General features: G+C 68.9%; 50 protein-coding genes, 1 tRNA gene and 1 pseudogene (2 of these 52 running past the window's edge). 31 read left to right on the top strand and 21 right to left on the bottom strand.

Going from position 1 to position 56,746, the window contains the following annotated elements; all coding sequences use genetic code 11:
• The 3 genes from C9I47_RS02505 to C9I47_RS02495 form a co-directional block, all read left to right on the top strand.
• Positions 1-358, top strand: the end of a protein-coding gene (locus C9I47_RS02505) for a dimethyl sulfoxide reductase anchor subunit family protein (RefSeq protein ID WP_111265341.1). 575 nt of this gene lie to the left of the window's left edge; the window shows 358 of its 933 coding nt (coding positions 576-933); its start codon lies off the left edge, out of view; its stop codon occupies positions 356-358.
• 139 nt (positions 359-497) lie between these two features.
• The gene (locus C9I47_RS02500) at positions 498-1,220 is read left to right on the top strand and encodes a DUF481 domain-containing protein (RefSeq protein WP_111265340.1); all 723 of its coding nucleotides are present in this window, start codon (positions 498-500) and stop codon (positions 1,218-1,220) included.
• Positions 1,221-1,345: 125 nt separating this feature from the next.
• A complete protein-coding gene (locus C9I47_RS02495) occupies positions 1,346-1,999 on the top strand; it encodes a DUF481 domain-containing protein (protein WP_111265339.1) in 654 nt (217 codons plus the stop codon).
• 761 nt (positions 2,000-2,760) lie between these two features.
• Here C9I47_RS02495 and hemC read toward each other — a convergent pair.
• Positions 2,761-3,687: a hydroxymethylbilane synthase gene (gene hemC, locus C9I47_RS02490; RefSeq protein WP_111265338.1), complete on the bottom strand. Its 927-nt coding sequence runs from the start codon at positions 3,685-3,687 to the stop codon at positions 2,761-2,763.
• Positions 3,688-3,844: 157 nt separating this feature from the next.
• Positions 3,845-9,931, bottom strand: a pseudogene (locus C9I47_RS02485) (putative Ig domain-containing protein); the annotation flags it as partial.
• 257 nt (positions 9,932-10,188) lie between these two features.
• Between C9I47_RS02485 and C9I47_RS02480 the strand changes: the two are divergent.
• From C9I47_RS02480 to C9I47_RS02465, 4 genes are all read left to right on the top strand, one after another.
• Positions 10,189-10,737, top strand: coding sequence for a phage tail protein (locus C9I47_RS02480; RefSeq protein ID WP_111267913.1), 549 nt, complete (start codon positions 10,189-10,191; stop codon positions 10,735-10,737).
• A 64-nt stretch (positions 10,738-10,801) separates the two neighbouring features.
• On the top strand, positions 10,802-11,332 hold the full coding sequence (locus C9I47_RS02475; protein ID WP_111265336.1) for a phage tail protein: 531 nt from the start codon (positions 10,802-10,804) through the stop codon (positions 11,330-11,332).
• A 79-nt stretch (positions 11,333-11,411) separates the two neighbouring features.
• On the top strand, positions 11,412-11,954 hold the full coding sequence (locus C9I47_RS02470; RefSeq protein WP_111265335.1) for a phage tail protein: 543 nt from the start codon (positions 11,412-11,414) through the stop codon (positions 11,952-11,954).
• 2 nt (positions 11,955-11,956) lie between these two features.
• Entirely contained in the window at positions 11,957-12,526 is a 570-nt protein-coding gene (locus C9I47_RS02465; protein ID WP_223250244.1) for a GNAT family N-acetyltransferase, read from the top strand.
• 25 nt (positions 12,527-12,551) lie between these two features.
• Here the strand turns inward: C9I47_RS02465 and C9I47_RS02460 are convergent, their stop codons facing one another.
• From C9I47_RS02460 to C9I47_RS02445, 4 genes are all read right to left on the bottom strand, one after another.
• The gene (locus C9I47_RS02460; RefSeq protein WP_111265334.1) at positions 12,552-12,842 is read right to left on the bottom strand and encodes a DUF6916 family protein; all 291 of its coding nucleotides are present in this window, start codon (positions 12,840-12,842) and stop codon (positions 12,552-12,554) included.
• Positions 12,843-12,907: 65 nt separating this feature from the next.
• Positions 12,908-13,636, bottom strand: coding sequence for a LytR/AlgR family response regulator transcription factor (locus tag C9I47_RS02455; protein WP_111265333.1), 729 nt, complete (start codon positions 13,634-13,636; stop codon positions 12,908-12,910).
• 237 nt (positions 13,637-13,873) lie between these two features.
• A complete protein-coding gene (locus tag C9I47_RS02450) occupies positions 13,874-14,563 on the bottom strand; it encodes an alpha/beta hydrolase (protein WP_111265332.1) in 690 nt (229 codons plus the stop codon).
• A gap of 63 nt (positions 14,564-14,626) precedes the next feature.
• Positions 14,627-15,601 (bottom strand): energy transducer TonB, encoded by a 975-nt coding sequence (locus C9I47_RS02445; RefSeq protein WP_111265331.1) that lies wholly within the window; start codon positions 15,599-15,601, stop codon positions 14,627-14,629.
• Positions 15,602-15,767: 166 nt separating this feature from the next.
• On the opposite strand from C9I47_RS02445, the gene C9I47_RS02440 reads away from it, so the two are divergent.
• From C9I47_RS02440 to C9I47_RS02405, 8 genes are all read left to right on the top strand, one after another.
• Positions 15,768-16,175, top strand: coding sequence for a hypothetical protein (locus tag C9I47_RS02440; protein ID WP_111265330.1), 408 nt, complete (start codon positions 15,768-15,770; stop codon positions 16,173-16,175).
• Between the two features lie 51 nt (positions 16,176-16,226).
• Positions 16,227-17,543, top strand: coding sequence for a TolC family protein (locus tag C9I47_RS02435; protein ID WP_111265329.1), 1,317 nt, complete (start codon positions 16,227-16,229; stop codon positions 17,541-17,543).
• Positions 17,543-18,586: an efflux RND transporter periplasmic adaptor subunit gene (locus C9I47_RS02430; protein WP_317616528.1), complete on the top strand. Its 1,044-nt coding sequence runs from the start codon at positions 17,543-17,545 to the stop codon at positions 18,584-18,586. Before C9I47_RS02435 ends, C9I47_RS02430 begins: the two co-directional genes overlap by 1 nt.
• 10 nt (positions 18,587-18,596) lie before the next feature.
• Positions 18,597-21,794 carry an efflux RND transporter permease subunit gene (locus C9I47_RS02425; RefSeq protein WP_111265327.1) on the top strand — a complete coding sequence of 1,066 codons (3,198 nt, stop codon included), beginning with the start codon at positions 18,597-18,599 and terminating at the stop codon, positions 21,792-21,794.
• A gap of 235 nt (positions 21,795-22,029) precedes the next feature.
• On the top strand, positions 22,030-23,445 hold the full coding sequence (locus tag C9I47_RS02420; protein WP_190238581.1) for an amidohydrolase family protein: 1,416 nt from the start codon (positions 22,030-22,032) through the stop codon (positions 23,443-23,445).
• Positions 23,446-23,476: 31 nt separating this feature from the next.
• Positions 23,477-23,986 carry a hypothetical protein gene (locus C9I47_RS02415; RefSeq protein ID WP_111265325.1) on the top strand — a complete coding sequence of 170 codons (510 nt, stop codon included), beginning with the start codon at positions 23,477-23,479 and terminating at the stop codon, positions 23,984-23,986.
• Between the two features lie 99 nt (positions 23,987-24,085).
• Positions 24,086-24,487, top strand: coding sequence for a hypothetical protein (locus C9I47_RS02410; protein ID WP_111265324.1), 402 nt, complete (start codon positions 24,086-24,088; stop codon positions 24,485-24,487).
• 61 nt (positions 24,488-24,548) lie between these two features.
• Positions 24,549-24,992: a hypothetical protein gene (locus C9I47_RS02405; protein ID WP_111265323.1), complete on the top strand. Its 444-nt coding sequence runs from the start codon at positions 24,549-24,551 to the stop codon at positions 24,990-24,992.
• An 80-nt stretch (positions 24,993-25,072) separates the two neighbouring features.
• On the opposite strand, the gene C9I47_RS02400 is transcribed toward C9I47_RS02405, so the two are convergent.
• Together C9I47_RS02400 and C9I47_RS02395 are read right to left on the bottom strand one after the other, a co-directional pair.
• The gene (locus C9I47_RS02400) at positions 25,073-27,187 is read right to left on the bottom strand and encodes a M13 family metallopeptidase (protein WP_111265322.1); all 2,115 of its coding nucleotides are present in this window, start codon (positions 27,185-27,187) and stop codon (positions 25,073-25,075) included.
• A gap of 346 nt (positions 27,188-27,533) precedes the next feature.
• A complete protein-coding gene (locus tag C9I47_RS02395) occupies positions 27,534-27,752 on the bottom strand; it encodes a hypothetical protein (RefSeq protein WP_111265321.1) in 219 nt (72 codons plus the stop codon).
• Between the two features lie 306 nt (positions 27,753-28,058).
• Here C9I47_RS02395 and C9I47_RS02390 point away from each other — a divergent pair, with 306 nt between their 5' ends.
• Both C9I47_RS02390 and C9I47_RS02385 read left to right on the top strand, forming a co-directional pair.
• The gene (locus C9I47_RS02390; RefSeq protein ID WP_223250243.1) at positions 28,059-28,424 is read left to right on the top strand and encodes a hypothetical protein; all 366 of its coding nucleotides are present in this window, start codon (positions 28,059-28,061) and stop codon (positions 28,422-28,424) included.
• On the top strand, positions 28,421-28,630 hold the full coding sequence (locus C9I47_RS02385) for a twin transmembrane helix small protein (protein WP_111265320.1): 210 nt from the start codon (positions 28,421-28,423) through the stop codon (positions 28,628-28,630). Before C9I47_RS02390 ends, C9I47_RS02385 begins: the two co-directional genes overlap by 4 nt.
• A gap of 24 nt (positions 28,631-28,654) precedes the next feature.
• On the opposite strand, the gene C9I47_RS02380 is transcribed toward C9I47_RS02385, so the two are convergent.
• The 3 genes from C9I47_RS02380 to C9I47_RS02370 form a co-directional block, all read right to left on the bottom strand.
• A complete protein-coding gene (locus tag C9I47_RS02380) occupies positions 28,655-29,548 on the bottom strand; it encodes an NAD-dependent epimerase/dehydratase family protein (RefSeq protein WP_111265319.1) in 894 nt (297 codons plus the stop codon).
• 234 nt (positions 29,549-29,782) lie between these two features.
• Positions 29,783-29,977 (bottom strand): helix-turn-helix transcriptional regulator, encoded by a 195-nt coding sequence (locus tag C9I47_RS02375; RefSeq protein ID WP_111267911.1) that lies wholly within the window; start codon positions 29,975-29,977, stop codon positions 29,783-29,785.
• Between the two features lie 293 nt (positions 29,978-30,270).
• Entirely contained in the window at positions 30,271-31,134 is an 864-nt protein-coding gene (locus C9I47_RS02370; RefSeq protein WP_223250242.1) for a DNA-binding protein, read from the bottom strand.
• 351 nt (positions 31,135-31,485) lie between these two features.
• Between C9I47_RS02370 and C9I47_RS02365 the strand changes: the two genes are divergently transcribed.
• From C9I47_RS02365 to ybaL, 5 genes are all read left to right on the top strand, one after another.
• Positions 31,486-31,821, top strand: a complete 336-nt coding sequence (locus tag C9I47_RS02365; protein WP_317616527.1) for a helix-turn-helix domain-containing protein — start codon at positions 31,486-31,488, stop codon at positions 31,819-31,821.
• Between the two features lie 19 nt (positions 31,822-31,840).
• A complete protein-coding gene (yecR, locus tag C9I47_RS18230; RefSeq protein ID WP_111265317.1) occupies positions 31,841-32,170 on the top strand; it encodes a YecR family lipoprotein in 330 nt (109 codons plus the stop codon).
• A 39-nt stretch (positions 32,171-32,209) separates the two neighbouring features.
• Positions 32,210-32,623 carry a hypothetical protein gene (locus tag C9I47_RS02355; protein WP_111265316.1) on the top strand — a complete coding sequence of 138 codons (414 nt, stop codon included), beginning with the start codon at positions 32,210-32,212 and terminating at the stop codon, positions 32,621-32,623.
• Positions 32,624-33,036: 413 nt separating this feature from the next.
• A complete protein-coding gene (locus C9I47_RS02350) occupies positions 33,037-33,918 on the top strand; it encodes a universal stress protein (protein ID WP_111265315.1) in 882 nt (293 codons plus the stop codon).
• A 41-nt stretch (positions 33,919-33,959) separates the two neighbouring features.
• The gene (gene ybaL / locus C9I47_RS02345; RefSeq protein WP_111267910.1) at positions 33,960-35,642 is read left to right on the top strand and encodes a YbaL family putative K(+) efflux transporter; all 1,683 of its coding nucleotides are present in this window, start codon (positions 33,960-33,962) and stop codon (positions 35,640-35,642) included.
• Between the two features lie 138 nt (positions 35,643-35,780).
• On the opposite strand, the gene C9I47_RS02340 is transcribed toward ybaL, so the two are convergent.
• From C9I47_RS02340 to C9I47_RS02330, 3 genes are all read right to left on the bottom strand, one after another.
• Complete coding sequence (locus C9I47_RS02340; protein WP_111265314.1) at positions 35,781-36,986, bottom strand: tyrosine-type recombinase/integrase; 1,206 nt, start codon at positions 36,984-36,986, stop codon at positions 35,781-35,783.
• A 175-nt stretch (positions 36,987-37,161) separates the two neighbouring features.
• Positions 37,162-37,237: transfer RNA gene (locus C9I47_RS02335), tRNA-Ile, on the bottom strand.
• 97 nt (positions 37,238-37,334) lie between these two features.
• Positions 37,335-39,704, bottom strand: coding sequence for a GH92 family glycosyl hydrolase (locus C9I47_RS02330; protein WP_111265313.1), 2,370 nt, complete (start codon positions 39,702-39,704; stop codon positions 37,335-37,337).
• Positions 39,705-39,902: 198 nt separating this feature from the next.
• On the opposite strand from C9I47_RS02330, the gene C9I47_RS02325 reads away from it, so the two are divergent.
• Both C9I47_RS02325 and C9I47_RS02320 read left to right on the top strand, forming a co-directional pair.
• Positions 39,903-40,286: a SnoaL-like domain-containing protein gene (locus C9I47_RS02325; RefSeq protein WP_111265312.1), complete on the top strand. Its 384-nt coding sequence runs from the start codon at positions 39,903-39,905 to the stop codon at positions 40,284-40,286.
• Between the two features lie 170 nt (positions 40,287-40,456).
• Positions 40,457-41,005: a GrpB family protein gene (locus C9I47_RS02320; RefSeq protein ID WP_111265311.1), complete on the top strand. Its 549-nt coding sequence runs from the start codon at positions 40,457-40,459 to the stop codon at positions 41,003-41,005.
• Positions 41,006-41,080: 75 nt separating this feature from the next.
• On the opposite strand, the gene rpoD is transcribed toward C9I47_RS02320, so the two are convergent.
• Both rpoD and dtd read right to left on the bottom strand, forming a co-directional pair.
• Positions 41,081-42,961, bottom strand: coding sequence for an RNA polymerase sigma factor RpoD (rpoD, locus tag C9I47_RS02315; RefSeq protein WP_111265310.1), 1,881 nt, complete (start codon positions 42,959-42,961; stop codon positions 41,081-41,083).
• A gap of 118 nt (positions 42,962-43,079) precedes the next feature.
• The gene (gene dtd / locus C9I47_RS02310; protein ID WP_111265309.1) at positions 43,080-43,520 is read right to left on the bottom strand and encodes a D-aminoacyl-tRNA deacylase; all 441 of its coding nucleotides are present in this window, start codon (positions 43,518-43,520) and stop codon (positions 43,080-43,082) included.
• A 127-nt stretch (positions 43,521-43,647) separates the two neighbouring features.
• On the opposite strand from dtd, the gene C9I47_RS02305 reads away from it, so the two are divergent.
• From C9I47_RS02305 to C9I47_RS02290, 4 genes are all read left to right on the top strand, one after another.
• On the top strand, positions 43,648-44,574 hold the full coding sequence (locus C9I47_RS02305) for a lauroyl acyltransferase (RefSeq protein ID WP_141481669.1): 927 nt from the start codon (positions 43,648-43,650) through the stop codon (positions 44,572-44,574).
• Positions 44,575-44,654: 80 nt separating this feature from the next.
• On the top strand, positions 44,655-46,130 hold the full coding sequence (locus tag C9I47_RS02300; RefSeq protein ID WP_111265307.1) for an SEL1-like repeat protein: 1,476 nt from the start codon (positions 44,655-44,657) through the stop codon (positions 46,128-46,130).
• Complete coding sequence (locus tag C9I47_RS02295; RefSeq protein ID WP_111265306.1) at positions 46,127-46,675, top strand: PH domain-containing protein; 549 nt, start codon at positions 46,127-46,129, stop codon at positions 46,673-46,675. The genes C9I47_RS02300 and C9I47_RS02295 overlap by 4 nt, the downstream gene beginning before the upstream one ends.
• Positions 46,676-46,697: 22 nt before the next feature.
• Positions 46,698-48,215 carry a PH domain-containing protein gene (locus C9I47_RS02290; protein WP_111267909.1) on the top strand — a complete coding sequence of 506 codons (1,518 nt, stop codon included), beginning with the start codon at positions 46,698-46,700 and terminating at the stop codon, positions 48,213-48,215.
• A 24-nt stretch (positions 48,216-48,239) separates the two neighbouring features.
• Here the strand turns inward: C9I47_RS02290 and C9I47_RS02285 are convergent, their stop codons facing one another.
• The gene (locus tag C9I47_RS02285) at positions 48,240-49,223 is read right to left on the bottom strand and encodes a glycosyltransferase (protein ID WP_145985404.1); all 984 of its coding nucleotides are present in this window, start codon (positions 49,221-49,223) and stop codon (positions 48,240-48,242) included.
• A gap of 164 nt (positions 49,224-49,387) precedes the next feature.
• Between C9I47_RS02285 and C9I47_RS02280 the strand changes: the two genes are divergently transcribed.
• Both C9I47_RS02280 and C9I47_RS02275 read left to right on the top strand, forming a co-directional pair.
• On the top strand, positions 49,388-50,422 hold the full coding sequence (locus C9I47_RS02280; RefSeq protein WP_111265304.1) for a hypothetical protein: 1,035 nt from the start codon (positions 49,388-49,390) through the stop codon (positions 50,420-50,422).
• Between the two features lie 75 nt (positions 50,423-50,497).
• Positions 50,498-51,277: a hypothetical protein gene (locus C9I47_RS02275; RefSeq protein WP_111265303.1), complete on the top strand. Its 780-nt coding sequence runs from the start codon at positions 50,498-50,500 to the stop codon at positions 51,275-51,277.
• A 12-nt stretch (positions 51,278-51,289) separates the two neighbouring features.
• On the opposite strand, the gene C9I47_RS02270 is transcribed toward C9I47_RS02275, so the two are convergent.
• From C9I47_RS02270 to def, 4 genes are all read right to left on the bottom strand, one after another.
• The gene (locus tag C9I47_RS02270) at positions 51,290-53,029 is read right to left on the bottom strand and encodes an ArnT family glycosyltransferase (RefSeq protein WP_111265302.1); all 1,740 of its coding nucleotides are present in this window, start codon (positions 53,027-53,029) and stop codon (positions 51,290-51,292) included.
• 64 nt (positions 53,030-53,093) lie between these two features.
• Positions 53,094-54,497 (bottom strand): 16S rRNA (cytosine(967)-C(5))-methyltransferase RsmB, encoded by a 1,404-nt coding sequence (rsmB, locus tag C9I47_RS02265; RefSeq protein ID WP_111265301.1) that lies wholly within the window; start codon positions 54,495-54,497, stop codon positions 53,094-53,096.
• A 68-nt stretch (positions 54,498-54,565) separates the two neighbouring features.
• A complete protein-coding gene (fmt, locus tag C9I47_RS02260; RefSeq protein ID WP_111265300.1) occupies positions 54,566-55,486 on the bottom strand; it encodes a methionyl-tRNA formyltransferase in 921 nt (306 codons plus the stop codon).
• A 117-nt stretch (positions 55,487-55,603) separates the two neighbouring features.
• Positions 55,604-56,116 carry a peptide deformylase gene (def, locus tag C9I47_RS02255; RefSeq protein ID WP_111265299.1) on the bottom strand — a complete coding sequence of 171 codons (513 nt, stop codon included), beginning with the start codon at positions 56,114-56,116 and terminating at the stop codon, positions 55,604-55,606.
• Positions 56,117-56,292: 176 nt separating this feature from the next.
• Here def and C9I47_RS02250 point away from each other — a divergent pair, with 176 nt between their 5' ends.
• On the top strand, positions 56,293-56,746 hold the beginning of the coding sequence (locus C9I47_RS02250) for a LysM peptidoglycan-binding domain-containing protein (protein WP_111265298.1). The gene runs 695 nt beyond the window's last position; 454 of the gene's 1,149 nt are visible here — the first part of the coding sequence; it begins with the start codon at positions 56,293-56,295; the stop codon falls past the right edge of the window.

The raw sequence follows: 56,746 nt of genomic DNA, 5'->3' as shown, positions 1-56,746 counted from the left end.
GGCCAAGTGGCGCTACTGGCACGACATCGACCGTGGCACACCGGCGGCCGATTCCGGCAGCGCGGTCGGCCTGCCCGGCCGCGAGATCGGCGTGTTCGAACGTCCGCACACCGAAGCCAACTACATCACCCGCGAGATGGGCTTCGTGCTCGCGCGCCGGCACGCCACGCGACTGCGGCGCATCGCGGTGATGCTGTTCGCCGGCCTGCCGCTGCTGCTGGCGGTGGCCGCGCTGGCCTGGCCGGCCGCGCAGGCGCCGGCCGCGATCCTGATCGCACTCGCGGTGCTGCTCGGCGCCTTCGTCGAGCGCTGGCTGTTCTTCGCCGAGGCCCGCCACGCGGTGATGGCCTATTACTGACAACGCGCGTTAACCGCATTTGGCGTCCATTCGGCGAAGTTGCCCGCCAGTTGCTTAGAATAGCGCCCTCGATGGCCGGCCTCCGCCGGCCATTGCTTTTGTCCATTCCAGGCCTGCCCTGCCGCGATCCGGAGCCCCCATGCCCAAGCATCTGTTGACCCTCGGCCTGCTGGCCGCCCTCCCCCTGTCCGCGCTCGCCGAGACGTCGGCCGACGCCGCGCCGGTCTGGAGCGGCACCGGCGAACTCGGCCTGGCCGTGAGCAAGGGCAATACCGACAGCGAGACCCTGGTCGGCAAGCTGGCGATGGGTTACGAGGACGCCACCTGGCGCCACGCGCTCGGTGCCTCGTTCCTGTACGGCCGCAGCGACGACGTCGAGAACGCCTACCGCTACGAGTTCTTCGCCGACAGCGGCTACAACATCAACGACCACAGCTACCTGTTCGGCTCGATCCGCAACGAGCGCGACCACTTCGCCTCCAACGAATACCAGTGGACCGCGGCGCTGGGCTACGGCTACGAGGCGATCGAATCGGAAACCACCCGGCTGAGCTTCGAGATCGGCCCCGGCTACCGCTGGGCCAAGCTGCAGGGCGTGCGCATCCACAACAACGAGGCGATCGTCCGCGGCACGATGGACTTCTCGCACCAGTTCACCGCGACCACCTCGCTGCACGACGCGCTGCTGGTCGAGGCCGGCGGCGACAACACCTTCATCCGCAACGACATCGGCCTGAAGGTGAAGATGACCGAGGCGCTGGCGCTGAAGGCCGGACTGGAGACCCGCCACAACACCGACGTGCTGCCGGGCACCAAGAAGACCGACACCCTGACCACGATCAACGTCGCCTACGACTTCTGAGCGTGCGGCCCGGGTAACCGCGCCCGGCCAGCTGAACCCCGGTCGCCGGAAATGGGGTCCGGGGTTCACCCGTCATCCTGAATTGGCATAATCGGGATACCGTTCACTGTTCTCCCCCTACGCCGATGTCCGCCGTGCTGGGGCTGGCGCTGTTCAGCCCGTTCCTCACCTTGCCGAGCCCGGTCCTGGGCGAGCCCGCCGTGATCGAGCAGACCCTCGATCAGGCGCGCCGCCGTGGCAGCTGCCTGTCGCTGCGCTGCAACGACGCGGAATGGCGGTTGGCCAGCGACGGCCGACTGCACGGACGCGCAACCGACTGGCGCAGCGCCGCGCCGGGACTGCGCTCGCAACGCCGCTGGGTGCGGCTGTCGGCACCGGCGCGGGCGCGCGAGCACCGCGACAACTATTCCAACCGCTGGCGCATCGGCACCCTCTACGGGGTCCAGCTGATGCGCGACGGGCCGGTCCAGCTCGGCGTCGAGTTCGGCGCCGGTTACCGGCTGGCGCCGCGTTCGGACGACGGCATCGGCCAGCCCGGACCGGTGTTCCGCGGCGCGATCGACTTCGGCCGCGAGTTCGGCGAGCGCACCCGGCTGTCGCAACACGTGATGTTCGAGACCGGCAACGGCCAGGCCTTCGTCAAGCAGTCGCTGGGGCTGGACATCGACCTGTGGCCGGAGTGGACGCTGGAAACCGACTACGTGATCCGCCACCGCACCTACGGCGCCAGCGGCAGCGAGACCGCCGAGAGCTGGCTCGGCATCCGTCGCCGGTTCTAGGCGCGATTCCGGAGGCGCAGGCGCGACGTGAGTCGCGAGGCCTTCCGCCAAGAACCGATCGCGGCTTACGCCGCTCCTACGGGGGAACGATATCCGGCTGCGCCCGGATATCTCCCAAAGTTTGCTGCGCAAACCCTGGGCCCCGCCGTCGCGCCTCCATACCCCCATTCGCGCCGATGGCGCGAATCGCCCCCTGACTCAGGGGGGAACGCTATCCGGCTGCGCCCGGATATCTCCCAAAGTTTGCTGCGCAAACCTTGGGCCCCGCCGTTGCGTCTCCACACCCCCATTCGTGCCTGCGGCACGAATCGCCCCCTGACTCAGGGGGGAACGCTATCCGGCTGCGCCCGGATATCTCCCAAAGTTTGCTATGCAAACCTTGGGCCCCGCCGTTGCGTCTCCATACCCCCATTCGTGCCTGCGGCACAAATCGCCCCCTGACTCAGGGGGCTGGGCTCATGGGTAGACAAACGCTCTTCGTAGGAGCGGCGTGAGCCGCGATGGGCCTTCCCGATAGAAGTTGATCGCGGCTTGCGCCGCGCCTGCGGGGGAACGATATCCGGCTGCGCCCGGATATCTCCCAAAGTTTGCTGCGCAAACCTTGGGCCCCGCCGTCGCGCCTCCATACCCCCATTCGCGCCGATGGCGCGAATCGCCCCCTGACTCAGGGGGCTGGGCCATGCTGCACCGCATCTTGTAGGAGCGGCGTAAGCCGCGATGAGGCTTTCCCGACAGACTCAATCGCTCCTGCGATCAAGGGATCACAAGTGGGCGTCGATCAGCGCGCGCGCGCCCTGCGCGAGCAGGCGTTCGGCGACCTGGACGCCCAGCGCCCGTGCCGCGTCCACGCCGTCCACCACGGTCTGCGCGGACGCCCGCACCGCATGGCCGTTGCCGGCATCGCCGACCAGGCCGTCCAGGGCCAGATCGCTTCCGTCCAGGCGCGCCAGCGCCGCCACCGGCACATGGCAGCTGCCGTGCAGGGCACGGTTCATCGCCCGCTCGGCCTCGACGCAGATCCGGGTCGGCGCGTGCTCCAGCGCCGCGCAGGCCGCCTGCACCGCGTCGTCGTCGTTGCGGCATTCGATCGCGATCGCGCCCTGCGCCGGCGCCGGCAACCACACCGGCGCGAGCAAGCGCGCGCGGATGCGCGCGTCCAGGCCGAGCCGCTGCAGGCCGGCGCAGGCCAGCACGATCGCGTCGTACTCGCCCGCATCCAGCTTGGCCAGGCGGGTGTTGACGTTGCCGCGCAGGTCGCGCAGCTGCAGGTCCGGGCGCAGCGCGCGCAGCTGCGCCTGCCGCCGCAGCGACGAGGTCCCGACCACCGCACCCGGCGGCAGTGCGTCGATGGTCCCGAAGCGCGGGCTGACGAAGGCGTCGGCGGGATCGGCGCGCTCCAGCACCGCCGGCAGCGCGAAACCCGGCTCCAGTTCCATCGGCACGTCCTTCAGCGAATGCACCGCGCAGTCGGCTTCGCCGCGCTGCATCGCCACCTCCAGTTCCTTCAGGAACAGGCCCTTGCCGCCGATCGCGGCCAGTGAACGGTCGAGCACCTGATCGCCACGGGTACTCATCGGCACCAGTTCGACGGTCAGTCCGGGGTGGGCGGCACGCAGGCGGGCGGCGACGTGTTCGCTCTGCCAGAGGGCGAGCGGGCTCTTGCGGGTGGCGATACGCAGGGTCTTCATCCGCGTAATTATCGCCCAGCCGGCGAGCGCGGCGGAAAACCCGGCCCCGTACGCTCGCGATGCCCCCGGCCGGCGGCCACCGGAGGCCGCTCAACGGCCTCCGGCATGCGCGCGGCCGAGGCCGCCGCGATCAGTAACCCTTCTCGAAATTCAGCATGAAGCCGTTGTCGCGATCGCCGCCGTCGCCGAACAGGCCGCGATACTCGACCCGCAGACCCATGTCGCGCGGCAGGTAGAACATCGCCCCCAGCCCGATCATGAAGCGGCTGCGGTCGAAGCCGGTCAGCGCGGCATGGTAGAGCGGTCCGGTCAGCAGGTCGGCGTAGCGCATGCTGGCGCTGCTGTCGCCGTCGAAGTCGTACTGGTATTCCAGCCGTGCCTGCGGCGCGAACGCGCCCCAGCGCGTCGGCCGCCGCGACTCGAAGCGGAAGCCGAGGTTGGCGGTGGTCGAGTCCACGTCCATGTCGCCGTAGGCGAGGCTGTAGATCGGGTCGCCACGCTCGACGTAGCCGTCCAGGTTGGCCCGCGACAGGTCGACGCGGGCATACGGCGTCAGCTGCCAGTTGTCGCGCTGGTACTGCGCACCGGCCGACAGCGAGCCGAACCACTGGCTGCCGTCGCGCGAACCGCGCACGAAGCCCCCGGTCGGGGTCACGTAGCGGCGCAGGTCGTACGACAGCTGCTGGTAGCCCAGCAGGCCGTCGACGAAGAAGCGGTCGCCGGGGTGGTAGCTGGCGTACAGCACGAACGCATAGGCGTCGCCCTCCACCCGGCTGCCGTTGTCGCCGACGTCGCTGTCGTCGCGGCCCAGGCCGATGCCGCCACCGAAGGCGAAGGCCGGGCTGACCCGGTAGTCCACGCCGGCGCTGATGCCGTCGCTCTCGAAGTCGGCACCTGCGCCGCCGCCACGGCCGTCCTGGTTGCCGGAGCGGATGACGCCGCCGACCCAGGCGCCGAACGGCGACGCGCTCGAACCGCCCGTGCCGCCGTCGGCCGCGCCCTGCGCATCGTCGGCGCCGCCCGCCGCCATGCCCACGGCATCGTTGGATGCCATCAGTTCGTCGCAGGGATCGCCCGGCTTGCGTCCGATCCGCTCCACGCAGTGCTCGCTGACCGCGAAGCTCAGGCGGTTGCTCAACTGCGCGCCGCCGCGGTTGTCGTGCAGGTTTTCCAGGCGCTGCTGGAAGTTGCCCATCTGCGCCGAGGCGAAGCGGCGCGCCGAGTCGGCCTGCGCCTCCAGCAATCCGCGCACCTCCGGATCGCGCGAGGGATCCGGACGGTCGACGATCTCCAGCGCATAGGTCCGGGTACCGGTGAAGCCCAGCGCATCGGTCGCGGTCACGGTGAAGTCGAAGTCGCCCGCGACCGGGGTGCCGTCGAGGCCGCCGTCGGCCGCCAGGGTGAGCCCGCCCGGAAGCGCACCGCCGGTGACCGCGAAGCTGTACGGCGCCGAGCCGCCGCTGGCGGCGAGGGTCTGCGCATAGGACTGTCCGCCGACACCGGTGGGCAGGGTCTCCGGGTTGATCGTGATGACCGGCGCGGACACCGTCAGCGTGTAGGCGTTGGTCGCGGTCGCCGGAGTGCCGCCGGTGCTGTCGGTGGCGCTGATCGAGAAATCGAAGTCGCCGGCGACGGTCGGAGTGCCGGTGAGCGCGCCGCTGGCGCCGTCCAGGCTCAGGCCATCGGGCAGGCTGCCGGAAGCGACCGCATAGACGTAGGGCGCGATACCGCCGTCGGCGACGAAGCCCTGGCTGTAGGCGACGCCGGCCGTCGCATCCGTCAGCGTCGCCGGGGTCAGGCTCAGCGTCGGCACCGCCACCTGCAGCGTGTAGTCGCGGCTGCCGGTCTGGCCGTTGGCATCGGTGACGGTCACGGTGAAGGCGAAGCTGCCGGCATGGGTCGCAGTGCCGGACAAGGCACCGTCGGCGCTCAGTGCCAGCCCATCCGGCAGGCTGCCGGTGGTGACGGCGAAGGCATACGGGGCGACGCCGCCGCTGCCGCTGAGCGTCTGCGCGTAGGCCTGCCCGGCGGTGGTGTCCGCCAGCGTCGCCGGGTCGATCGTCAGCGCGGGCGCCGGCACCTCCAGGGTGTAGGCCTGCGTGATCGAGAACGGCGCACCGCTGCCGGTCAACGCGGTGTCGGTCGCGGTGATCGTGATCGGGTAGCTGCCCGGCGCGGTCGGCGTCCCCGACAGGGTGCCGCCGCTGAAGCTCACACCGTCCGGCAGCGCGCCGGATACCGCATAGCCGTATGGCCCCGGGCTGCCGCTGGCGGCGAAGACCTGCGAGTAGGCGGCGCCGTAGGTCAGCGTCAGCGTGCCCGCCGCCGGCGACAGCGCCAGCGTCGGCGCGTTGATCACCAGGCTGTAGCTCTGACTGCCGGTCTGGCCGTTGGCGTCGGTCGCCTCGATGGTGATCGCGAAGGTGCCGACCTCGGTCGGCGTGCCCGACAGCGCGCCGCCGCTGGACAGGGCCAGGCCGGCCGGCAGCGTGCCGCTGGCGAGGGCGAAGCCGTACGGCGCGACGCCGCCGCTGGCGGTGATGGTCTGGCTGTAGGCGACGCCCGGATCGCTCGCCGGCAGCGTGCCCGGGCTCAGCGTCACCGTCGGCGTGGCGACCGCGATGACGTAGCTCTCGGAGACGGTGAACGGCGCGCCGGTGCCGCTGGCGCCGTCATCGGTGGCGACGATGCTGAAGCTGAAGTTGCCGGTGACCGTCGGCGTGCCCGACAGGGTGTCGCCGGACAGGCTCACGCCGGCCGGCAGGCTGCCGCTGACCGCGTAGCTGTACGGGCCGACGCCGCCGCTGGCGGCGAAGCTCTGCGAATAGGCGGTGCCGTAGTTCGCATTGAAGGTGCCCGCCGCCGGCGACAGTGCCAGGCTCGGCGCCGCGACGCTCAGCACGAACGCCTCGCCGACCGCATACGGACCGTTGCCGGTGCTGCTGTCGGTCGCCGACACGTTGAGGTTGAAGCTGCCGGCCTCGGCCGGGGTGCCGGACACGGTCACCGTGTCCGCGCCGGTGGCGGTGATCGACAGCCCGACCGGCAGGTTGGTGACCTGGTAGCCGCTCCACGGCGCGGCGCCGCCATTGAAGGTGAAGGTCTGGCTGTAGGGCGTGCCCACGGTCGCCGCCAGGGTACCGGCGGCGGTGATGGTGATCACCGGATCGCTCACCGTGATCGACACCGTTGCCGGAGCCGAGGTACCGCTGGCATTGGTCGCGGTGTAGGTGAAGCTGTCCGGACCGGCATAGCCCGGGTCGGGCTGGTAGCTGATCGAGGTGCCGCTGACCACCGCGGCGCCGTGGCTGGGCGCGGTCGCGACCGCCACCGAGGCCGGCGCACCGCCGCTGATGTTCAGCGCCACGTTGGTCGCCGCGGCGTCGTAGGGCACGGTCGCCGAAACCGCATTGGCGACCGGTACCTGGTCGCTCACCTCGATCGAGTAGCTCTGGGTCGCGGTGTAGGGTCCGGTACCGCTGCTGCTGTCGGTCGCGGTGACGCTGAAGTTGAAGCTGCCGATCGCGTTCGGGGTGCCGGTGATCGCGCCGCTGGCGGTATCCAGGGTCAATCCGCCCGGCAACGCGCCGGCGGTGACCGCATAGCTGTACGGCGCGATGCCGCCGGATGCGCCGGTGATCGCGTCGCTGTAGGCGGCGCCGAGGGTGCCGCCGGCCAGCGTGGTCGCCGGCAGCGAGACCGTCGGCGCGGCGACGGTCAGGGTATAGGCCTGGCTGCCGCTGAACGGTCCCGGGACCGGGCTGCTGTCGGTCGCGGTGGCGGTGAAGGAGAAGCTGCCGCCCGCGGTCGGGGTGCCGCTGAGCACACCGCCCGAGGACATCGCCATGCCGGCCGGCAGCGCGCCGGCGGTCACTGCAAAGGTGTAGGGCCCGCTGCCGCCGCTGGCGGTCAGGGCCTGGCTGTAGGCGACGCCGACGGTGCCGGCGGGCACGCTGCCGGGACTGACCGTCACCGGTACATCGTCGTTGCTGATCGTGCCCACGCCCTGGCCATCGGCGATGCTCGCATTGACCGCGCCGCTGAGATTGACGAAGAAGGTCTCGTCCGCCTCCGGCACGCTATCGCCGTTGACGGTGACCGACACCGCCAGCGCGGTGGTGCCGGCATTGAACAGCAGGCCGCCGCTGAGGCTGGTGTAGTCGCCCGGCGCGGTCGCGGTGCCGTCGGCGGTGGCGTAGTTGACGGTGACGTTGCGGCCGCTGGGCGCGCTCAGGCTGACGGTGAAGTTGGCGTTGACCGTGCCATTGCCCTCGATCACGGTGACATCGTCGATCGACAGGCTCGGCAGCGCATCGTCGTTGACGATCGTGCCGACGCCCTGGCCGTCGCCGAGGATCGCATTGGCGACATTGGTGATGTTGACGAAGAAGGTCTCGTCGGACTCGTTGAGCAGGTCGCCGTTGACGACTACGTTGAAGACCTGGGTGGCGGCGCCGGCCGGGATGTTCACGCCGGTCAGGCTGGAGGCGGTGTAGTCGCTGCCCGCGGTGGCGGTGCCGTCGGCGGTGGCGATGTCGAAGCTCACCCCGCCCGGGCCCGCGGGCGAGCTCAGGCTGATCGTGAACGACACACTCTGCGTGCCCGAATCACCCTCGGGGAAGGTGACGTCGTTGATCGTCAACACCGGCAGGTCGTCGTTGAGGATGGTGCCGGTGGTGCTGTTGGGCGCGCCGACGGTGTAGCCGGCGCCGGCCGCCAGGGTGAGGACGACGGTCTCGTCCGCCTCGGTGGTCACATCGGCGATCGGGTTGACGACGACGGTGGCGCTGGTGTTGCCGGCCGGGATGATCACCGGCGAGGTGATCGTCGCGTAGTCGGTGCCGTTGGTCGCGGTGCCGCTCACCAGGTAGCCGACCGCAAGCGCCGAGGTCGAGGGCTGGTCGAGACTGACGGTATAGGTCAGATTGCCCGCGCCGTCCTCGCTGACCGACGCCGGGCTGACCGCGATCGAGGCCACCGGCGCATCGTCGTTGAGGATGGTGCCGGTGGCGCTGGACGGCGTGCCTACGGTGTAGCCGCTGCCCGGAACGACGGTCAGGACGACCGTCTCATCGGCTTCCACGGTGCTGTCGGCGGTCGGATCGATGAGGACGATGGCCGTGGTGCTGCCCGACGGGATGGTCACGGTGGCCGTGTTGCCGGTGAAGTCGGTGCCCGCGGTCGCGGTGCCGCTGGTGGTGATGTTGACCAACGTCGAGGAGCTGAGGTTGGCGCTGCGGGTGAGCGTGTAGACCAGGGTCGCCGCGCCGTCCTCGCTGACCGAGGCCGGCGACACCGCGATGCTCACGGTCGGCGCCGGACTGACCGTCAGGGTGTAGTTCTCCAGCTCGAAATACACGCCCGGGCCGCTGCTGCTGTCGGTCACGCGAAGCGTGAGCGGGTAGCTGCCCGGTGCCGCCGAGGTGGTGCCGCTGAGCAGGCCTGCGCTCGACAGACTGATGCCCGCGGGCAGCAGCCCGGACTCTACGGCGAAGGTATGCGGGGCGACACCGCCGCTGGCGATCAGGGTCTGCGAGAACGCGACGCCCTGGATCGCGGTACCCGAGGTCGGCGCGATCGACAGGGTCGGGTTCTGCACCGTACCGGTGTAACCCTTGTCGACGAACTGGCCGATGTTGTCGGTCGAGCGGACCACGAAGGCATAGCCGCCGCGCTGGGTCGGCGTCCCGCTGACGAGACCGCCGGAAGTCAGGCTCAGCCCCGTCGGCAAGGTGCCGCTTTGCAGGGTGTAGGTGTACGGAGCGGTGCCGCCCGCCGAACTCAGCGCCTGCGAGAATGCGGTGCCGGCGGTCATGGCCGGCAGGTTCGCCGGCGACACCGTGATCGGCGAGGTCGGCGGATCGATGGTGATGTTGACCGTCACCACGCCCAGGTCGTTGTCCTCGAGGAAGAACTGGTCGCTGGTCGCGGCGTTGCCGCTGTGGGCGTAGGTCACGAACTGGGTGCCGCCGCTGTTGGCGCCGATGGTGACCGTGCCGTGCTGCGCGAACGGTGGGATCGGTCCGCTCATGCCGCCGTCGAACGGGCCGTCGCAGGCACTCACGTCGATCGCCACCGAGCCGCCATTGGCGACGTTGGCGCTCAGGGTGGGACAGTAGACCGAGGGCGCGGCGAACGCAGCGGAGGACCAGATCGCCGCCAGGCACAGCAGCCCGACCGTCGCGATTCGTGACCAGACGCCGTTGCCACGGCCGCGTACGCTCACCCCGATCGAATCGTGCATGTCCCTTGCCCCCTGGATGGATACTGCATCTGCCATGACACCGATGGGCGCACACGCCCGATGCCTGCCAACGCATTTCCTGTCATCGACCGGCCACGCCGTGGCCGGTCCGCCCCTGTCGCCCGCCATTGAAACAGGGCTTGGGGTCAAATTGGAAGTGCCGCCTCCGTCACAGCTCTTGTGGCGACGACGCCGGCCGTTCAGAGTAGGCGCCGCGGCGCACGAAGCGCCGCGCATCGATTCCAGGGGAGATGGCGATGAGCGAGTTCTTTCTCGGTCAGATCATGATGGCCGGCTTCAACTTTGCACCAAAGTACTTCGCGCTATGCAACGGACAGCTGTTACCGATCAACCAGAACCAGGCGCTGTTCTCGCTGCTGGGCACACAGTTCGGCGGCAACGGCACCAGCAACTTCGCACTGCCTGACATGCGCAGCCGCACACCGGTCGGCTACGCCACGTCAGTGGACCCGGCCTGGCAGCCGCCGGCCGTGCAGATGGGCCAGGCGGCGGGTTCGGAAACCGTCACCCTGCAGGCCGACAACCTGCCCGCGCACAACCACACGGTCAACGCGTCCACCAACAACGGCGACAACCGGATCCCGTCGAACCGGATCTTCGCGACCAGCAACAACGCCGCCGGCGCCGCACTACCGCTTTACGGCCCCTCCAACGGGCCACTGGCGACACTGAACTCGCAGTCGGTCTCCAATGCCGGCGGCAGCCAGGCGCACGCGAACCTGCAGCCGTACAACACGATCAACTTCTGCATCGCGCTGTCGGGCATCTTCCCCTCGCGCAGCTGATCGACATCCACGGATCCAAGACCCGCGCGCGCAGCGCGCGTGTCCTCAGCATAGGAGTGCACCCATGTCACAACCGTATATTGGCGAGGTCCGGATGTTCAGCTTCGGACGGACGCCCGCCGGCTGGCACGCCTGCGACGGCAGCCTGCTGCCGATTTCGCAGTACGACGCCCTGTTCTCGCTGATCGGCACCGTCTACGGCGGCGACGGCCAGACCACCTTCGCGCTTCCCGACCTGCGCGGCCGCCTGCCGATCCACCAGGGCCAGGGCAACGGGCTCAGCCACTACTCGATGGGCCAGAAGTCCGGCGCCGAGCAGGTCACCCTGCTGTCGACGCAGATGCCCGCGCACAGCCATCCGATGGTGGCGACCACCGCTGCGGCGACCTCGCTCACTCCGGGCCCCAACCTGCTGCCGGGCACCGTCAGCGGCGACACCTTCTACGTCAACACGACCACCGGAAACACGCCGGCGCCGATGTCGGCGCAGATGACCGGTCTCAACGGCGGCAACCAGGCGCATGAGAACTGCATGCCGACGCTGACGGTGCAGTACTGCATCGCCATGTTCGGGATTTATCCCAGCCCGACCTGATCCCGGCCACCACATCCCGCAGCGCCATGCAGGCGCGGCCGCGCGACCCGCGCGCGGCACCTTTCCGGAGGAAAGCACCATGACACAACCCTTCATCGGCGAAATCCAGATGTTCGGTTTCAACTTCAATCCGCGCGGCTGGGCGTTCTGCAACGGCGCGACCCTGCCGATCTCGCAGAACACCGCGCTGTTCTCGCTGATCGGCACCAACTACGGCGGCAATGGCCAGAGCACCTTCCAACTGCCCAACTTCGCGGGCCGCGCCGGCACCCAACAGGGCCGCGGTCCCGGCCTCAGCACGCGCATGCTCGGCGAGCCGTTCGGCACCGACAGCGTCGCCCTGGCCACAAGCCAGATCCCGTCGCACAGCCACGGAGCGGTCGCGTTCTCGCAGAGCGCGGCGGGCAGCGGTTCACACTCTCCGGTCGACAACGGCGGACTGTCGTTCCTGGCCACCAGCACCGCCTCCAAGACCTACATCGAGCCGCCCCCGAACACCCAGATGGCGGCCAACATGGTCGGGATGAGCAGCGGCAACGGCAGCCCGCACCCCAACCAGCAACCCTACCTGGGGGTGAACTTCTGCATCGCCCTGGTCGGCGTCTACCCGTCGTTCCCCTGACGGTGACGACGGCGCCGGCGCCGCAGGGGTTGCCGCCCTTTCCGGCCAACGACCGTGCAGTCCAGCCTCCCGCGCCCCTGACCGGGCGCGGGTTCGGGCTGCGTCACGCCAGCGCCGCCGACCTGCCCTGGCTGTGCCGCCTGTACGCGACGACGCGGGCACGGGAAATGGCCGCGCTGCCCTGGCTGGATGCCGTCAAACAGGCGTTCCTGGAGCAGCAGTTCACGCTCCAGCACCGCCACTACCTCGCCCACTACGGCGACAGCGATTTCCTGATTATCGAGGACGTCGACGGCCCGATCGGGCGCTACTACCTGCAGCGCGCGGCACCGGAGCACCTGATCGTCGACATCAGCCTGATGCCCGAGGCGCGCGGCCGCGGCATCGGCGCCGCGCTGATCGCCGATTCGCAGGCGCGGGCCGCCGCCACGGGCTGCGGCATGCAGTTGCACGTGGCCACGCACAACACCGGCGCGCAGCGGCTGTACCAGCGCCTGGGCTTCGTCGTCACCGCGACCGAGGCCGGCTACCAGCGGATGCGCTGGACGCCGCCCGCCACCGCCGGGACTTGAGCCGCGGTGGCGACACGGCCGCGGCTCAGTTGAACACCGCCTGGTAGAGGAAGCCGTCGCGTTCCTGCGCGACCGGCACCAGGAAGATGCCGACCTCGCCGACGCGCGGATGGCGCATCTGGTAGGTCTGCTGCGGGAACAGGAACGCGGATCCATTGCGGAACAGCAGCGAGAACGGCGCACGCGAGGCATTCCCCGGCGCCTCCTGCAAAGGTCGCGCCTCGACCAGCACGAAGGGCACGTCCATGTCGTTCAACGAGGCCGAGAAGGTCTCGTTCACGCAGCCCGCGAAATGTTGCAACGTCAGCAGTTCCATTCCTTTCCCACTCCTGTTGACGACCGCGGCGACGCCGCGGCCCACGGATTCCCGGCAAGCGGCCGCTATAGGTGTTTGAGGGTCTCGCGCACGCCGGCCACGCATCGACGGCTGACCTCCAGCGGCTGCGTGCCGTGGCGCAGGATCGCCTGCACGTGGCCGTCGGGGCAGCGCCTCAGCTCGACGATCTCGTAGCGCGCGACCAGGCAGTTGCGGTGGATGCGCACGAAGCGCTCGCCGAACTCCTCCTCCAGCGACTTCAAGGATTCCTCGATCAGGTCCTCGCCGTGGACATGATGGACGACGACGTACTTCTCCTCGGCCTGCAGGTAGTGCACGTCCTCGATCGGGATCAAGCGCAGGCTGCCGCGCAGGCGCGCGCACAGGTGGGTGCGACGCTGGCCGTCCAGGCGCGCCTGGCCCTGCTGGCGACCGGCGGCGAAGGTACGCACGCGCTCCAGCGCCGCGGCCAGGCGCTCGGCCCGTACCGGCTTGACCAGGTAGTCGATCGCCTCGGCCTCGAACGCCGACAATGCGTGCGCGTCGTAGGCGGTGCAGAACACCACCGCCGGGCGCGGCTCGAACGCGGCCAGGTGATGCGCGGTTTCCAGGCCGTCCAGGCCGGGCATCGCGATGTCCAGCAGGATCAGATCGGGCTGGTGCTCGGCGCAGGCGTGCAGGGCGTCGTGACCGTCGCCGGCCTCGGCCACCACTTCGACGCCGTCAAGATTCGCCAACAGACCGCGCAGGCGCTCGCGCGCCAGCGGCTCGTCGTCGGCTATCACCACCTTCATCGCCCCCACACCGTCTCCCGTGTCGCCCCCCGCGCGATGTTCCGCATCATGCCCGGTTTCGGGCCTCGTCGGCTGCATGCCCCACTCCAGGGTTGACCAGAATAGTAATGCCGGCGCCGGCCACGGTCATCCGTCGCCGCGGAAAACCATGAACCCGCCCCTGCGGGCGGCCCGGCCACTGCCGGATACAAACGCGGCGCGCGACCGCCAGCGGCCCTTTCCGCCCGCGGACGCGACTCAGCCGCGGTCGGCGGCGGCGAATACCCGCGACATCCAGTCGCCCAGATCGCGGATCTGCTCGGCGCAGACCTGGTGCGCCATCGGATAGACGTGCCAGTCGATCTCGAAACCCAGCTCACGCAACGCACCCGCACTGGCCTGGCCGCCGGCAAACGGCACCACCGGGTCGAACTGGCCATGGGCCATGAACAGCGGTTGCGAGGCCGCCTGCGCGGTGGCCTCGCGCCGCAGCCGTTCCGGCATGGGCAGGTAGGTCGACAGCGCGATCAGCCCGGCCAGCGGCACCTCGCGCCGAAGACCGGCCGCGAGGGTGACCGCGCCGCCCTGCGAGAAGCCGGCCAGCAGCAGCCGCGAGGGCGGCACCCCGCGCTCGCCCTCGCGGGCGATCAAGGCCTCGACCTGGGCGACCGACTGGTCGACCCCGGCCTCGTCGGCGCGCTGGGCCAGGTTCATGTCGCGGATGTCGTACCAGGCGCGCATCGGCACGCCGTTGTTGATCGTGACCGGACGCACCGGCGCATGCGGGAACACGAAGCGCAGCGCCGGCCAGTCCTTGCGGACCAGCTCGGGAACGATCGGGGCGAAATCGTTGCCGTCGGCGCCCAGGCCGTGCAGCCAGAGCACGCTCCACTGCGGCGCGGCGCCGGTTTCGTGTTCGACGGTATCGAGCAGGCTTTCGGTATCCATGCGGCATTGTCGCCGCCACCCGCCGCGGCTGCCAAGCGCGGCCACAACGGCCGGCGACGGTGCTCAGCCGCCGCGCGGCAGGGCGAAGTTCAGCGTGCGGGTGATGGTCACGCTCGGCGCCCCCGGTTCGAAGCGCCAGCCCCTGGCCGCCTGGATCGCCGCGTCCTCGAACACGCCCTCCGGTTGCGCCGACAGCAATCTGACCGAGCTCACGCTGCCATCGGGCTCGACGGTGAAGCTGACCCGGACCTGGCCCTCGATCCGCCGTCGCATCGCCAGCGGCGGATAGCGCGGCTGGACCTCATGCAGCAGTCGCGGCACCCGGGTCGGCGCGCGCGCCGCCGTGGCCGCAGTCGCAGCCGCCGTCCCCGAGGTGGCGGCCCGGGATGCGGCGGGGGCCGACGCCGTGGCCGGCGGCTGCACCGTCATGCCCACGTCGGGCACCGATGGCACCAGCGCCGGCGCCATCGGTTCGAGCGCGACCGGTTCGAGCACGACCGCAGGCGCAGGCACGTCACCCGCCAACCGTTCGGCCCGGCGACGCTCCGCTTCCGCCTCGGCCCGCGCCTTCGACTCGGCCAGGGCACGTTCGGCCTCCCGCAATGCCTCGCGCAATCGCGGCAGTGCCGGCGCGTCCGGATCGGCCCGCCCCATCAGCGCCAGCAGGCGCCCGCTTTCGGCGTTCTCGCCGCGCACCAGCGCCTGCTCGGCCGCGATCAGCAGGTAGGGCTGCAACTCCACCAGCGCGGCGGCGACGCTGGCGTCGTCCGGGTCGCGCTCGCGCAGGGCGAGGTAGTACTCGATCGCGTTGTCGCCGGCCGGAGCGTGGATTCGGCGCTCGCGCAGCGCCGCAGTCGCCCGCTCGCGCAAACCGCCGCTGTCGAGGGTCGCGATCCGCGTGTCGGCGGCGGCCTCGAGCGCGCTCGACGATGCCGGCGCCGGCTCCACGGTTGAAGGACCCTCGGGCGCGGCGCTGCAGCCGGCGACAGCGACTGCGATCGATATCAGGATGGCGAAACGGCATTCGCGACGGTGCATGGCTGCGCCCCCTACGCAACGAAGCTGCGCAGGCTACGCAGGGCGTGTGACGGCGACGCGGCAGATTGGCGACAGGCCGCCGCATCGGCGCCAACACAACAGACCCTGAAAGCGGCGGCCACGATGAAATTGTGTAACTCCGCCACTGCAGCGTAGGGTTTGCGCCATGCTGCGCCTTCACCGTGCCCGCCGCCCGCTGTCGCTGCCGCGCCTGCTGATGCTGGCGCTGCTGGTGCTGGGCGTGCTGAGCAAGCCGGTGCTGGCCTCGATCGGCGAGATCCACGAACTGCAGCACGACCCCAGCGGACAACACCTGCTGCTGGAGAGCGACGACGGCCACCTGCCCGTCGTCGGTGCCGACACCCTCGGCGACGCCACCGCGGACGACGGCGACGGCCTGATCCACGAACTGCTCCACTTCGCCCACTGCTGCGGCCAGTCGCCGCAGAGCGTGCCGGCCATGGCGATGACGGTGCCCGCGCCGGCCATCGCGACGAACCCGCCGGCGCCCGCCGCCGTGCCCGCGCCGCGCCACCGCTGCCAGGACGTATTCCGCCCTCCGATCGTCGGATGAGCCCGCCGGCCCCGCGCCGGTTTCCGCTTCCATCCCTTTCGGAGTGACCCCATGTTTCTGCGACTCGCGGCCATCGCCGCCGTGGTCGCTTGTGCCGTGGCAACGGGCCCGACCCGTGCCGGCGAGCGACTGAGCCTGGACGACGCCTTCGTGCGTGTCCTCAATACCCATCCCGACCTGCGCCTGGCCGATGCCCGGGTCGACATCCTGGCCGCCGAACGCGAGCGCGCCGCACTGCGCCCGCCGCTGGTGGCCGGCGCCGAGCTGGAGAACGCCTTCGGCAGCGGCGCCGCCTCCGGGCTGCGGACGGCCGACCTGACCCTGAGCCTGGGGTCGGTGTTCGAACGCGGCGGCAAGCCGGCCGCGCGCATCGCACTGGCCGAACGCCGGCTCGACGCCTCGTCGATCGAGCGCGAGGCGCGGCGGCTCGACCTGCTCGCCGAGACCGCCCGCCGCTACCTGGCCGCCGCCGCGGCCGGGCAACGCCAGACCCTCGCCGCGCTCGACATCGCCCAGCGCAAGCGCGCCGTCGAGGCCGCACGCCAGCGCCTGCGGGCCGGCGCGTCGCCGCGCTCGGTGGTGCTGACCGCGCAGGCCGCCCTCGCCCGCGCCGAGCTGGAACAGGCGCGTGCCGCCCAGCAGGCCGGCGCCACGCGCCAGCATCTGGCGGCCCTGTGGGGGCGGCGCGATCCCGACTTCGCGGTCGATGCCGACGCGCTGCGGCGCCTGCCCGCGGTGGCCGCGCTGGACACGATCGCACGCTGGCTGGAGGACGCCCCCGAGTTGCGTCGCTTCGCCGACGAGCGCCGCGTTCGCGAAGCGCGGCTGCAACTGGCCCGCAGCGAGGCGGTCGCCGACATCGGCTGGCAGATCGGCGCGCGCCGGCTCGGCGATGGCGACGACATCGGCCTGGTCGCCGGAATCTCGGTGCCGTTCGGCAGCCGCCGCCGCGCCGCGCCCACGATCCGCGCGGCCCAGTCCGAACTGGCCGCGCTCGAGATCGAACGCGAGGCCGACCGCCTGTCGCTGTACGCGACCCTGGTCGATGCGCACGGTCGCTACCAGGGCGCGCGCCTGGAGGCCGACCGCCTGGACGAGGAGATCGTGCCCGCGCTGACGCGCGCCGCCGAGGCCACCGCCACCGCCTACCGCGCCGGCGCGGCCAGCTATCTGGAGTGGAGCCAGGTCCAGGCCGAGGCCGTCGCCGCACGCCGGCAACGGCTCGACGCCGCGGTCGACGCACTGCGCGCGCTGATCGAGATCCAGCGCCTGACAGCCCGCTCCTTCCTCGACGACACCGATACCCGCACGCCGCCCGCCGACCGCGACGCCACCGTCGCGCCGGGCCGCCCGCAAGGAGACGCATGATGAGCCCGACATACCGCCGCAGCGCCGCAGCACTCGCGACCGCCCTGCTGACCCTCGCCCTCGCCGCCTGCGGCGGCTCCGGCGACACCGCCAGTGCCGCCACGCCCGACGGCCACGACCACGAAGAGAACGCGGAACACGCGCCCTCCCCGCAGGCCGCGGGACACGACGAGGACGGCCAGGACGAGAACGGCCAGGACGGGGAAGCCCATGACGAAACCGGCGGCGAGCGCACGCGCATCCCGGCCGATATCGCCGAGGCCTCCGGCATCCGCGTCGCCGCGGTCGCGGCCGGCGAGATCGCCGACGCCCACGAGGTCCAGGGCCTGCTGACCCCGGTCGACGGTCGCGTCGCGGAGGTGATGGCGCGCTATCCCGGGCCGATCCGCGCCCTGCACGCGCGTGCCGGCGACCGCGTGCGCGCCGGCCAGACCCTGGCGGTGATCGAGAGCAACCTCAGCCTGTCCAGCTACGGCGTGACCTCGCCGCTGGACGGCACCGTGCTGTCGCGCTCGGCCACGGTCGGCACCGTCGCCGGCGAGGGCCAGGCCTTGTTCGAGGTCGCCGATCTGTCCGAGTTGTGGGTCGACCTGCACGTGTTCGGCGCCGACGCCGGCCACATCGCCGCCGGATCGCCGGTGACGGTGACCCGAATGAGCGACGGCGTGCAGGCGCAGACGGTGCTGGAGCGGGTGCTGCCGGCGACCGCGACCGCCAGCCAGAGCACCGTCGCGCGCGCGCTGATCGCCAACGAGGACGGACTCTGGCGGCCCGGCTCGGCGGTGCGCGCACGGGTCACCGTCGAACGCTTCCAGGCCGAACGGGTGGTGCCGCTGGGCGCACTGCAACGCGACGGCGAGACCGACGTGGTGTACGTGCGCGAGGGCGAGGACTACCTCGCCCGTCCGGTCCGCATCGGCCGCCGCGATGCCGAGCGCGCCGAGATCCTCGACGGCGTCGCCATCGGCGAGCAGGTCGTGGTCGAGCAGAGCTTCCTGGTCAAGGCGGATATCGGCAAGGCCGCCGCCGAGCACAGCCACTAGGGGGAACGCCATGCTCGAGAAGATCATCCGATTCGCAATCGCGCACCGCTGGCTGATGCTGGTGCTGACCCTCGCGCTGGCCGCGCTGGGCGCCTGGAACTTCAGCCGCCTGCCGATCGACGCCACCCCCGACATCACCAACGTGCAGGTGCAGGTGAACACCGAGGCGCCCGGCTACTCGCCGCTGGAGGCCGAGCAACGCGTCACCTTCCCGATCGAGACCGCGCTGGCCGGGCTGCCGGCGCTGGACCACACCCGTTCGCTGTCGCGCTACGGCCTGTCCCAGGTCACCGTGGTGTTCGAGGACGGCACCGACATCTACTTCGCCCGCCAGCAGGTCGCCGAACGCCTGCAGCAGGTCAAATCGCAGCTGCCATCGGGACTGGAGCCGCAGATGGGGCCGATCGCGACCGGCATGGGCGAGATCCTGATGTACACGGTCGAGGCCGCCGCGGACGCGCGCAAGGACGACGGCAGCGCGTACACGCCGACCGACCTGCGCACCCTGCAGGACTGGGTGATCCGGCCGCAGCTGCGCACCGTGCCCGGGGTCACCGAGGTCAACACCATCGGCGGCTTCGAGCGCGAGATCCACATCACCCCCGACCCGGCGCGGCTGGTCGCACTGGGCTTCACCCTCGCCGATGTCGTCGATGCGCTGGCGGCCAACAACCGCAACGTCGGCGCCGGCTACATCGAGCGCAACGGCGAACAGTACCTGGTGCGGGTACCGGGCCAGGTCGACGGCCTGGAGGCGATCCGCGACATCGTGCTCGACCGCCGCGAGGGCGTGCCGATCCGGATCCGCGACGTCGCCGGGGTCGATGAGGGGCGCGAACTGCGTACCGGCGCCGCCACCCAGAACGGCCATGAAGTGGTGATCGGTACCGTGGTGATGCTGGTAGGCGCCAACAGCCGCGAGGTGTCGCGGGCCGCCGCCGACAAGCTTGAGGCCGCCAACGCCAGCCTCCCCGAGGGCATCCGCGCCGAACCGGTCTACGACCGCACCGCCCTGGTCGACCGCACCATCGGCACCGTCGCCAAGAACCTGATCGAGGGCGCCTTGCTGGTGATCGTGGTGCTGTTCCTGCTGCTGGGCAACGTGCGCGCGGCCCTGGTCACCGCGGCGGTGATCCCGCTGGCGATGCTGTTCACCATCACCGGCATGGTCCGCGGCGGCGTGTCCGGCAACCTGATGAGCCTGGGCGCGCTGGACTTCGGCCTGATCGTCGACGGCGCGGTGATCATCATCGAGAACTGCCTGCGCCGCTTCGGCGAGGCCCAGCAGACACTGGGCCGGGCGATGAACGAGCGCGAACGGCTGGACACCGCCGCCAGCGCCACCGTCGAGGTGATCCGCCCCAGCCTGTTCGGAGTCGGCATCATCACCGCAGTGTACCTGCCGATCTTCGCCCTGGACGGAGTCGAGGGAAAGATGTTCCACCCGATGGCGATCACCGTGGTGCTGGCACTGACCGGCGCGATGCTGCTGTCGCTGACCTTCGTGCCGGCCTCGGTCGCCGCCTTCCTCGGCGGCCGTGTCGACGAACACGAGAACCGCTTGATGCGCTGGGCGCGGCGCGGCTATGCGCCGCTGTTGGCGCGGGCGTTGCGCTGGCGCCTGCCGGTGATCGCCGGCGCCGCGGTGCTGGTGCTGGGCTGCGGACTGCTGGCGACCCGGCTCGGCGCCGAATTCGTGCCGACCCTCGACGAGGGCGATCTGACGGTGCAGGCGATGCGCATCCCCGGCACCGGGCTGTCGCAGTCGGTGGCGATGCAGGAAACCCTGGAGCGCACCCTGGCGGCCTTCCCCGAGGTCGAACGGGTGTTCGCCAAGATCGGCACCGCCGAGATCGCCAGCGATCCGATGCCGCCGTCGATCGCCGACACCTTCGTGATACTCAAGCCGCGCGACGCCTGGCCCGACCCGCGCAAGCCCAAGGACGCGCTGGTCGAGGAGATCGCGGAGAAGATCGCGACCCTGCCCGGCAACAACTACGAGCTGACCCAGCCGATCCAGATGCGCACCAACGAGCTGATCTCGGGCGTGCGCGCCGACGTCGCGGTGAAGATCTACGGCGACGATCTCGACACCCTCGCCGCGACCGCCGCGCGGGTGCGCGACGCGATGGCCAAGGTGCCCGGCGCCAGCGACGTGCGGGTGGAGCCGATCGGCGGCCTGCCACTGCTCACGGTGACCCCGGACCGTGCCGCACTGGCGCAGTACGGCCTCAATCCGGTCGACGTGCAGGACGCGGTCGCGACCGCGGTCGGCGGCAGCGTCGCCGGTCAGCTGTTCGAGGGCGATCGCCGCTTCGACATGGTCGTGCGCCTGCCCGAGGCGATGCGGCAGGATCCGGCCGCACTGCACGATCTGCCCATTCCGTTGCGCGCCGACGGTGGCAGCCGTGCCGACGAGTCCAGCCGCGGCGCCGACTGGCGGACGGGTGCGCCGCGCACGGTGCCGCTGCGCGAGGTCGCGCGGATCGAATCCCGGCTCGGTCCGAACCAGGTCAACCGCGAGAACGGCAAGCGCCGGATCGTGGTCACCGCCAACGTGCGCGAGCGCGACCTGGCCGGCTTCGTCGGCGAGCTGCGCGAGCGCATCGACGCCGAGGTCGCGCTGCCGACCGGCTACTGGATCGACTATGGCGGCAGCTTCGAACAGCTGATCTCGGCCAGCCGGCGGCTCGCGGTCGTGGTGCCGGTGACGCTGATGCTGATCTTCGCGCTGCTGTTCTGGGCATTCGGCTCGGCGCGCGACGCCGCGATCGTGTTCAGCGGCGTGCCGCTGGCGCTGACCGGCGGAGTACTGGCGCTGGCGATCCGGGGAATCCCGTTGTCGATCTCGGCCGGGGTCGGCTTCATCGCCCTGTCCGGCGTCGCCGTGCTCAACGGCCTGGTGATGATCAGCTTCATCCGCCGCCTGCGCGAGCAGGGCGACCGCCTTGACGATGCCATCGTCGACGGCGCGCTGGGCCGCCTGCGACCGGTGCTGATGACCGCCCTGGTCGCCTCGCTGGGCTTCGTGCCGATGGCGCTGAACGTCGGCGCCGGTTCCGAGGTCCAGCGTCCGCTCGCCACCGTGGTGATCGGCGGCATCGTCTCCTCGACCCTGCTGACCCTGCTGGTGCTGCCGGCGCTGTATCGCTGGCTGCACCGCGAGGAGGATGGCGACGCGGTGTCCGCGCGCTCGACCGCGGTCTGATCCGACGCCTGTCCGCGGGCCGGCAACGACCGGCCCGCGGATGCGTCATCGCGGCACGTCGGCCGCCCCGCTGCGCTAGGCTGGCGGGCACGGCCGTCCGTCCCCGGCCCGGAGTACCGCACGACTCATGCGTCCGATCTCGACAGGATGTCCGACACCGTCCGCGCCGCGGCGCCAGCCGGCAGGCACACGATCCCGCCGGCCTCATCGACTGGCGCTCGCGATCCTGCTCGGCTTGGTCCTGCCGGCCTGCGCGGGCGACACCGCCGCCCCGGACCCCACGCGTACCCAGAACGTCGAACCCGATCGCCGCACGCGCTATGACGAAAAGGTCCGCCAGTACGTGATCCACGACGCTCCCGGCATCGCGTTGACCGGCGTCGCCGTGATCGACGGCAGCGGCAGCACGGTCAAGCGCGACCAGACGGTGCTGATCGAAGCCGGCCGGATCGTCGCCATCGGCGCTTCGGACTCGGTGGCGATCCCGGAGCACGCCCGCGTCCTGGACCTGCCCGGTCGCACCGTCATCCCCGGTCTGGTCGGCATGCACGATCACACCCACATGCCGGGCATGACCTTCATGGGCCACACCGCATCGCGCCTCTGGCTCGCCAGCGGCGTCACCACGGTGCAGACCGCCGGCAGCGCCGAACCGGACACCGAGGTGGCGCTGGTACGGGTGATCGCGGCCGGCAAGGCGCCCGGGCCGACGATCTTTCCGACCGCCCAGTACCTGACCGGACCCGACGGCAATGGACCGATGGCCAAGCCCGCCAGCACGGAGGAGGCGCGCCGGCTGGTTCGCGAATGGTCCGCGCGCGGCGCGACCTGGTTCAAGCTCTATCGCCACATCCGACCCGACATCGCCGCGGCGGTGATCGATGAGGCCCACGCGCAGGGGCGCAAGGTCACCGGCCACCTGTGCTCGCTGAGCTTCCGCGAGGCGGCATTGATGGGCATCGACAGCATCGAACACGGCCTGATCTCGGCCTCCGACTTCGTCGACGGCAAACCCGAAGGCGAGTGCGTATCGAACCGCGGCGCCCTTGCCGCGCTCGAGCTGGACGATCCGCGCGTCGCCGCACTGATCGGACTGCTGGTGCGCGAGCAGGTCACCCTGACCTCGACCCTGGCGATCATCGAATCGCACTTCCCGCACCGCCCCCAGGGCGACGAACGCAGCCTGGCGCTGCTGTCGCCCGGGTGGCGGCAGGCCTACGACGAGCGCCAGGCGCGGCTGGCCGAAACCGCCGCCGACACGTCCATGACCCCGGCACTGCTGGCCAAGCTCATGGCCTTCGAGCGCATGTTCGTCGCCGCCGGCGGGCGCCTGGTGATGGGGCCCGATCCCGGCCGCCACGTATTGCCCGGCCATGGCAACCAGCGCGGCTTCGAGCTGCTGGTGGAAGCCGGGTTCACGGTCCCGGAAGCCTTGCGGATCGCCACCGCCAACGGCGCCGACGCGCTCGGCATCGGCGACCGGACCGGACGCATCGCCCCCGGCCATGCCGCGGACCTGGTAGTCCTGGGAGGCGACCTCGCCGGCGAGCCTTCCGCGATCCGCAACGTCGAGATCGTATTCAAGGACGGTACCGGCTTCGACCCCGGCAAACTCATCGCCGGGCTGGAGGGCCAGGTGGGGCTTCAGTAGCCCGGCGAGGGCGCCGTTGGAGACACTTCACATGTTGAACCTCGACAGCCCCCGTTGGAGCGAACTGCAACACGCCTACGGCAGCGCCGCCGACATTCCCGGCCGGCTGCGCGAGTTGCGCGACATGCCGGAGGCGAAGGGCGACTCCGAGCCCTGGTTCGGTCTGTGGAGCGCGCTGGCGCACCAGGGCGACGTGTTTCCGGCCTCGTTCGCCGCGCTGCCCCATGTGGTGGATGCGTTGGCCGGCCAGCCACACAAGGCGTCCGCCAGCTATTTCCAGTTCCCCGCCTGGATCGAAATCTGCCGGCAACGCGCGGGCTCGACGGTGCCCGACGACCTCGCGCCGGCCTACTTCGCCGCAATCGCGCGACTGCCCGCGCTGGCCGCGGCGGCCGCGGCCGAACCCTGGGACGAGGACATGCTGGCCTGCGTGCTTTCCGCGGTCGCCGTGGCCAAGGGCGACGCCCGCGTGGCCGAAGCGGCGTTGGAGCTGTCGGCCGAAGGCGCCGATGCCTATCTGCGCTGGCTGGAAGATCGGTAGCGCGGCGCCCGCCATGCCTGGAACCCGCCACGCTTGTCGTCCAGACTCGAAGCGGACACGGACCACACGCGGCCTCAGCGATCGCGACACCCACTGCGCATGGACCATTTCCTGATCTGGAACACGGTTTCGATGGCCTGGACCGAGATCGGTCTGGACGATGACGAGTATCCGGCGATCGCACGCGAGCTGCGGCGCAGCTACGAAAGCTGGGAGGCGGTCGACACCGTCATCCGCCGCGACGTGCTCGGATCGTTCGCGCTGGAGTCGGGCCTGTTCCCACTCGCGCTGGTGCCCGTGGTCGGCCTCCTGCTGATCGCCCCCTTCCCCGACTGGGGCTACGACGAAGACTATCTGCGACAGCGGATGCGCCGCTGGCATCGGATGGCGCGATGGCGGCAGTATCTGAATCCGGTCCGCCTGCTCGGCTATCCGATCGCCTGGCTGTTCTCGCTGCCGCTGCGGCGTAGACTCGAGCGGGCCTGGATGGCCTGCGGGTGAACGTCGCTCCCGAGTCGCGGCCATCGACGACCGAGGCACGTGCCCCCACCCGGAACTCCCCATGGAACTGAGCTTCACCAAAGGCGCCGGCAAGTTCGACCGCATGACCGTGCGCCGCGACGGACACGAGCAGACCCTCGACTGCCCCAAGCAACGCATCATTCCGCACGACATGGTGCATTACGCGGTCGAGAGCCTGCTGCACAGGCGCGGCTTCCTCAGCCGCGTGCGCGATGGCGAGGCCGCCGACTTCCGCATGGCGCCGGAGCAGGAGAGCGATTCGGTCGAGCGCCTGGTCGAGGTGTTCCAGGGCGACGCCTGGTCCGGCGGCGACAGTGCGCCGGAGGAGATGATCGCGCTCTACCAGGTCACCTGCCGCGCGCGCGAGTGCCCGCCGCTGGCGGTGACGGCCGAGCAGATCCTGGCCATCCGCGCACGCATCGTCGAGCTCGATCGCCTCTGGCAGGCCCTGCCGGTCGGGCAGTCGATGACGCTGGAGCTGTGAGCGCACTCGCGGCGCCGCCCGGTCAAGCCTCCGTCACCGACGGAGGCTGAGTCCGAGAACGGGATCGCGGCCCGCCCGCCTTACCAGATCCTCACCCGATCTTCCGGCGCCAGGTAGAGCTGCTCGCCCGGCTGCACGTTCCAGGCGTCGTACCAGGCATCGATGTTGCGTACGGTCTGTGCGCGCTGGGCCGCCGGCGCGTGGCCGTCGGTCAGCAGGCGCTGACGCAGGGCGGCGTCGCGGATCTTGCTGCGCCAGGTCTGGCCGAAGGCGAGGAAGAAGCGCTGGTCGCCGCTGAGGCCGTCGATCACCGGCGCTTCCTCGCCGCCCAGCGACTTGCGGTAGGCCATGTAGGCGATGGTCAGGCCGGACACGTCGGCGATGTTCTCGCCCGAGGTCAGCTCGCCGTTGACGTACAGGCCCGGCAGCGGCTCGTAGGCGCCGTACTGCGCGGCCAGCTTCGCGGTCGCCGCCTTGAAGTGCTCGCTGTCCTCGGGCGTCCACCAGTTCGACAGGTTGCCCCGGGTATCGAACTCGGCGCCGGTGTCGTCGAAGCCGTGGCTGATCTCGTGCCCGATCACCGCGCCGATCGAACCGTAGTTCGCCGCCGGATCGGCGTCCGGATCGAAGAACGGCTTGTCGAGGATCGCCGCGGGGAAGTTCATCGCGTTCTGCAGCGGCAACTGCACCGCGTTGACCGTCTGCGGGGTCATCCACCACTCGCCGTTGTCGACCGGCCGGTCGAGCTTGGACAGCTGGTAGCGGTACTCGTGCAGCTCCGCGCGCAGGCGGTTGCCCAGCGCATCGTCGGCACGGATCTCCAGATCCGAATAGTCGCGCCACGTGTCCGGATAGCCGACGCTCACCCGCATCGCCCCGGCCTTCTCGCGCGCCTTGGCCTTGGTCCCTGCGCTCATCCATTCCAGCGAGTCCACGCGCTCGTCGAAGGCATCGAGGATGTTGTGGACCATCTCCTCGACCATCGCCTTCGACTCCGCGGAAAAATACTTCTCGACGTACAGGCGGCCGACCGCATCGCCCAGCGCCAGGCTGGTCGCATCCAGCGCGCGCTTGCCGCGCTCGCGCGCCACCGCGGTGCCGGACAGGGTGGTGCCGTGGAAGCCGAAGGCCAGATCGGTATAGGCGCTGGGCAGCTCGCCCGGGCCGCGCGCGGCGGCGTTCCAGGCCGCATGATCGAGGGCGTGGAAGCGCAGGTAGTCCTGCCACAGCGGCAACGGCTCGCTGCCGACCAGGGCGGCGATGCCGGCGATCGCCGCTGGCTGCCAGGCGACGATCACCGGCTGCGCATCGAGGCCGGCGGCGGCGAAGAACGCGCTCCAGTCGATGCCGGGCGCCTTCTTCGCGAACTCGGCCATCGGCCATGGATTGTTGGACTTGTGCACGTCCTGCGAGTCGACCACCGGCGCATGCGCACCGGCGATCGCGATCTCCAGTTCGAGGATCGACTTCGCCCTGGCGTCCGCGCCGTCGATCCCGGCGGTCTTCAGCATCGCCGCGATGTAGGCCTGGTAGGCCGCGCGTGCCTCGACCATCTCCTTGTCGTCGGACAGGTAGTAGCCGCGATCGGGCATGCCCAGGCCGCCCTGCATCAGCGAGGCGACATGATTCGATCCCTGCAGCTGCTTGGCGACGAAGACGCCAAACAGGTTATCGGTATGGAAGTTGGTGTAGTTCAGCGGATCGGTGTCCGCGCGCACGGTCGAGCCCAGCACCCGCGACAGATCGGCGCGCGAGGCGATCGCATCGATCGCGTCCAGCCGCGGCTGCAGCGCCTGCAGGCCGCGCTGCTCGATGCCGGCCTCGTCCATGTACGCGGCATGGAAATCGGCGATGCGACGGGCGTCGCTGCCCGGCTCGGGATTGCCGGCGGCGATGCCGGCGATCAGCTCGGCATTGCGCTTCTCGGCGGTCTCCAGCAGCACGGTGAAGGCGCCGTAGCTGGAGCGGTCGGCCGGGATCTCGAAGCCGCTGCGCCAGCCGCCGTTGGCGAAGGCGTCGAAGTCGTCGCCCGGTTTCACGTCGCGATCGATGCCTGCCTGATCGACGCCGGACACCATCGCCGTGGGCGCGGCTGCCGCGGAACTGGAGACATCGGCGCCATCGCCGGTCGAGGGCGTGCACGCGGCGATACCGCAGGCGAGCGCGAGGAACAGCAGGTTGCGATTGAGGGACATGGGCCGGACCGGATTGCTGCACAGGAGCGGCGATTATGCCGCCCATCGGTCTGCCCTACATCGCACGCACACTGACAACGCCGCATCCAGACGAACGAGACGCGCGGCAGGTCCGGCGGGGCGATGGTGCCTTCGTCAACTCGGGGCTGCTTGCGCCGTGCGCAGCGACCGCGGCGCTGCCGGCCTCGACCCCACCTTTAGCACGGTCGCGCGGGATGCCTGCGACTGAACCGGAACCCGCGATTGATCCCCACTCCCGATCGCAGTCGCGTGAAGCCGTTGGCCAGCCCTTGCCGGGAGGCGCGATCCCAATGCTCCACTCGCGACAACGTCCCTGAATCCCGCCTCAGCCCGCGGCCGGCTGCGGCTTCCAGCCCAGCAGGCGCGCCGGCAGGGTCAGCAAGGCATGCAGGAAGGCGAACAGTGCCGAGAAGGTGATGCCGATCAGCCGGAACGGCAACGAGATCAGCCACACCAGCGGCCACAACACCAGCGCCAGCAGCGCGAGCGGCCAGCACAGCACCAGCAGCAGGCACCAGATCAGCAGGGCGGTCAGGGTCTTCATGGTCGGCCTCCGAAACGCGGGACGGGGCGGGAACGCCGGGCGTCCGGCATGGAACAGGCTGCGATCCCCGCCTCCGGCTGGCAAGCCCGCAGGCGACCAATCGTGGAATAGTCCGACGGAACCGGGAATACCGCGACCGGGGCCGCGCCCGAACACCGCGAGGATCGTGCGCCGGGGCCCCGGCTCCACCCGTTCGAGCCCCTTCGGCATCAACTGATACGGTTTTTTATCCAAAAACTGATTGTTACAACTTTGATCCGGTCGGCCTAGGCTGGCAGCCGTCGGCAATCCAGACCCGGGCCGCCCATGAACCCGTCGATCGAACTCAATCTCGCCCTGATCCTGTTCCTGCCCTGGTACGCGATCCTGGCCTGCCTGTACTGGCTGTTCCCGCGCCAGCCCAGGACGCTCCAGCGTTGGATGTTCGACGTGCTGGCCCTGACCGTCGCGGTCCTGGCGACCGTGATCAGCATGCACTGGGGCTACCGCAGCGCCGGCCGGGTCTACGACACGATGTGGCCGCAGATCCTGGCCACCTCGGTGTCCTACGGCGTCTTCCTCGCGGTCATGACCGCGGCCTGGTATCTGCGCCGGCGCTTCATCACCGCGCCCCATGCGGCGCGGGTCGCCGCCGGCGAACTTCCGTCCACCGATTCGGCGAGCGCCCCATGAAGACCCTGCTCATCGTCGGCTTTCTCGCGCTGATCCTGTACAACCTCGGCGCCGGCCTCTACTACATGCTGGTCGACACCGGCCAGAGCAAGCGCACCGTCAACGCGCTCACCAAGCGGATCGCGCTGTCGGTGATCCTGATCCTGCTGGTCGCGGCGGGCATCGCCACCGGCTACATCCAGCCGCACGGCGTCCACGTGGGCTGAACGCGGCGGCGCGGCCGCGCGCGCTCACTCGGTGCTGCGATTGCGGAACCAGGGCGACAGCGGAAGCACCTCCAGATCGCGTGCGTCGTGCCGGGCGAGCACATCGCCGAAACCGTGCCGGCTGCGCCAGCCCAGGGCCCGCTCGGCGGCTCCGGCGTCGTAGACCCGGTCGATCGTCGCCGGCAGCGTCCAGCCACGGCGCCGGAACGCCTCGACCAGGTCCGGGCAGCGCTCGGCCAGCAGCCCACGCGGGTCGCGCGCCAGCCGCTCGGCATCGGCGGGCACGAACGGCGTGCGGCCGCTGGCGATGTAGCGCTGGAACGACGGCCCCGCCGCGCCAAGCGCGGCGGCATGGGCATCGCCGACATCGCGCGCGTCGATGCCGCGATGCAGCCGGTACACCGCCATCCGGTCGGCCGGTTCCGGGAAGCAGCGCGACATCCGGATCACCCGCACCGCCAATCGCGGTCCCGCGGCCGTCTCCAGCAATCGTTCGGCCTCCAGCTTGCTGCGGTGGTAGACCGTCCTCGGCCGTGGCGCGGTGTCCTCGTCGATCCAGGCGCAGGCACCCGCGACCACCGCATCGCCGTACAGCGCGGTCGTGCTGGTGTACACCAGGGTGGCGACGCCGGCCTCGCCCATCGCCGCGACCAGCGCGCCGACGCCATCGACATTGACCCGGGCGAACGCCGCCTCGTCGACGACCCCGACATGCGGCGCGTGCAGGGCCGCGGTGTGGATCACCGCGTCGACGCCGTCTAGCGCCCGGCGCAACAACGGCCCGTCGGTGAAGTCGCCGACCAAGCGCGTGGTCGAGAACGGATAGCGGTCCAGACCGACCACTTCGTGTCGCTCGATCAGGGCGGCGTAGATCGCGCGCCCGATACGACCGGAACTTCCGGTCAGCAGCACTTTCATGGGGCTCGTCGCAATGGCGCCCGGGACGCACCGGGGTGAGCGGATTGTAGTGCCGACGGTCTGTGTCTGGTGGCCCACCATCAACCGAAAAACAAATTCAATACATTGTTTTTTAAGGAAAATCAGCAAGAATCAATTCTATGTTACTCACATTGTTACTCACTTTTCGTCTGGCTTGGGCGGGACCGTATCGGCCTGAACTGAATTGAACCCTTCAGTCCGCTGTCATCGACATCATGCTGCTCGGAACGGGTTGTCGTCGCGTGTTTCGACCAACGCGCCCATCCACGCGGAAACTTCCGTGGATACCCAAGCAGTAGCGCCGCCACCGGGTAGCTGCACAGGCCTGGGGAACTTTCCGGTGCCGATCCAAGCATACAAGGTGCTCTTGCTAACACCTATCGCGGCGATGACCTCCTTCGCGCGCATAAAGTAGAAAGGGGTAGCGATCTGAGGCTGAGTACTAGTCATCATATTCCTTGAAATGAGAAAGGCCCACTGCACCAGCGCGCAGCGAGCCTAGGGATGAGCGACGGCCCTCTCCGGACCGCCCCATGGGGGGACGGGGGAGACTGGACCCTCAACGATTGGAGTTGGTGCAGCACAGTTGTGCAGCAAAAATTGGCTTTGCCCCCCTGCCAGCAAGGCGACCTAGTAGGGGTAGAGCTGTCAGTTGTCCAGATGCGTCAGTTGCGCTGGGACAGCGGGTGTCCCAATAGGGACTAGAGCGAAGTAAGCGGAGTGAAGTGCGAAAGGAGGGTTACGGAGTCGACTTGACTCGTAGCGGAAACCTCCTCATTTGCCAGCATCTCAAGTGCCCTAGCGCGGGCAGTAGGAGACGACGTATCAACGATCTTGACAATCTGGCGTGCCACGCGCTCTGCCTCCCGGTCCAAGCGCTCCTGATCGGTGGTAGGTAGATTTGTATATCGAGGATTCTTCGCCTCCCTGACATACCGCCACCTGGGCCATGCTGTGCCAACGTCGACTGCCGTATCGTGAAAGCCTGCAACATCGACGCCTTGCTTAAGGTAGGTCAGCATGCTAGCCACGGTATTCTTGCTGATCCCAAAACGAGCACCGACAGAACGCAATGACTCTCCCTTCGGAAGGTCAATAGCTCCTTGTTGAGTAACAACTGCCAGGTACTGCCATGCCGCATCACGACATTGTTCTTTGTGCATTGCTAAGGCCCTACCAGAGCAATTCACCAGCTTGGAGGTCAACACCGCAGTTCGGAAATCCGTTGACACTACTCGCGCGGGGATAGCCTCTCTTCCTGCCAGCCGATAGGCCTTTATGCGGTGATGGCCATCGACTACATATAGGCCGGGCGCAAAGGTCGCAGGAGGGTGCTCAACGCTTGCCAAAAGGATTGCATCGAGCTGGCTTTGTTCGGAAACTTCAAGGATCATGCGAAGAGTAGCTATATGTTGTTCTGAACTCTGCTGAGCTCTACCTCTATCCCTGAGTGGCACAAGACGGGCTGCGCGGGGTTGCAGGGCCTCAGCGATATTGATTTCGCCTAGAGAGGTGAGCTGGATCGGAGCAATTTGGAATTGCTCCAGGACTGGATCGTGTGTCATCTGGCTCCTTTTTGTTTGATGGCACAGCGTGTGCCTCGGCTCTTGGCAGGACGGCATCATCGGTCGGTGACCAGGGCCGGCTACGGTGCAAATGGGGTTGGCAGCCTTTCGCTGTCGGCGAAACGAGTGCTCGCGGATGGCCTCCAGAAGCATCACCTTCCGGAGACGAGCTCCATTTGCTTTGTGTGTACCAGAACTATTTTTTCATGAAAATCAATTAGTTAAATTGATCGTTGGCGGCGTGCGGCGGCGGTGAGTCAGTGCAATGTTGCAAGTCGAGCTACGATAAACGTAGTATCGCAGCCAAGGTAAAGCTACGAGTCTCGTAGGATCTTCCTCCTATGAGCGTCCGTGGTAGTGCCGAGTCAGACTGACATCCGGCTAGTGTTCCGGCAGCGCCTAAGGCTCGCGCGAAAGGAGCTCCAGCTATCGCAGAAGGAGTTAGGTATTCGAACGGGGTTGGATGCGTTTGTAGCGAGCACGCGTATCAATCGATACGAGCAGGGAGTTCATGAGCCAGACATGCCAATGATTGAGCGATTGGCCGCGGTACTGAATATTCCTACTGCCTACCTACTAACAGCGGATGATCGGCTGGCGCGCATGATCCTTCTCTTTGATCGGCTCTCTGATTCCGATAAGGACCGCTTGCTAGAGATGTTGGAGTCTGACAGCTCTCAAAGCTAACTACTCTAGTAGGGACAAGATGAAGATATTGAAAGCTTTTTTCTATGGTGGTGCCATCGCGCTACTGGCTGGCTGTGTGACTAATGCGGATTGGTTAGTCACCAAAGCAAGTCGTGCTGATGGAGTGATCGGACTCTCATACGAACACAATGAGTTCCAACGCCCAGAGCTGAGTGAGCAAGAAGCGATCCGACTTGCCACGCAGAAGTGCACAAACTGGGGCTACACCGCTGCTGAGCCATTTGGATCACAAACTACCGAATGCCTGTCGCGCAGAGGCTTTGGGAGCTGTGGGTCAAGACGTGTGACAGTTGAGTTCCAATGCACTGGCTCACCCGGTCAAAAGTAGCCACAGAACGATACAGATACTGTTGACGCAGGAGGCGTAATGCTTGAGTTCATAGGAACGATCGCAATATGTGCAGCTTGCCTTTGGCTCGTTCGCTACCTCTGGAGATTCTGGCGCTATCGCCAAAGTATCAGTACTGTGGAGGCGCTCGCTTTGGCAGTGAAAGCGAAGGCAGATTTCGTTGCCATCAACGCTGGGAGTGACGCTGCAGAATCCCCGTACTTCATCGCAGCCTGCTTAAAGGGCCTCGCCGACTCCCTGAGTTACGGAAGTATCGCCAGTCCATTGGTAGCGAAAGCCCAGCTCAACGTGCTGGAGCAGATGATTGGATCGCCTGACGATGTTGCTTTTATCATGGACAGGTCAATCGAATCCATTACGGACATAAGATTGGGGCTCATACATGCTCGTGAATCATTTATCTTGTTGCACCAAGCAATAGAGACCAGATGAACTTTACTAGCTGAGAACTCATGAACTCCGCCCCTTGCCAAGCGGGTCCATCTCATCTTCGTTCTTAGCAATGATGAATAGGTTCAGGTTCGACTTATAGACCTGTGTCGACTGACACGTACACCCTCCCTGTACCAGCAGCATGCCCGCTTCCGATCCAAAACCGACGTGTCGGCAGGACAATCATGTCTCGGACTTCAGCCCCATACTTGCGAGGGGATTCAGATCCATATGCGGATCCGGTTCAACTGAACACCTGAGTCGATAGCCCCTGTACAGGGTACGGGTACAGACAAACGACCGCTTCCGATCCTGAGCGGTCGCGTCATGCCGGCAGTCTTGTAAGGTCAACGAGGTAGCAGGACAATCCAATCCTATACCCTTCAGACCAGATCATCTGGCAGGGAGGCGTTATGGTGCCAATTGGCGTGCTGGCAACGCGGCCCCACAGGATCCTGCTGGCTACGGACCTGACGAGCCGTTGCGATCGTGCATTTGATCGGGCCACTCTACTTGCACGGGAGTGGGAGGCTCAGCTCCATGTCCTTCATGCGATCGAATCGGAGCCGCCGGCCGCTCCGATGGGCGTGGATCCCGAGAGCTACGCGCGTACGCATCCCGATCCGGTCCCCGCGGCGCATAGAGCGCTGAAGCGACTAGTCGGCGACGCGTCAGCAGCCTACTGCCATGTCGAGACCTGTACTGCAGCGAAGGCGATTCTGGCCATTGCTGCATCCGAAGCCTGCGACCTGATCGTGTTGGGCGAATCCCGCGTCCAACTCGTGGGGCCTGTAGAAAGCACTCTGGAACAGGTGGTGCGCAAGGCTCCGGTATCTACCCTCATCGTGAGATCACGGCCGCAGGGCGAGTACCGCCGAGTCATCGTGGGCACGGATTTCACCGACGAGGCCCGGCAAGCGCTGGCCTGGTCAGCGAAGTGCTTCAGGCACGCTTGGATCCGGCTGGTGCACGCGTCTTGGGTATCCTCTGCGGGTTGGCTCGACAGCACGACTGCCGTCGCAGACGACTCCGAACAGAAGCTGGCTCGTCTGCGCGCCCAACTTGATGAGAGCGAGCTTGCGGATCGTACGCCTCCGATCGAAGCTCATGTGGAAGTGGGCCATCCTGCCGCGGTTCTACGTCGTTGCGCCGAGAGCATCGGGGCGGACCTCGTCGTAATCGGCGCTTACGAACGGAGCATGTTGTTTAATACAGTCGTCGGCAATATGCGGTCGATAGTGCGCGGCACGTCGGGTGACATCCTCGTCGTGCGCGCGGCGCGAGATCGCATGTAGGCGCTCGTCCACAAGCACTATCTCAGTGGGAGGATATGTCCTTGCATCACACGTCGCTGCTAGCGCTGCTCGTCGGTGGATTTGTGCTGGCCTTCGTGCTGGGCGCCTTGGCTCAACGGTGTCGGCTGCCACCGCTGCTGGGCTACCTCCTCGCGGGCGTGGCCTTGGGTCCGTTCACACCAGGCTTTGTCGGTGACGCGGAACTCGCGCCGCAGCTCGCCGAGATCGGTGTAATCCTGCTGATGTTTGGCGTCGGCCTGCATTTCTCTCTCGCCGACCTTATGAAGGTGCGCAGCATCGCGTTGCCGGGCGCCGCAGCGCAAATTGCGGTGGCGACGTTGATGGGTTGGGGACTGGCGCGATGGCTCGACTGGTCCAATATGGCGGGCCTGATCTTCGGCCTAGCTCTGTCCGTGGCCAGTACCGTCGTCCTCTTGCGCGCACTGGAGGAGCGCAGGCTGATAGATACCAGCCGCGGCCAGATCGCCGTGGGATGGCTGATCGTCGAAGACATCGCAATGGTGCTTGCACTCGTGCTGCTGCCGGCGGTATCGGGCGATGCCGGAGATGGCGCGACGCGGCCGCTGTTGATAGCCGTTCTGGCCACACTAGCTAAGGTCGGAGGCTTCGTCGCCTTCATGCTCATCGTGGGGCGCAGGGTGATTCCATGGCTGCTCGGTCACATCGTCCGCATGGCGAACCGCGAACTGTTCACCCTTTGCGTGCTCGCGATCGCACTCGGTGTTGCCTTCGGTTCCGCCACCTTGTTCGGCGTCTCCTTCGCACTAGGCGCCTTCTTTGCCGGCATGGTACTCAATGAGTCGGAGTTCAGTTCTCAGGCCGCGAATGAAACCCTGCCGTTGCGCGATGCCTTTGCTGTGCTGTTCTTCGTGTCCGTCGGGATGCTGTTCAACCCGTCCATCCTGGTGGAGCGGCCGATCGAAGTGGCGCTCACCGCGCTGATCATCGTGGTGGGCAAGTCCGTTGCGGCGTACGCCATCGTCAGAGCCTTCGGACGTGACAACAGCACCTCGCTCCTGATCTCGGCGAGCCTTGCGCAGATCGGCGAGTTCTCCTTTATCCTCGCGACGCTCGGGCTACAGCTGGAAGTGCTTCCGCACGACGGTCAGGATCTGATCCTCGCCGGCGCGATCATCTCGATCATCATCAATCCATTTCTATTCACCCTGCTGGACCGCCGCAAACTGCGGAAAGATCGACAGGCCGAAGCCGCGAAGGACGCCGTGGCGCCACTACCCATCGAGCTGTCCGGCCATGTGATGCTTATCGGGTACGGGCGCGTTGGTCGAGAACTGGCGCGCCTGCTCGCTACCATATCGCTCGTGCCTGTCGTGGTGGACGCACACCCAGATCGCATCGATGCTGCCCGCAAGGACGGCCATCTGGCCGTCCTCGGCAACGCCGCCGATGTTCGCGTGCTGCACGAAGCCAGAGTCGACACGGCCGATTTCGCACTGATCGCAGTGCCGCTCGGACTCGAAGCCAGCGCAATCGCGGCATGCCTGCGCCAGCAGGCCACGGGATTGACCATCATCGGTCGCGCGCACAGCGAGGAGAGCGCGGCACGCCTGCTCGACTATGGTGCGGACGCAGCTGTGATCGCCGAGAAGGAACTGGCGTATAGCATCGTCGCGATGATCGAAGCTACGCCGCAGCGCCGGGGATCGACACCTCTGCCACCAGCAAGGGGCTTTGCAGGCTGACGTACTCGATCGCAAGTCGTGCCAGCACATAGGCTTCGAATGTCCGCTTGTGGCCGATAGTAGTCATCTGGCATCAGGTGACCAGGACACCGCAGGATGTTGCCTCCTTCAATCCAGAGCTTACCCATGCGCTACTCTCTATTCAAAGGAGAGGACATTGCCTGAAACACCAACTCTCAGAGTGTCAAGATAGTCCGCCCAAGCCTGCATCATCTTGCCACGTTCATCCAGATGCGCAGTTCGGTTGTATGCACGCCCGTTCGGATCTTTGACTGCATGCGCCAACTGGTGTTCGATGAAATCCGGGCGAAAGCCCAGCACCTCATCCAACACAGTTCGCGCCATCGCGCGAAAGCCGTGACCACTTATCGTAGTTGAGTCGAACCCCAGCGTACGCAGCGCTGCGTTGATCGTGTTCTCGCTCATCGCTCCGCGAGGATTTCGAGCATTTGGGAACACAAACTCACCGCGCCCAGTGAGGGGCATCAACTCGCGCAGAATTTCCACCGCTTGTGATGCGAGCGGGACGATGTGCGGAGTATTCGTTTTACTGGCCGTATAGCGCCATTCCGCCACATCCAGGTCAATATCTGCCCAGCGAGCATTCCGTAACTCACCGGGACGTACAAACACCAATGGTGCAAGCCTCACCGCAGCCGAGACTACCGCCGTTCCTCGGTAGCCGTGAATTGCTCGTAGTAGCTCACCAATCCTAGCCGGATCGGTGACACTTGCGAAATGCATGGTTTGGGTCGACTGCAATGCACCCACTAGATCGGCAGCAGGGTTCGTTTTTGCGCGACCCGTGGCGATGGCATAGCGGAAAACCAGACCGGCATGACCACGCGCACGGTGCGCTGTTTCCACCACGCCCCTCCTTTCCAGCTTGCGCAACTCGCTCAGCAACACCGGCGCAGTTATAGCCGTAATGGGTAGATCAACTATCCCGGCCAGATTCTTTTGGACCAATCGGCGTTCACGCTTCACGGAGCCCGCACTAAGCCCCTCACGCGTGCGCTTCTCCAATAGCTCGGCAGCGACGGCTCCAAAGGTACTCTCGGCCTCTTCCACTTTGGCCGCTCGCTCAATACGCGCGACCACAGTAGGGTTCGCTCCGCCCCTCAGCAGCGTACGCAACCTGTCTCGCTCCGCGCGCGCCTCAGCCAGCGACACAGCCGGATACGCACCAACAGGAGCCATTGTTGCCTTGCCATTGTAGCGGTAGCGATAACGCCATAACTTCGCGCCACTTGGACGCACTTCGATACATAGACCATTGCTATCCGCCACACGGTAGACGCTAGCCTTCGATTTCAATGAGCGAATCTTGATATCCGTCAACATGTGAGTAACATTGATGTGAGTAACGGGGTTGACCGACCACTTCTTACTCACATCGTCACTCACTTTTTGCCAGGATGCAACCGGACTCGATCAGCCTCCACCAGACTAAAGTCGCTAGTTTTTCTAGTAGTTCCGGGGATTTACACCCTGAACTGGATGCATTGAGACTGTCATGTGGTGGGCCCACCAGGATTCGAACCTGGAACCAAAGGATTATGAGTCCTCTGCTCTAACCGTTGAGCTATAGGCCCCTGGCGGACGCCGACGAACGCGGCGGCCGGGGGCGCATCTTAGCAGCCGCGACGCGGGCCGCGCTGGCCTTCCGGCTGTATCCGTGGAGGCCCGGAATCAACGATGCGACATCGAATACGGCCGCTGCTCCGGCGCGCTCGCCCAGTCGGTGTCCGGAGTCGCCTGCATGCGGAAGCGCAGCTCGCCGCCGGCCATGATCTCCTCGTGGCGGATGAAGCTGCGTGGCAGCGGTTCGCCGTTGAGGGTGACCGCGCCGACGTAGCCGTGGCCCGGCTCCAGACCTTCGGCGACCACGGTGAAGCGGCGGCCGTTGGGCAGGTTGAGGGTCGCGCGCGGCAGGAACGGGCGGCCGATCACGTACTCGTTGCTGGCCGGCGCGACCGGGTAGAAGCCCAGCGCGGTGAACAGGTACCAGGCCGACATCTGGCCGAGGTCGTCGTTGCCGGCCAGGCCGTCCGGGGTCGGCTTGTACTGGGTCGCCATGATCCGCGCCAGGCGCTCCTGGCCGCGCCACGGCTGTCCGGCATGGGCATACAGATAAGCCAGATGGTGGCTGGGTTCGTTGCCGTGCGCGTACCAGCCGATCAGGCCGGTGATGTCCTCCATGTGGGCGAACACCGAGGGATCGACCTCGGCGTCGAACACCTGGTCGATCCGCTCGACCAGCTTCGCATCGCCGCCATGCGCGGCGATCAGCCCGGCCACGTCCTGCGGCACGTACCAGGAGTACTGCCAGGCGTTGCCCTCGGTGTAGTCGGTGCCGTAGCCGCTGGCGTCGGGGTCGAACGGCACCCGGAACCCGCCGTCGCGGTTGCGCGCGCGCATGAAGCCGGTTTCCGGGTCGAAGGCGTTGCGCCAGTTGCCGGCGCGTTTGTAGAAATCGCCCGCCACGTCCTCGCGTCCCATCGCCTCGGCCATGCGCGCGATGGTCCAGTCGTCGAAGGCGTATTCCAGCGTCTTGGAGGCGGCCTCGCCCTCCTCGTCGATCGGCACGTAGCCCAGCTCCATGTACTGGGCAAGGCCGTCGTAGGGGCCGTAGCTGGCGCTGGCCACCATCGCCTCCAACGCGGCGTCGGCGTCGTAGCCGCGGATGCCCTTGAGGTAGGCGTCGGCGATCACCGGCACCGCGTGGTAGCCGATCATGCACCAGGTCTCGTGACCGTGGAACGACCACACCGGCAGGATGCCGTACGGACTCTGCCGCTGCGCCGCCAGCAGCGAGCGGATGAAGTCGTTGTTGCGCCGCTGCGGCTGCACCAGGGTCAGCAGCGGATGCAGCGCGCGGTAGGTGTCCCACAGCGAGAATGTGGAGTGGTTCTGGAAACCCTCGGCAACATGGATCGCGTTGTCGGGACCGCGGTAGCGGCCGTCGGCGTCCATGAACAGGCTCGGCGCCTGCAGCGCGTGATAGAGCGCGGTGTAGGCGGCGGTGCGGTCGGCCTCGGGAGCGTCGATCTCGATCGCCGACAGCGCCTTCTTCCACTGTTCGCGCGCATCGGCGCGGACCCGGTCGAAGTCGAAGTCCGGCACCTCGGCGTCGAGGTTGGCGATCGCGCCCCGCTCGCTGACCGGGGAAATCGCGACCTTGACGATCAGCTCGCCGCCATCGGCGTCGGCGGGCCTGCCGAAGTCGAGCGCGGCGACCAGCTGGCGGCCCTCGATCTGCGCACGCTGGCGCGGGTCCTGGTGGCCGGGCGGCGGAAAGCCCTTGTAGAGCACGTCCTGCTCGGTGTCGTGGAAGGCATGGCCGGAGGGCGCGCGCGAGAAGCGCATCGCGAAGTGCAGCTCGCGCCCCGGCGCCCAACCGCGGGTCTTGCGGTAGCCGGTCACGGTGCCGTCGGGATGCATGCGCAGCCGCGACCACAACACCTTGCCCGGGTAGTCGTACATCGAGGTGCGCAGGTCGACCAGCAGGTGGGCGGGCTTGCCGGCCGGGAACCGGTAGCGGTGCACGCCGACCCGGGCGCTGGCGGTCAGCTCGGCGCGGATGCCGGTGTTGTCGAGGGTGACCGCGTAATAGCCCGGCTCGGCGATCTCGGTCTCATGGCTGAAACTCGCGGTATAGCCGCTGCCAGGGCGGTCGGGGTCGCCGCGCTCCAGGGTGATATCGCCGCTGACCGGCAACACCAGCACGTCGCCCAGATCGGAGTGGCCGGTGCCGGAGAAGTGGGTGTGCGAGAAGCCGACGATGCTGCGGTCGTCGTACCGGTAGCCGGCGGCCCAGCCGTAGGCGTCCTTGCGCGCCTGGATGCGGGTGTCGGGGCTGAGCTGGACCATGCCGAACGGGACCACCGCGCCGGGGAAGGTATGGCCCTCGCCACCGGTGCCGATGAAGGGGTCGACCGCGGCATAGGCACGGTCGGCCTCGCTCGCCGCGACCGGCGCTGTCACGGTCGCACCCGCCATCGCGCACAGCAACAACGGCAGCAACGGCATCCGGACGCGGGCACGCGGGTGGGTCGGCATCGCTTCTGGCTCCAGGGATTCAAGGGCGGAGATGGCTCGGAGAACCGATTTATATCGTTCTAAACGACCTTAGCATCGTCCCGGCCGCGACTCACGCCGCATCGCGACAGCGCGTGTTTCCGACCACCGGCGGCCTGCTGCCACGATGCTGGCAGCAGCCGGGACTAGGCTGGTCGTCCACCCACGCAGGAGCGCACCATGACCCCATCCACCCCCACCACCCAGGCGATCGCCGACCGCCTGGTCGCGCTGTGCCGCGAAGGCAAGTACGAACAGGCCCAGGACGAGCTGTACGCCGACGACGCGGCCAGCGTCGAGATGGCCGGCGCGGTCGGTTTCCCGGAGCGGGTCGAAGGCATCGCGGCGCTGCGCGAAAAGGGCCGCCAGTGGGCCGACAACATCGTCGAGATCCACGGCGGCAATGTCAGCGACCCGGTCGTCGCCGACGACTGGTTCAGCGTCGCGATGGGCATCGACGCGACCTACAGGGACCGCGGCCGGGTATCGAAGCAGGAGATCTGCGTGTACCGCGTGCGCGACGGCAAGATCGTCCACGAGCAGTTCTTCTACGACGCCGGCTGAGGCGGACCTCCGGCTGCGTGGCGGGGCCCCTGGTGGCGCGGGATGACCGTCGCAGCCATGGGCGCCGCCACGATCCGCTTCGAGCCCGGCGGACCGGCGCGACGGACCGGCGACCGGAAGCGATCGCCGGCGCATTGCCTCCCCCTCGCCTCGGCGGCATATTCGGCGCCATGAATGTCATCGTCGTCGCCCACGATCCGCGCTGGGCCCGCGATTTCGAGCGCGAATCCGAGGCCCTCCACGCGGCCTTGGACACCCCGCCGGTCGCGGTTCACCACATCGGCAGCACCGCGATCGCGGGCATCCTGGCCAAGCCCGTCGTCGACCTGCTCGGGGTCGTCGCCGACCTCGACCGCATCGATCGCTGCTCGGCGACGATGCGCGGTCTCGGCTACGAGGTGATGGGGCCGTACGGCATCGAAGGGCGGCGCTACTTCCGCAAGTCCGGCGCGGACGGACGCCGTACCCACCATCTGCACGTGTTCGCCGCCGGCTCGCCGCAGATCGAGCGGCACCTCGCCTTCCGCGACTATCTGCGCGAGCACCCGTCGAAGGCGGCCGAGTACTCCGCGCTCAAGGCCCGGCTCGCCGCCGACGGCGCGTCGATGGACGCCTACATCGAGGCCAAGGCGCCGTTCATCGCCGCCACCGACGCACTGGCGGTCGACTGGTACCGGCGCCGCGACTGCCGCGGCTCCGCCGGCACGTCGCCCGGGTGACGCGCGAGGGGCTGACGCGCGGGCAAAAAGAAGGCCCGCTCGGGGCGGGCCTTCGTTCGCGGAACGCGCTGCGGCTCAGTCGATATCGAGGAAGCTGCGCAGCTGTTCCGAACGGCTCGGGTGACGCAGCTTGCGCAGCGCCTTGGCCTCGATCTGGCGGATGCGCTCGCGGGTGACGTCGAACTGCTTGCCGACCTCCTCCAGGGTGTGGTCGGTGTTCATGTCGATGCCGAAGCGCATGCGCAGGACCTTGGCCTCGCGCGGGGTCAGCCCGGCGAGCACGTCGCGGACGGTCTCGGACAGGTTGATGTTGGTGGTCGCGTCGATCGGGGACTCGGCATTGGTGTCCTCGATGAAGTCGCCCAGATGGCTGTCCTCGTCGTCGCCGATCGGGGTTTCCATCGAGATCGGCTCCTTGGCGATCTTCATCACCTTGCGGATCTTGTCCTCGGGCATGTCCATCTCCTTGGCCAATTCCTCCGGCGTGGCCTCGCGGCCGTACTGCTGGAGCATCTGGCGGGAGATGCGGTTGAGCTTGTTGATCGTCTCGATCATGTGCACCGGGATGCGGATGGTGCGCGCCTGGTCGGCGATCGAGCGGGTGATCGCCTGGCGGATCCACCAGGTCGCGTAGGTCGAGAACTTGAAGCCGCGGCGGTGCTCGAACTTGTCGACCGCCTTCATCAGGCCGATGTTGCCCTCCTGGATCAGGTCCAGGAACTGCAGGCCGCGGTTGGTGTACTTCTTGGCGATCGAGATCACCAGGCGCAGGTTGGCCTCGACCATTTCCTTCTTGGCCTTGCGCGCCTTGGCTTCGCCGTAGGCCATCGCCCGGCTGATTTCCTTGAGGTCGGCCAGGGTCAGCCGCATCGACTTCTCCAGGTCGATGGTCGCCTGCTGCTCGGCGACGATCTGGTCCTTGACCTCGCGCAGGCCCGAGGCCCACTTCTGCTTGCGCTTGAGCAGCTCGTCGACCCAGCCCAGGTTGGTCTGGTTGCCTTCCCACGCGCGGATGAAGTCCTTGCGCGGCATCTTGGCGACGCGGGTGGCCAGCTCGAGGATGCGGCGCTCGTGGCGCTTCACCTGCATGACCACGTCGCGCAGGTTGTTGACCAGCACGTCGGTCAGCGGCAGCGGCAGCTTCAGGGTGATGAAGGTGGCCGCCATTTCCTCGCGCAGCTTGATCACGGTCTTGTGGCTGGGACCGTGCTTGGCGTAGGCCTTCTCGAACTTGGCGTAGTTCTCGACGATCGAGCCCAGGCGCGCGTCGACCTCGGCCGGATCGGGGCCGGTCGGCGCGTCCTCGTTGGAGTCGCTGTCGTCGTCGTCGTCGTCGCTGTCGTCGTCGTCGTCGCTGTCGTCGTCGTTGCTGTTGTCGGGCAGCTCCTCGCCGTTGCGCAGCGCCTCTTCCTGCTGCTGCTCCTCGAGCAGCTCGTCGTTGAATCCGACGACGAGCTCGGCCAGGCGCTTGCGGCTTTCCTTGTACTCGGCGTAGTCGGCGAGGATCAGCTCGATGGTGGACGGGAACAGGCCCAGCGAGGCCTGGACCTGCGACAGGCCGTCCTCGATGCGCTTGGCGATCGCGATCTCGCCCTCGCGGGTCAGCAGCTCGACCGTGCCCATCTCGCGCATGTACATGCGCACCGGGTCGGTGGTGCGGCCGCCCTCGGTGTCGAGGCCGGTCAGCGCCGCGGCCGCTTCTTCGGCGGCGGTGTCGTCGACGTCGCGATTGCTGCCTTCGCCGGTGATCAGCAGGGTCTCGGCATCGGGGGCAACCTCGTGCACCTCGATACCCATGCCGTTGATCATGCCGATGATGTCTTCGATCTGCTCCGGATCGACGATGTCGTCGGGCAGATGATCGTTGACCTCGGCATAGGTCAGATAGCCCTGTTCCAGGCCCTTGCTGATCAGCTGCTTGATGTCGGACTGAGGGGCCTGACGTTCGTTGGCCATAGGGCTCGCCACCGCGGAAGAAGGAGAATAGGGAACGCTCCAGTATACCAGCCCGGCGCCGACCTTGCCGGCACAGGGGGATGAAGACCGCCTACCGCTCGCCACCTGGCGACCGGTATCAGGCTTTCAGCAGGAACGTGACCGGGCCGTCGTTGACCAGGCTGACCTCCATATGGGCACCGAACCGCCCGGTTTCCACCCCCCCGGGGTGTTTTTCCCGACAGATCGCCACCAACCCGCTGAATATCCGTTCAGCCTCGGCCGGCGCGGCGGCGGTCGAGAAACCCGGGCGCAGGCCGCTGCGGGTGTCGGCGGCCAGGGTGAACTGGCTGACCAGCAACAGGCCGCCACCGGTCTGGGCCAGGCCCAGGTTCATCCGGCCGTCGGCATCGGCGAACACCCGGTAGTTCAGCAACCGCTCGGCGATGCGGCGGACCTGGGCCTCGCCATCGCCCGGCTCGACCCCGACCAGGGCCAGCAGGCCGGGCCCGATCGCGCCGACGGTTTCGCCTTCGACCTTGACGCTGGCTTCGGTGACGCGCTGGATCAGGGCAAGCAAGGTGGAGGAGTGAGAGTGTGGAGGTGAGACGCTAGAGTACAGGCAATCGCTTCGCCCAATTGCTTCGCCAGCTCCGCGCCGCGGCCTTTCTCCCGCTTCTCACTCCTACCCACTCACTCCTGTCTCCGTGGCCAAGTTCGCCGCCCACCTGCTCTACTTCCTCGCCGCAGCGATCGGACGCCTGCCCTGGCCTTGGCTGATGCGCCTGGGCGACGGCCTGGCCGCGTTGTGGCTGCGCCTGGACGCCCGCGAAAGCCGGGTCGCCCGCCGCAACCTCGAGCTGGCCTACCCGGACCTGCTGCCGGCCGAGCGCGCGCAATGGCACCGCCAGATCCTGCGCACCACCGCGCGCCAGGCGCTGGAGACCGTGCGGCTGTGGACGCGCCCGCACGCGCGCAACCTGCGCAGCATCCGCCACAGCCACGGCACCGAACTGTTCGATGCCGCGATCGCCGCCGGCAACGGGGTGATCGTCGCCGCGCCGCACCACGGCAACTGGGAATTGCTGAACCAGTGGCTGGCCCAGCGCACCGCGCTGGCGATCCTGTACCGGCCGCCGGAATCGGCGATCGGCGAGGCCTTCCTCAACCGGGTCCGCGCCGCCCACGGCGACGCCGCCGACCGGGTCACCCAGATCCGCGCCGAGGGGCCGGCGGTGCGCCAGCTGTTCAAGCGCCTGGGCGGCGGCGGCGTGGTCGGCATCCTGCCCGACCAGCAACCCAAGGCCGGCGACGGCGAATTCGCGCCGTTCTTCGGGGTGGAGGCGTTCACCATGACCCTGCTCGGCCGGCTCGCCCAGCGTACCGGCGCGACCGTGCTGTTCGCCTGGTGCGAGCGCGTCGATACCCAGGCCGACGGCCCCGGCTTCGCCCTGCACGTCGAGGCCGCGCCGGCGGACATCGCCGCGGCCGACCCCCGGGTCGCGGTGGCCGCGCTCAACCGCTGCGTCGAGCGCATCGCCCGCCGCGATCCGGCCCAATACCAGTGGACCTACAAACGCTATACCCTCAGGCCGCCGGGTTCGGGCGAAAGGAATCCGTACAAGACCGGCTGACCCGGCGCGTGCGGGCCCGATCGCGCGCGCCGCCCGGTCGACCACGATCGAAAGGACGGTCCAATCCAGGGAGGGAATCGATGCACCGCAGACACCTCGGGCCCGTCGCACTCTGGCTGGCCCTCGCCGCGTTCCCGGCATCGGCCGGCGCAGCCGCAGAGCCGGCCCCGGCGGCCACCACCGCGGCGATGGAGGCGGTCAAACAGGCCTGGGAAGGCTTTCGCGCCGGCCATGCAACACGCAACGACCGGATCGCCGACCTGGTGGCCGATTCCACGGTCCGTCACTACGCCTTCCTGCGCGATGCGGCGCGCTTCGCCTCGGCCGAACAGGTCGACCGCCTGCCTTCGGCCGACCGGTTCGTCGTCTACGGCCTGCGCAGCATGCGCGAGGAGGTCGACCTGGCCGCGCTGGACGGGCGCGACACCTATCGGCTGTGCGTCCGCAGCGGCCTGTGCAGCGCGCTCGTCAGGCACAAGGGCATCACGTTGCGGCCATTGCTCCGGGTCACCCTGATCTGGTCGGACCTGGCGATGGGCGAGCTCGCGGCGCCCGCCGAGGATCACTACAGGTTCGGCCCGTCGCTCGTCCTCGAGCGGGGCCGGTGGCGTCCGCGGCCGGAAGGGTTCGTGAACGAACTTTCGCGATTGCTCGACAAGGAAGCCGGGGCCGATGGCGGCGAGGCGAAGTTGATGGAACATCTGCTCGACCATGCGTCGGGTACCGAGAAGCGCTCCACACCCGTTTTCAGCGACCACAAGCGGCCGCTCGTCGACGATGCCCAGGCCCGCGCCCGGCTCGACCGGGCCTGGCCGGACTACGGGTACCGCACCCGCGTGCACGCCGCGGCCACCCGCACCCTGGCCGGGTACGGCGAGGCGCGCGCGCAGTGGATATACGGCAACCTGCTCTACAGCGGCGACCAGTCGGCGCAGGTGCCGCACGACCCGCAAAGCGGTCTGGAAATGCTCGAAGCCGCGAGCGCCAATGGCCATGCGGAAGCGGCGATGGATGTGGTGCGGATACGACTCGCCACCGACGCGGTCGACACCGCACCGACGCCGGAGGCGATACGCGACACGTTGCCCCACCTGCAACGCGCCGCGCAGGCCGGGCTTCCGCTGGCGATGGCGCTCTACGGCCAGTTCCACGCCGACGGCACGGCGGGGCTGGAACAGAATTGCACCACCGGCGCGCAGTGGATGGCCAGGGCCGAGAACGCCGGCTTCGAAGCGGCGCGCAACGACCGCATCTGGATACTGGCGACCTGCCCGATCGCCGACCAGCGCGACCCGGCCGCGGCCCTCGCACTGGCCCGGCCCATGATCGACCGCCGCGACGAACTGGAGGCCGCCAAACTCGATACCCTGGCCGCAGCCTTCGCCGCCAACGAGGACTTCCGGCAGGCGGTCGAATACCAGCGCGAGGCCCTCACCGGGCTCGACGATGTCGACATACCGCCCGAGGAACGCAAGAAAATGCGGGCACGGCTGACCCTGTACCAGTCCGGCCGCGCCTACGTCGAACACGAGCCCGCCCACCCCACCGACCGATGAACACGCCCGCCGAAACCGCCTTCGATCGCGAACACGACCCCGCCCCCGTACCGGAACCCCGGGACTGGAATCCCCTGCCCGCGCGTGCGCGCCCGCTGTTCCTGCTCGGCGGCGCGATCTCGTTCGGCGGCCTGGGCCTGATCGCCGGCAGCGTGGCCGGGCTGGTGGCCGCCAGCGAGATCGACCAGTGGCCGCGCCTGTACGTGCTGATCGCGGCGATCGCCGCGATTGCGCTGCCGGCGGCGCTGTTCGGCGTCTGGTTCGGCCACAAGAACCACCGCTTCACCCGCTGGCGCCTCGACGGCCACGGACTCGCGGTGCGGCGCGGCCGGCTGTGGCAGCGCGAGACCCGGGTGCCGACCACCCGCGTGCAGCACCTGGACCTCAGGCGCGGTCCGCTGCAGCGGCGCCGCGCGCTGGCGACCCTGGTGGTGCACACCGCCGGCACCGCGCACAGCTCGGTCAGCGTCCCCAACCTCGACCTGGACGACGCCGAAGCCCTGCGCGACCACCTCGGCCGCCAGATCGACCACGATGACGACTGAGCCCGCAACCGTGCCGACGCCGATGCCGCCGGCGGCACCGGACGCGACCGCGCAGGACGCCGACCGGCGCCTGCACCCGATGTCGTGGCTGTTCGTGCTGGCCCAGCAGCTGAAGTCGTTCATCGTGCCGCTCGCCCTGATGCTGCTGTTCGGCAGGGGCGAGGGCCACATGTACCAGTTGTGGGGCCTGGTCGGCGTCGGCGTCCTGGTCGCGCTGTCGCTGTGGCAGTACTTCACCTACCGCTACGGGATCGTCGACGACGCCCTGGTGGTGCGCAGCGGGCGGCTGGAGCGCAGCCTGCGGGTGATCCCGTTCGCGCGCATCCACAACGTGGCGCTGCAGCAGACCCTGCTGCACCGGGTGTTCGGTGTCGCCGAGGTGCGGCTGGAGTCGGCCGGCGGACAGAAACCGGAGGCGGAGATGCGGGTGCTCAAGCTCGGCGACGCGCTCGCGCTGGAAGTGCTGATCCGCCAGCGCGGCCGCGCCGTCGACGGCGCGGCGGAGGAATCCCGGGAGGCCGCGCCCCGGCCGCTGCTGACGCTGCCGCTGGGCGAGCTGGTGCGGCTGGGCCTGATCTCCAACCGCGGCATGGTCGTGGTCGCGGCGGCGATGGCGGCGCTGAGCCAGTTCGGGCCCGAGGACGCGGTCGAGGACTACCTGGAGAAGCAGGCCGAGCAGGACCTGCGCGTGGCCGCGGTCTGGGCCGACAACCATCACCTGGGCGCGGCCGACTACGCGATCGGCGCGGCGATGGTGCTGCTGGCGCTGATCGTGCTGGTGCGGCTGTTGTCGATCGCGTTGGCGCTGCTGCAGTTCCACGGCTTCACCCTCAGCGAGCGTGGCCGGCGGCTGACCGTCGAACGCGGCCTGCTGGCGCGCTGGCGCACCAGCGTGCCGCGCCGTCGCATCCAGTCCTGGACCCTGCGCGAGAGCCTGCTGCACCGGCTGTTCCGCCGTCGCAGCCTGGACGTCGACACCGCGGTCTCCGCGCACAGCCAGCAACAACGCGCATTGCGGGAGCTGGCCCCGATCGCGACGCCGGACGCCTGCGACGCGCTGGTCGACCACCTGCTGCCGAAGGCCGGCTGGACCGCGCTGGCGTGGCGGGCGGTGCCGGACGTGGCCTGGTGGCGACTGTTCCTGCCCTCGCTGCCGATCACCCTGCTGCTGACGGCGCTCGCCTGCTGGCGGTTCGGCTACTGGGGCCTGCTGGTCCTGTTGTGGCTGCCGGTGGCGGCATTCAAGGCACGCCAGCTCGCGCGGCGGATCGGCTATGCGCTGGGCGAGGAGCTGGTCGCGGTACGCGAAGGCTGGTGGAGCCGGCACTGGCGCTTCGCCGAGATCGACAAGCTGCAGGCGCTGCAACTGGTGCGGACGCCGCTGGACCGCCACTTCGGCACCGCGACGCTGAAGCTCGACACCGCCGGCGCCGGCACCATGGCGCCGCCGCTGCGGATCCGCTTCCTGCCCGAGGCCGACGCCCGCGCGCTGTACCAGCGCCTCGCCCACGCCCTCGCGCAGCGCCCATTGCACTGGTAGGGGCGGGCGCCGCGCCGCGGACGCTCAGCCCTTGCCGTGCAGGGCCCGCCGCAGCCGCATCGACAGATCGCGCGCGCGCCGACGCCATCCCGGAGCCGGCCGTCCGGCCAGCTGCCGCGCGCGTGGCTCCAGCACGTCTTCGATCAGCAGCCTCCAGCGCCCGGCGGTGGCCGCGTCGGTGAACCCGGCGCCGCGGCGCAGGCCATTGTCGACCATCGCCCGGTACAGACCCGGATCGTCGAGCAGGCGTCCGATCTCCACCATCGCCGCGTCCGGACCGTCGACCTCGATGAAGTCCAGCGGCCCCTCGCGCAACTCGCGGTAACCGGACTCCGGCCCGAGCAGGGCCGGCACCCCGGCCAGCCAGGCATTGAACAGCTTCCACGCCGGCTTGTTGCGCACCAGCCGGGCGCCGCTGGGCCGGGTCGCCAGCAGCAGGTCGACCTCGCGGAAATCGTGGTAGTCGGGCGGCGTGCCGTCGGCGGCCGCCGCATGGCACTGGAACCGCAGGCCATGACGATCGAGGAACTCCAGCCACGCCGCTTCGTTGAACCCCGGATGCAGGTTCCGCGGGGTCCCCGGATACAGGATCGTGCGCGGACGGTCGCCGCGCGCGGGGTCGCGCGCGACCAGCCCCGGCTGCGACCAGTGCGGCACGTGCAGGGCACGCCGACCATCGGCCGACTCGGCGTTCTGCACCACTTCGACATCGGCGAAACCGACCGGATGGCGATCGCTGCGCACCGCCACCAGCAGCGCGCGGCTGCGGTTGCGCCGGCAGCGCCGCCAGAGCGCGCGCTTGTCGCCGGCGTAGAACAGCACCGGCCCGGTCGCGGGCACATCGTTGTCCAGCCGCACGTCGAGCCCGGCCGCACGCAGCCGCAGGTAGCTGAGCACGATCCAGTAGTGCTCGCCGAGCACCAGCCGCTGCGGTTCGCGATCGGGATCGAGTGCGCGCCAGTCGGCCAGCGCCGCGTCCGGCACGTCGAGGAAGAAGGTCGTCGTCACGGCGGCACGCTGCACCTTGTTTGGAAGCGGGCTGGATTGGAGCAGGCTTGACTGGAACGGACGGCAGGCCGGAGCAGCAGGTCCGGCGCGGCGCGGCATGGCCCGGACGCGCGGACCGCCCGGTATACTGCCACCGCCTTCTTTCGCCGAGCAAGCAAGCGCCGATGCCACGACGCGTACTGTTCATTCCGGTCAGCGGCGGGCGCGGCGGCGGCGAGTTGCAACGCAGCCTGATCCTGGCGCGAACCCTGCGCGCGCAGGGCGGCGATACCGACATCCGCTTCCTGGCCCACGCACAGGCGCCGTTCCCGTGCGAGGAGTTCCAACGGACGCCGTTGCCGGGCTCGCCGACCCGCAGCGAACCCGAGGTCATCGCGGCGATCGCCGACTTCGCCCCCGACCTGTGCGTGTTCGACAGCACCCTGCGGATGTCGGCGCTGCGTGCGGCGCGCGCGGCCGGCAGCCGCACCGCCTACCTCAGCGTCAGGCCCAACTCGCGCTGGCGTGGACTGGATCCGCGCAAGCGCACCCTGCTCGACGCGCACTGGATACTCGCCCCCGAACGCCTCGGCGCCGCGCCGCCCTGGCCGGAACGGCTCGGCCGCTGGTTGCTGCGGCGGACCCGGTTCGAGTACTTCAATGCCGTGTTCGAGGCGCCCGATACCGCGGCGGCCTCGCGCCTGCTCGCCGAACATGGCCTGGCACCCGGCCGGTACATGCTCGCCTGCCCGGGCGGCGCCGGCTACACGGTGGATGGCCTGGCCCCGGTGCCGTTGCTGGCGGAAGCCGGCTCGGCCCTGCGCACGACGCTGCCGGTGCTGGTGGTCGATCCCGGCGATCACGCCCTGCCGGCCGGCTGGATCGGTCTGCCGCGCATGCCCAACCGGATCCTGATGGGCCTGGTCGAGGGCGCGCGACTGAACGTGGTCAACGGCGGCGGCACGCTGGTGCAGGCCCTGACCCTGGGCGCACCGTGCCTGGCGATACCGATGCAAGAGGAACAGGCGCAGCGGATCGCCGCGTTCGCCGCCCGCGACGCGGTCCTGACCTGCGCCGCGGAACGCACGGCGATCGCCACCGCCTGGCAGGACGCGGCGGATGCCGACCTGGACGGTCTGCGCGGCCGCGCGCGCGCGCTGGGCCTGCGCAACGACGCGTCGACGATCGCCCAGCGCATCCAGGCGATGCTCGCCCGCTGAGCCGCGCGCCGGGATTTCGCCGCCCCACTCGGGCTATGCTTGCGGTTTGAGACCCGCCCAGGCCGCGAACCACGCATGACCGCTCCCGTCAACGTAATCTGCATGAAATGGGGGGCGATGTACGGACCCGAGTACGTCAACCGCCTCTATGCGGGCGTGCGACGCCACCTGTCGCGGCCGCACCGCTTCGTCTGCTTCACCGACACCGACGAAGGGCTGGCGCCGGGCATCGAGGCGATGCCGCTGCCGCCGCTGGGCCTGCCGGCCGGTCACAACGACCGCCGCTGGCAGAAGCTGGCGGTGTTCGGCCACCCGTTGGCCGACCTGCAGGGCCCGACCCTGTTCCTGGACCTGGACCTGGTGGTGGTCGACTCGCTGGACCCGTTCTTCGACCTGCCCGGCCGCTTCCACATCATCCGCGACGCCGACCTGTTCAAGCGCAAGCTCAGGCGCAAGCTCAATCCGCAGCGCGACCGCTTCCTGCAGATGATCGGCAACTCCTCGGTGTTCCGCTTCGAGGTCGGCCAGCACGCCTACATCCTCGACAACTTCGTCGCCGATCCCGACGCGGCGACGCGGCAGTACCCGATGTCGCAGCAGTACCAGAGCGCTCAGCTGGAGGCGCACGGCGAACTGGAATACTGGCCGCGCGGCTGGTGCGTGAGCTTCAAGAACGACTGCATCGCGCCGTTCCCGCGCAACTACTTCAGCGATCCGAAACTGCCTTCCGGGGCCCGGATCGTGGTGTTCGCCGGACGCCTGAAGATGTCGGAGGTCGTCGCCGGCGGCGGCCACCGACTGCACCGGCGCATCGGCAACGTCGACTGGCTCAGGCAGGCCTGGATCGATCCCTGAGCGACGGCCCGCCTAGCCGCCGTCGTCGGCGTCCTCATCCTCGCCACCGGCTCCGGGCACGCTCAGCCCGCCCGCGCAACCGCCCCAGGCCCCGGCGCGCAGCAACCACCAGTTGCGTCGATTGGCGCTGCCGGCCAGTCGCCCGTGCGAACGGTCCGCGCATTCGGGCAACGCCGACTCCCGCACCAGCAGCCAACGTGTGTCCGGCGCCTGCGCCTGCCAGGCGATCGCACGCTCCAGCTGCACCTGGCGGGACTGGAGGAATCCGAACTCGACGACCTCGCGGTCGGCCATCAGCAGGTTCTGCTCCTTCCAGGCGACCAGACCCAGTTCGGCATCGGCACCGATCGCTTCCCCCACCGTGCGCATCAGCCCGCGCGCCGAGCTGGCGTCGTTGAACAACGGATAGCCGAACAGGCTCACCCCGACCCACAACCCGGCCAGGGTCCAGGCCAGCGCAAGCTCGCCGCGCGCGACCCGCCACCACGCCAGCGCCGCCCCACCGAACGAGGCGATCGCCAGCATCAGCCAGCCGACCGCGTCGCCGCCGTGGGCGACGCCGCGCGCGGCCTCGAACTTCTGCTCGAAGGCCGGCTCGGAGAACGCCAGCGCCGCGCCGACCGCAGCGAACGCCAGCACCAGCAGCAGGGCGAAGCCGAAGCCCAGCCGGCGCGGCCACGGCCGCTCCAGCACCCCGGCCAGATACGGCCCCATCGCCAGGCACAGCATCGGCAGCGCCGGCAGGATGTAGACCTCGCGCTTGCCGCTGCTGAGGCTGAAGAACAGCACCACCAGCAGCACCCAGGCCAGCGGCAGCAGAATGCGCGGATCGCGCGCGCGCAGCGCGGTGCACCACGGCCGCAGCATCCACGGCAGCGCCAGAACCGTCGGCAGCCACTGGCTCAGGATCACCTTGCCGAAGTACCAGAACGGCTGATGGTGGTGCCACGGGTCGACGTAGCGCTTGGCGGTCTGCCGGAACAGGATGTTGTCGGCATAGGCCTGCAGCGCCGGATCGCCGCTGGCATGCACGGCCATCAGCATCGGCAGCAGCCAGGCCGCCAGCGGCAGCAGCAACGCCAGCGGCCCCAGCCAGAAGCGCGGCCCGCGCATCGCCGCGATGCCGTCCCAGCCGCGCCAGCGCGCCCAGGCTGCCGGCAGCAACACCAGCAGGGCGACCACGCCCACCCCCTTGCTGATCACGCCCAGCCCGGCCGCGAACCAGCCCAGCATCCACCAGCGCGCGTCCGGCCCCTGCAACAGGTGGCGCAGCAGCGCGTACACCGACAGGGTGATGAAGAAGGTGACCGTCGGATCGATCTGCGCACGCTTGGCCTGCCAGGTGAACTGCAGCGCGAACAGCAGCGCCCATGCGGCGTATGCGCCGGCCTGTTCCGACCACAGCCGGCGTCCGAGGTCGCGCACCAGCCACAGGGTGCCCAGCGCCGCCAGCAGCGAGGGCAGCAGGAAGGCCAGCCGCAGGTTGCCCGACAACGCATAGAACACCGCCTGCAACCACATGAACAACGGCGGCTTGTCCGGGTACAGCTCGCCGCCGCGGTGCGGGAACAGCCAGTCGCCGCTCTCGACCATATGCTTGGCGACCAGGGCGAAGCGCGGCTCGTCGGCCGGCCACGGGTCGCGCAGCCCCAGGCCGGCGCCCAGGACCAGCAGCGCGGCGATCCAGAACAGGCTGGAAGCATTGAGCCAGGGGGCGCGGCGCGGATCGCCGGCAAGAGCGGTGCGAATCATGGCCGGCATGATACGGGCCGGCGACGACACTCTTGTCGGAAAAATGTCGTAGTGCGACGGCCTGTCAGGCCTTGCGCAAACGCGCGTAGAAGAAGCCGTCGCCGCCGCCCTCGCCCGGCAGCCGCTGGCGGCCGGGCCCGCTGATCTCGCCCAGCGCCGCCGGCAACGATTCGGCACTGGCATCGGCGGTGCGCGCGAGGAAGGCCTCGACCTGATCGGCGTTCTCGGCCTTGAGGATCGAACAGGTCGCATAGACCAGTGCGCCACCGGGGCGCAGCGTGGTCCACAGCGCATCCAGCAGTCGCGCCTGCAGCGCCACCAGCGCCTCGACATCGCTCGCGCGCCGGTGCAGACGCACGTCCGGCTGGCGGCGGACGATGCCGGTGGCCGAACACGGCGCATCGAGCAGGATCGCGTCGAAGGCCTGGCCGTCCCACCAGTCGGCGACCGCGGTCGCGTCGGCGGCGAGCAGGCGCGCCTCCAGGTCCGGGTGCAGACGTTGCAGGGTGTCTCGGACCCGCGCCAGGCGCCGCTGGTCGACGTCCAGCGCGGTCACCCGCAGCGACGGTTCCGACTCCAGCAGATGCGCGGTCTTGCCGCCGGGCGCGGCGCAGGCATCGAGCACCCGGTCGCCGGCGGCGGGCGCCAGCAATCCGGCCACGCATTGCGCCGACAGGTCCTGCACCGACACCGCACCGTCGGCGAAACCCGGCAGCGCCGCCACCGGCATCGAAGCCTCCAGGCGCAGCGCGTCGGCGGCGTCGGCACTGGCGGTCGCGGCGATGCCGGCCTCGCGCAGGCGTTCGAGATAGGCGTCGCGGCTGCCGCGCCGACGATTGACCCGCAACCACAACGGCGGCTCGGCGACACTGGCGGCGAACACCGCCGCGGCCTGTTCCGGCCAGTCCTCACGGATGCGGCTGCGCAGCCACTGCGGCCAGTCGTCGGCCGGATCGCCGGCGGGCAGGCCATCGCGCTGGGCGCGCCGCAGCAACGCGTTGACCAGGCCGGCCTGGTGACGACGGCCGAGCAGGCGCGTGGCCTCGACGGTGGCGGCCAGCGCCGCGTGCGCGGGCAGGCGCAACGGATCGAGCTGGGCGAATCCCAGGTACAGCAGTGCGCGCAGCTCGCCGTCGCGGCGTCCGGGCGGCTTCGGCATCCACGCCGCCAGCGCCGCGGCGTAGCGGCCGGGCTGGCGCAGCACGGCGAAGCACAGGGTCTCGACCAGGGCGCGGTCGCGCGGATCCTCCAGTCCCGGCAACGCCCCGGCCAGCTCGGCCCGCAACGAGCGGCCACGGTGCAGGACCGCGTCGAGGACCCGCGCGGCGCAGGCACGCGCCGCCGCGCCGCTGCCGGCCGGCGCCGACGGCGCGCGGTCCCGCGCGGCCGGCTTGCGCGCGGCCGGCCGATTGGCGGCGGCGGCGCCCGGCGACCGTGGGCGGCGTCCTGGCGGTGGCGTATGGGTCATCGGCTCGACTCGTTGAGGACAGGGACCGTGGCGGCGCATCGCGGCCACGGGCGGGCGTCACCGGCCCGCTACGCGCGCAGCAGCTCCTGCCGCGCGTTGAGGAAATCGGCCGCGGTGATCGCCTTGCCGCCGTCGCGCTGCAGGGTGCGGATGCGCAGCACGCCTTCGCCGCAGGCCACGTCGAGCCCCTCGCGACCGGCGCGCAGCAGGGTGCCCGGCACCGCATCGTGCGCCTGATCCAGCGCGACCGCGCCGTGGATGCGCAGGCGCTCGCCGGCCAGTTGGCATTCGGCCACCGGCCACGGATTGAACGCGCGCACGGTGTCGGCCAGCGCGACCGCCGGGCGGCTCCAGTCGAGCCGCGCCTCGCCCTTGTCGAGCTTGTGCGCGTAGGTCACGCCCTCCTCGGGCTGCGGCTGCGGCACCGGCAGGATGCCCGCACGCAGCAGGCCCAGGCCGTCGGCCAGGACCTGCGCACCGAGCATCGACAGGCGGTCGTGCAACTGCCCGCCGGTCTCCTCGGCACCGATGGACAGGGACTGCGACAGCAGCACCGGACCGGTGTCCAGGCCCTTCTCCATCCGCATCAGGCAGACCCCGCTTTCGCGGTCGCCGGCCTGGATCGCGCGCTGGATCGGCGCCGCGCCGCGCCAGCGCGGCAGCAGCGAGGCATGCACGTTCCAGCAGCCATGGGCGGGGATGTCGAGCACCGACTGCGGCAGGATCAGGCCGTAGGCGACCACCACCATCAGGTCCGGCTGCAGCGCGCGCAGGGTCGCCTTGGACGCGGCGCTGCGGAAGTTCTCCGGCTGCTCCACCGCAATGCCCAGCTCCTGCGCCACCCGCTTGACCGGCGACGGTGCCAGCCCACGGCCCCGGCCGGCCGGACGGTCGGGCTGGGTGTAGACGGCGACGACCTCGCCATGACGGGCGGCGGCGCGCAGGCAGGGAACGGCGAAGTCGGGGGTGCCGGCGAAGACGATTCTCATGCGGAACAACCGGAAAGGGGGGCGTGCAGCCTACGCACAATCGCCGCGATCGGCACGCGTCCGCTCGACCGGCCCGAAGCCCGCGCGCCGGTGCCGGTCACCGCCGCCCCGCCGCGGTCAGGCCGCGTTGCGGCGCGCCTTGGCCAGCTTCTTGCGGACCATCTCGCGCTTGAGCGGCGACAGATAGTCGACGAACAACTTGCCCAGCAGGTGGTCCATCTCGTGCTGGATGCACACCGCCAGCACGCCGTCGGCTTCCAGCGTCTGCGGCTTGGCGTCGCGATCGAGGTAGTTGACGGTGATGCGGTCGGCGCGGGTCACGTCGGCGAAGATGCCGGGTACCGACAGGCAGCCTTCCTGGTAGACCTGCTCGCCGTCGTGGGCGGTGATCTCGGGATTGATGAAGACCATCGGCCGGTCGCGCTCCTCGCTGACGTCTATCACCATGAAGCGCTGGTGCACGTCGACCTGACTCGCCGCCAGGCCGATGCCCGGCGCTTCGTACATGGTCTCGAACATGTCGTCGAGCAGTTGCTGGAACTCCGGCGTGGTCACGCGGGCGGGATCGACCGGCGTGGCGACGGTGCGCAGCCGGGAATCGGGAAATTCGAGAATGGGAAGCTGTGCCATGACGATAGAAAAATGGGGGCGCCTGTCACAGAGGCAAGCAGGACATGGATTGTAACGCCGATATTGGGCGCTCGGGGCTTGCAACCCCGCGTAACTTCTGGGCTATAGTGCCGTTGGCCCTCGCCGGGGAACGGCGCGCGGGCAAACCTGCAAGGGGAATCAGGTAGATGGCTGCCATGTTTAAACCGATTCGCGCGGTTGTTGCCGCTGCGTTGTTCACGATCGCCACCTATGGCCTCGCGGCCGAAATGCGAGGCGATCACCCCGACACCTATGTCGTGAAGCGGGGCGATACCCTCTGGGACATCGCCGGCAAATTTCTGCAGAAGCCCTGGCTGTGGCCGGAGATCTGGCAGGCCAATCCGCAGATCCGCAACCCGCATCTGATCTATCCGGGCGACGTGATCTCGCTGGCCTACCTCAACCGGGTCGGCGTCGAGCCGGGCCCGCGCCAGGAAGCGCCGATCACCGGCGTGCCGCTGGCCGATGTCGAGGCCTTCCTGAAGGATCTCAGCGTCGTCGACAGCATCGAGGGCATGCCCTACGTGGTCGGCCTGGAGGAGGACCGCCTGCGCGGCGCCGAGGGCCAGGCGATCTACGTCTCCGGCCTGGACAACGCCCAGCCGGGCG

The organism is Marilutibacter maris (assembly GCF_003233695.1).
Classification (GTDB): domain Bacteria; phylum Pseudomonadota; class Gammaproteobacteria; order Xanthomonadales; family Xanthomonadaceae; genus Marilutibacter; species Marilutibacter maris.
This window is presented reverse-complemented; position numbering and strand designations above follow the sequence as displayed.

Bases quoted from the DNA above. Each gene is read 5' to 3' on its own strand.
- C9I47_RS02300 (WP_111265307.1), top strand. From the start codon at position 44,655: ATGCACCGCAGACACCTCGGGCCCGTCGCACTCTGGCTGGCCCTCGCC.
- C9I47_RS02500 (WP_111265340.1), top strand. From the start codon at position 498: ATGCCCAAGCATCTGTTGACCCTCGGCCTGCTGGCCGCCCTCCCCCTG.
- C9I47_RS02495 (WP_111265339.1), top strand. From the start codon at position 1,346: ATGTCCGCCGTGCTGGGGCTGGCGCTGTTCAGCCCGTTCCTCACCTTG.
- yecR (WP_111265317.1), top strand. From the start codon at position 31,841: ATGAAGATATTGAAAGCTTTTTTCTATGGTGGTGCCATCGCGCTACTG.
- C9I47_RS02410 (WP_111265324.1), top strand. From the start codon at position 24,086: ATGGACCATTTCCTGATCTGGAACACGGTTTCGATGGCCTGGACCGAG.
- C9I47_RS02395 (WP_111265321.1), bottom strand. From the start codon at position 27,752: ATGAAGACCCTGACCGCCCTGCTGATCTGGTGCCTGCTGCTGGTGCTG.
- C9I47_RS02370 (WP_223250242.1), bottom strand. From the start codon at position 31,134: ATGACACACGATCCAGTCCTGGAGCAATTCCAAATTGCTCCGATCCAG.
- C9I47_RS02295 (WP_111265306.1), top strand. From the start codon at position 46,127: ATGAACACGCCCGCCGAAACCGCCTTCGATCGCGAACACGACCCCGCC.
- C9I47_RS02350 (WP_111265315.1), top strand. From the start codon at position 33,037: ATGGTGCCAATTGGCGTGCTGGCAACGCGGCCCCACAGGATCCTGCTG.
- C9I47_RS02425 (WP_111265327.1), top strand. From the start codon at position 18,597: ATGCTCGAGAAGATCATCCGATTCGCAATCGCGCACCGCTGGCTGATG.
- C9I47_RS02475 (WP_111265336.1), top strand. From the start codon at position 10,802: ATGTCACAACCGTATATTGGCGAGGTCCGGATGTTCAGCTTCGGACGG.
- C9I47_RS02405 (WP_111265323.1), top strand. From the start codon at position 24,549: ATGGAACTGAGCTTCACCAAAGGCGCCGGCAAGTTCGACCGCATGACC.
- C9I47_RS02430 (WP_317616528.1), top strand. From the start codon at position 17,543: ATGAGCCCGACATACCGCCGCAGCGCCGCAGCACTCGCGACCGCCCTG.
- C9I47_RS02270 (WP_111265302.1), bottom strand. From the start codon at position 53,029: ATGATTCGCACCGCTCTTGCCGGCGATCCGCGCCGCGCCCCCTGGCTC.
- def (WP_111265299.1), bottom strand. From the start codon at position 56,116: ATGGCACAGCTTCCCATTCTCGAATTTCCCGATTCCCGGCTGCGCACC.
- C9I47_RS02280 (WP_111265304.1), top strand. From the start codon at position 49,388: ATGCCACGACGCGTACTGTTCATTCCGGTCAGCGGCGGGCGCGGCGGC.
- rpoD (WP_111265310.1), bottom strand. From the start codon at position 42,961: ATGGCCAACGAACGTCAGGCCCCTCAGTCCGACATCAAGCAGCTGATC.
- C9I47_RS02440 (WP_111265330.1), top strand. From the start codon at position 15,768: ATGCTGCGCCTTCACCGTGCCCGCCGCCCGCTGTCGCTGCCGCGCCTG.
- hemC (WP_111265338.1), bottom strand. From the start codon at position 3,687: ATGAAGACCCTGCGTATCGCCACCCGCAAGAGCCCGCTCGCCCTCTGG.
- C9I47_RS02435 (WP_111265329.1), top strand. From the start codon at position 16,227: ATGTTTCTGCGACTCGCGGCCATCGCCGCCGTGGTCGCTTGTGCCGTG.
- C9I47_RS02390 (WP_223250243.1), top strand. From the start codon at position 28,059: ATGAACCCGTCGATCGAACTCAATCTCGCCCTGATCCTGTTCCTGCCC.
- C9I47_RS02470 (WP_111265335.1), top strand. From the start codon at position 11,412: ATGACACAACCCTTCATCGGCGAAATCCAGATGTTCGGTTTCAACTTC.
- C9I47_RS02330 (WP_111265313.1), bottom strand. From the start codon at position 39,704: ATGCCGACCCACCCGCGTGCCCGCGTCCGGATGCCGTTGCTGCCGTTG.
- C9I47_RS02480 (WP_111267913.1), top strand. From the start codon at position 10,189: ATGAGCGAGTTCTTTCTCGGTCAGATCATGATGGCCGGCTTCAACTTT.
- C9I47_RS02325 (WP_111265312.1), top strand. From the start codon at position 39,903: ATGACCCCATCCACCCCCACCACCCAGGCGATCGCCGACCGCCTGGTC.
- C9I47_RS02460 (WP_111265334.1), bottom strand. From the start codon at position 12,842: ATGGAACTGCTGACGTTGCAACATTTCGCGGGCTGCGTGAACGAGACC.
- C9I47_RS02415 (WP_111265325.1), top strand. From the start codon at position 23,477: ATGTTGAACCTCGACAGCCCCCGTTGGAGCGAACTGCAACACGCCTAC.
- C9I47_RS02450 (WP_111265332.1), bottom strand. From the start codon at position 14,563: ATGGATACCGAAAGCCTGCTCGATACCGTCGAACACGAAACCGGCGCC.
- C9I47_RS02320 (WP_111265311.1), top strand. From the start codon at position 40,457: ATGAATGTCATCGTCGTCGCCCACGATCCGCGCTGGGCCCGCGATTTC.
- C9I47_RS02445 (WP_111265331.1), bottom strand. From the start codon at position 15,601: ATGCACCGTCGCGAATGCCGTTTCGCCATCCTGATATCGATCGCAGTC.
- C9I47_RS02455 (WP_111265333.1), bottom strand. From the start codon at position 13,636: ATGAAGGTGGTGATAGCCGACGACGAGCCGCTGGCGCGCGAGCGCCTG.
- C9I47_RS02385 (WP_111265320.1), top strand. From the start codon at position 28,421: ATGAAGACCCTGCTCATCGTCGGCTTTCTCGCGCTGATCCTGTACAAC.
- C9I47_RS02375 (WP_111267911.1), bottom strand. From the start codon at position 29,977: ATGCGCGCGAAGGAGGTCATCGCCGCGATAGGTGTTAGCAAGAGCACC.
- C9I47_RS02400 (WP_111265322.1), bottom strand. From the start codon at position 27,187: ATGTCCCTCAATCGCAACCTGCTGTTCCTCGCGCTCGCCTGCGGTATC.
- C9I47_RS02380 (WP_111265319.1), bottom strand. From the start codon at position 29,548: ATGAAAGTGCTGCTGACCGGAAGTTCCGGTCGTATCGGGCGCGCGATC.
- C9I47_RS02355 (WP_111265316.1), top strand. From the start codon at position 32,210: ATGCTTGAGTTCATAGGAACGATCGCAATATGTGCAGCTTGCCTTTGG.
- C9I47_RS02290 (WP_111267909.1), top strand. From the start codon at position 46,698: ATGCCGCCGGCGGCACCGGACGCGACCGCGCAGGACGCCGACCGGCGC.
- C9I47_RS02275 (WP_111265303.1), top strand. From the start codon at position 50,498: ATGACCGCTCCCGTCAACGTAATCTGCATGAAATGGGGGGCGATGTAC.
- fmt (WP_111265300.1), bottom strand. From the start codon at position 55,486: ATGAGAATCGTCTTCGCCGGCACCCCCGACTTCGCCGTTCCCTGCCTG.
- C9I47_RS02340 (WP_111265314.1), bottom strand. From the start codon at position 36,986: ATGTTGACGGATATCAAGATTCGCTCATTGAAATCGAAGGCTAGCGTC.
- rsmB (WP_111265301.1), bottom strand. From the start codon at position 54,497: ATGACCCATACGCCACCGCCAGGACGCCGCCCACGGTCGCCGGGCGCC.